Origin of the sequence: uncultured Sphingomonas sp. (assembly GCF_902806265.1) — a bacterium.
Classification (GTDB): domain Bacteria; phylum Pseudomonadota; class Alphaproteobacteria; order Sphingomonadales; family Sphingomonadaceae; genus Sphingomicrobium.
Map to the genome: position 1 here is coordinate 1 of NZ_CADCVZ010000008.1, position 54,863 is coordinate 54,863.

Here is a 54,863-nt window from a genome sequence, read left to right on the forward strand (position 1 = left end):
GACAGCGACAGGCCGGCATAGGTGGTGCGGCTCAGCGGCGTGCCGAAGTCGATCGTCGGCGACAGCACCCAGCTTTCATGCGCGTTGGCGACGTCCTTGACCGCATCGAGCCGCACGCTCAGCGAGTCGTAGGGATTGGTCAGGCCCTTGAATGTGACGCCGCCGAAGCCGCCGACCTCCACCGCCGCGTTGCGATCGCCGAGCGCGTCCACCGCGTCGTCCTTGATCTTGCCGGTGCGGTTGAGGCGAACCCCTACGATCGGCCCGGCGTCGAGGTCGACCTTGCCGTCCGTGTTGAGCAGGTCGGCATAAAGGTAGGTGCCGCGGGAGAAGACGGTCAGGCCGCCCTTCTTGGCGCGGATGATAAGGCCCGGGATGGCGCGGTAGTCGTCGGAACCTTCATAATCGGGCACGAGCGCCGCGCCCACGCCGATGCTGAGATAGTCACGATCGGCGTTCGGCTCCGGGATGACCGCCTGATCAGTCGCCTGGGCGAGGGCCGGGCTTGCGGAGATCAGTGCGGCCAGCACAGCCGCGCACGCAATCAGTCGCATGGTCTCAGTCCCCTGTTGGTGCCGTGCCTCGGCCGTCAGTCGCCCGTCCCGGGATCGGCCGAGAAATAGGCGTCGTACTTGTCCGGCTTGCCCTTGTACTCGTCGGCGTCGGGCGGGCTGTCCTTCTTGCGGGTGATGTTGGGCCACTGCGCGGAGAAGGTGGCGTTGAGCTCCAGCCACTTCTCGTTGCCGCTTTCGGTATCGGGCAGGATCGCCTCGGCCGGGCATTCGGGCTCGCACACGCCGCAATCGATGCACTCGTTGGGGTTGATGACGAGCATGTTGTCGCCTTCGTAGAAGCAATCGACCGGGCAGACCTCGACGCAGTCCATATACTTGCAGCGAATGCAGGCGTCGGTGACGACGTAGGTCATGTGCTCATGTGCTCCCTTGGTGACGAAGCGCTATGCCGCGCCGCCTGCTGCGTCAACGCCCCTGCCCTCGGCGATTTCCTGGTAAAAGGTGCGGGCTTCGGGCGCGGGGCCGCGGCGCTCGGGTAGGCCGAGCACCCGAATGATCCGCACTTGCCCACGCAAGGGCAGCGCGACCACGCTGCCCGGCTTGACCGTGTCGCTGGGCTTTTCCACCCGGCGGCCGTCGATCCGGGTGCGGCCTTCGTCGAGCAGGGCCTGGGCCTGGGTCCGGCTCTTGATCAGGCGGGCGAAGAACAGGAACTTGTCGATGCGCATCTAGCGCTTCAGCCCAGCCAGCGCGGCGAAGGCATTGCCAGGGCGATCGGGCATCTGTCGCTCAGGTCTGCGCCGCTGGCCGCGCCACTTCCAGCTCTCGCCTTCGCTGCGGAAGCCGACCTCGGCCATGAGGCGGGCGAGCGCTTCGTCGGGCAGGCCGAGCGAGGTGGCGAGGGGCCGGTCGACCGGGTCTTCGCCGCCGGCGCCTCGGACCTTGTGGGCGTGTGCGGCCAGGCGGTCGGCAAGATCGACCCGCAGCCAGGTGGGGCCGAGCCGGCGGTAGGCGAGCGCGGCAGCGCGCGGGTCGGCGCTGCCGTCGAGGGTGGCAGCGCCGGGCGGCGGCAGGGCAGGCATCGACTGACCGGTGCGCACCGCCAGTAGCGCCGCGCGCCAGCGCTGCGCTTCGGGCTTGAGCAAGGCAGGCACGAAGACGTCCAGGGCTCCAAGCCGGATCCGCAGGCGGTAGAGATCGGCCCGGTCCTCCTTGCTGAGCTGGCCGATCGGGTCGAGCAGGGCTTTACGCGGCAGCATCCCGCCAGCGTCGGCCAGCATCGCGGTCAAGGCGCGCACCGCGGGTGAGCGCGCCGGGTCGGCGCTCGCCTTGCCGATCCGTTGGAGGTCGCCGAGGTGCCGCTGGAGCATGGCTTCGAGCCAGCGTTCCAGCCGCTCACGCAGCGCCGCGCGGCGGGGGGCGGACAAGCGATCCAGGGCGCGGACAGTGCGCAAGGCTGGCTCGCGCAGGAAGCGGCCAGGTGCCAGCCGGGCAAGCAGGTGCCCGTCCCAGGTCACGCCCACGTCGCTGCCGGCATCGGCGAACAGGGCGAACTTTTCGTCGGCGGCCTCCGTGAGCTCGCGGGCGCGGCGGTCGAGCTCGTCGCCCAGGCGGCGCTCGGCCGCGGCGAGCAGCAGGCGCTTGTCGGCCAGCCGGGCAGAGGGATCGACGGTGAAGTCGAAGCCGGCAAGGTGGCCGATCGGCTCGGGCCCGACGCTGACCTCGCCGTCGGCGGCGACCGTGACCGGCAGGGCGTCGGCCCCGCGCGCGCCGATGTCGCGGACCAGCACGGCGGTGCGGCGGTCGACGAAGCGCTGGGTGAGCCGCTCGTGCAGCGCGTCCGACAGGCGGGACTCCACGTCGCGAGTGCGCTCGGCCCATTTGGCCGGCTCCTTGAGCCAGTCGGAGCGGTGGGCGATGTAGGCCCAGTTGCGCACCCCCGCGAGCCGATCGGCTAGCGCTTCGATGTCGCCCTGCACATTGTCGAGCCGGGCGACCTCGGCGGCGAACCAGTCGTGCGGGATATGCCCGCCTTCACCAATGTAGCTGTACACGCGGCGGATCATCCGGGCGTGGTGCATCGGCCCGACCTTGCGGAAATCGGGCAGCCCGCAGGCCGCCCACAGCCGCTTGGCCTGCGCTCCCTTGCGCGCGGCCGTCGCGGGGTCCTCGGCAATGAGCTTGAGCACGGCGAGGTCGATGCTCAGCGGCGCGGGGCGGAGGACGGGGTCGGTGCTGGGCGCCTCCAGGCTGCGGATCAGCGCGCGCACGTCGGTGAAGTCGAGCGCCGGGTTGCGCCAGTAGAGATGGTCGAGCGGGCGGAAGCGGTGCTTCTCGATGCTGAACACTTCCTCGTCGCTGAACTCGGGCGCGGCCTCGCCGCCGAGGCTGAGCGTGCCGAAGCTGCCGTCGCGCTGGTGGCGGCCGGCGCGCCCGGCGATCTGCGCCATCTCGGGTACGGTCAGCCGGCGGGCGCGGCGGCCGTCGAACTTCTCCAGCCCTGCGAAGGCGACATGGGTCACGTCCATGTTGAGCCCCATGCCGACGGCGTCGGTGGCGACCAGATAGTCGACCTCGCCGCGCTGGAACATGGCGACCTGAGCGTTGCGGGTGGCGGGGCTGAGCGCGCCCATGACCACCGCCGCGCCGCCCTTGAACCGGCGCAGCATCTCGGCCAGCGCGTAGACCTGCTCAGCGGAGAAGGCGACGATGGCCGAGCGCGGCGGCAGGCGGGAAAGCTTCGCCGAGCCGGCGTAGCGCAGGGTGGAAAAGCGCGGCCGGCTGACGACCTCGGCCTGCGGGATCAGTTCGCGGACCAGCGGCTTCAAGGTGGCGGAGCCGAGGATCAGCGTTTCCTCCCGCCCACGGGCGCGGAGCAACCGGTCGGTGAAGACATGGCCGCGTTCGGGGTCGGTGCCGAGCTGCGCCTCGTCGACTGCGCAAAAGGCGAAGTCCTGCTCGACCGGCATGCTCTCGACCGTGCACAGCCAGTAGCGGGCGGTGGGCGGCGCGATCCGTTCCTCGCCGGTCAGCAGCGCGACGCTCGCCGCGCCCTTGATCGCCACCACCCGGTCGTAGACCTCGCGCGCCAGCAGCCGCAAGGGGAAGCCGATCACGCCAGAGGAGTGGGCGCACATCCGCTCGATCGCCAGGTGCGTCTTGCCGGTGTTGGTGGGGCCGAGGATTGCCCGGACCGAAGCGTCGCCGCCAGTCGCCATGCACCCGATGTGGGGGCATCGACCGGGAAAGTGCAAGCGAACAACGTTCTTAGGACTTTGTTAACCAATCTTACCGACAAGGCCCGCCGGGGAGCGGAGGGTCTGCTTGTTCTATTCGCCGATCGTTCCGCAGGGGGGTCGGCCGCTCACCGCCATGCCGAGGAGTTTCGGTATAGCGGTGCAGCGGCCGCAGCCCGGCTGGCTGATCGTCGATCTCGGTGCCGACCTGTTTTCGCCGCGCTGGTGGTGCGGACTGCTGACGTTGTTCGCGCTCACGGCGAGCGCGGCGCTGCTCGCGCCCGGGCTGGAGCCGCTGCCCGGCGGACGGCCGGCTCCATTGGAGCCGGTCCAATTGGAACAATGGCAGGCGCTCGCGATCGCTCCGCTGAGCGAAGGCTCGGATACGGGCTTGGAGATGCTGGAGACCAAGGCGGTGCGGCCGCTGCTGAGCGTGCCGCGGCGGACCTCGCTGTCCCTGTTCGCGACACTTGGCGCAAGTGAAGGGATCGCCCGGCTGCTGCTGCGGAGCGGTGCCGCCGCTGGGGATGCGGCAGAAACGGCCAGGCTGATCGCGGGTGCGGGCCGGGCGATCGCGCCCGGCACGAGCGTGGCAATCATCTTGGGGGAGGCGGGGGCAAGCGGGCGGCGGGTGCAGCAGGTTAGCCTGCGCGCTGGGCTCGACCTCAAGCTGACCGTGCAGCGCGGCGGGGGCGGCCTAGCGCTGGTGCGGACCGCCATCCCGATCGACACGGCGCCGCTGCGGATCCGCGGGCGGGTCGGCGGCGGGCTTTATTGGTCGCTGCGCTCGGCCGGCGCCTCGCCGGAAGTGGCGGCGGCCTACCTGCAGGCGCTGGCGACCGCGGTCGAGGTGGGGAGCGAGGTGGCCGCGGACGACCGGTTCGACCTGGTGCTCGCCAACCGCCGCGCCGCGTCGGGCGAGAGCATCGCGGGGCCGCTGCTCTACGCGGGGCTGGAGCGCAACAGCGGTGCCGCCGTGCAGCTGCTGCGCTGGCCGGTCGGGGGGCGGCTGGGATGGGTCGACGCGGCCAACGCCGGGCGGCCGGCCCCGTCGAGCGCGGGGCTGCAATGGCCGGTGCAGGGGCGAATCACCTCCGGTTTCGGACGGCGGGTCCACCCCATCCTGCGCTTTGCCCGGATGCACCGCGGCATTGACTTCGGCGCCGGCTGGGGCGCACCGATCGTGGCGGCGGCCGACGGGCAGGTGGTCCGCGCCGGCTGGGCGGGCGGCTATGGCCGGCAGGTGCGGATCGCCCATGGCGATGGCCTGCTAACCAGCTATAGTCACATGAGCCGAATCATCGTGGACGCCGGAGGCGCGGTGCGCGCGGGGCAGTTGATCGGCTATGTCGGGTCAAGCGGACTGTCGACCGGACCGCACCTTCATTACGAGACCATCCGTAACGGCGTCGCCGTGGACCCGCTCTCCGTGCGCTTCGCGAGCGTCAGGCCGGTCGACGCGGGCGAGATGCAGGCGATCCGGACGCGGCTGAAAGCGCTGCTCGGGGCATGAGGGAAGCCTCCATTGCGGACCTGAACGCCGCCAAGCGCAACAAATTGTTAACCGCCAAGGGGCCAACGTCCAGGTGAAGGAGACGACCGTGGGTCTTGTTGCTTATCTCGACGACGGCCGCGCCGCCGCCCGGCCACGCCGCTCCACTCGCCGGACCCTCCGTCTGGAAGTCGCGGCGACCGCGGGCAGCGGTTCGGCGGCCATGGTCATCCACGACCTGTCGCCGACCGGCCTATTGATCGAAACCGACGAAGCCCTGGCTGTCGGCCAGAAGCTCAGCGTCGAGCTGCCCGAGGTTGGCAAGTTCCCGGCCGAGGCGGTGTGGAGCAGCGGGCGGTTTGTCGGCTGCCGGTTCGACGAAACCCTGCCCCAGGCGGCGATCAGCGCGGCGCTGCTGCGGAGCGACCGGCCCGGGGTGCGGCCCGAGGCAGCGAGCCCGGCCCCGGTACAGGAACTGCAGGCGCGGGTGCAGCGGCAGCTGGCTTACACCGGCGGCGAGAAGGCCGCGGCCGAGGCCGTGGGTGAGCCGCTCGCCGAGTATGACCGCCTTCCCCTGCATGTACGCGGGCGGATCATGGTGGGCCTGGCCGCCGGATCGGGTGCGATCTGGGCGGTGCTGCTGTGGGGCGTAGGGGTGATCTGAAGCTTACCCCCGAGCGCTACTCGGACTCGGGAATGGTGATGAACATGGTGGTCAGACGAACGAAGCCGACCATGTTGCGGGCATTGTGCACGGCCTGTTTGACCTGAGGGCGCACCCGCCTCAATGCCAAGTTTCGGCAATGGTGCTTCTCAAGCACGCTATCGGACGGGCACCCGCGAACAACCGCGGCGCTGACCCGGCGCAGAAGTTGCCGCTCACCAGCCTTGGTACGCAAGTCCAGATCCTGATAAGACACCCGGCGGGTAAGAGCGGCAGGGCGCTGACCGTAGATAATGGTCTCGGACGGTTCTTCCGCCAGACTGGCAGCCTGGTCTGTTGCCGGTGATCCGACCCCAAGCGCCGAAGCGACCAAAATGCCCAATGTTCCGGTTAAGCTCAACATAGCCGCCACCCCAAGCTAGCCCCGTCGGCGTGCGCTAGAGGCCACGCTCGACTCGCGAACTTGATAATGCAAGCTTCAACTCACAACAAGCATAGTTAAGGCGGGTTTAACTTGCCTCCGAAGCACCCGTTGTCAGCGCGGCATGTCGGCTACCTGCCGTGGCCGCGCCAGCGCTTGATGGTGCGCCCGATGATCTCCGCCTCGCCGCCGGTCTCCCGCCACAGCGCCGCGAAGCTCGGGTCGCTCGACGCTGGCCGCTTCTCAGGCTCGAGGTCATCGAAACGGACGCGGATGGGGATGGCGACGCCTTCGCCGCACACGATGCACTCGCGGTTGCGGAGCGCAGGGATGGCGTCGAGGAAGCCGCGGGCGCCTTCGGGCATGGCGGCACGGACGCAGGCCTGGTCGCGGTCGTTGTTGAGGCGCATGGAGATGATGGTGCCGCATTGCGACAGCACGCCTTCGGCAAGGTCGGACGGGCGCTGGGTAATGAGGCCCAGCGACACGCCGTACTTACGGCCTTCCTTGGCGATCCGCTCCAGGATCTTGCGGACGGCCTGCCCCTTGGCATTTTCGTCCTTGGGGACATAGCGGTGCGCTTCTTCGCAGACCAGCAGCAATGGGCGCTGCGCTTCCGTCCGCGACCAGATCGCATAATCGAACACCATGCGGGCGAGGACCGAAACGACGACGGAAGTGATGTCCGACGGCACGCCCGACACGTCAACGATCGAGATCGGGCGGCCGTTGGCGGGCAGGCGAAACAGCTTGGCAAGAAAGCTGCCCATCGAGTCGGACACCAGCATCCCTGAGAACATGAAGCTGTAGCGCGGGTCGGCGCGGAGTTCGTCCAGCTTGTTCTTGAGCCGCTGGTAGGGCGTGGTGTCGCCAGCGCGGTCGAGCTTGCCCATCTCCCCGACGAGGATCTGGTTGAGGTCGGTCAGCAGGTAAGGAATGGGGCTGTCCACCGTGACCTTGCCCGCCCCTTCGGCGGCCTTGGTCTTCATCCGTGCGGCGAGCAGGCATTTGGCGAGGATGTCGGCGTCGCGCTGCCGCTCGGCGCCATCGGTGGTCAGCAGCACCTCGCAATGCTCCTCGAAGTTGAGGAGCCAGTAGGGGAGCTGGAGATTGTCGACGTTGAACAGCTCGCCACAGCCCTTGAATGCGGCGCTGTACTCGCCGTGGGGATCGATCATCACGATGTGACCCTCCGGGCTGTACTGCGAGATGCGGTGGAGGATCAGAGCGACGCTGGTCGACTTGCCGGTACCGGTCGAGCCCAGCACCGCGAAATGCTTGGACAGCATCGGGTCAATGTAGAGCGCGCCGCGAATGTCGTCTGTCGGATAAACGGTGCCGATCTCGACAAAGGCGCTATCGCTGGCGGCGAACACCGAGCGAAGGTCCTCGGTGGTGACGGGGTGCACCGCGCAGCCCGGGATCGGATAGCGGGTGACGCCCCGGCGGAAGTGGGTCATGCGCCCCGAGCTGTCGCGGCTGCCTTCGCCCAGGAAGTCGATGGCGGCCATCACCGTGCCGTTCTCGCCCTGCTTCATGGTGCGGACGTTGGCGATCAGCCAGCTGCCGAACACCTCCATCTTGACCTGGCTGCCGACCTGGCCGGACATGGCGAGCGAGGGATCGTCGTTGCCCTGCAACGCGGTCAGCCGCTCGACGTCCAGGCGGATGCGGGAACCCGAGCCGGCGATCTCCAGCACCTGGCCGATCGCCGCCTGCGGCTGCTGTGGTGCGGGGACATGGCCGGCGGTGGCGTCCTCGTCGGTGTAGGTCGACAGCTCGGTGAGGAACTGCTTGAGGTTTGGCTGGTCGGTCATGAACGGTTTCCGGGCTGCTGAGCTGTCCGGCCGATGGCTAATGCCGTTACGGTTAAGATTGTGCTTAGAACCTCAGGCGCCGCGGCGGCGGAACAGCTCGGCCGCGGCCCAGCCGAGCAGCAGCGGCAGGAGCACCGCGGCAAGGCCATAAAGCAGGCTGTAGCGATCGGCGGACTCGGCCACGAAGCGCTCGAAGCCCGACTTGTCGACAGTGATCTCCCGAGTGGCGGCGGCGATGACCTTGCCCCGGTCGATTAGAAAGGTCTCGGCCGTGAAGGTGCCGACGGGCACCTGGCTGGGGATGAAGATGCGGGCACGGTAGAGGACGTCTTCGCTGATCTCCACGCCGTCCGGATCCTCGACGTACAGGCCCTCCCGGCGGCGCAGGTCGAGCAGTCCGGTCTCGAACCGCCGTTCCTTGTCGGGCTGAGCCCCGCCACCGGGCGACAGCTGCAGGTTCTGGAGCCCGAGTTCGTAGATGGCGGCGGTACGCTCGTTGACCAGCTCGTCGATCGGCCGGGAGGAAGCGACCGCGTAGAAGCCCGGGGCGGAGCGGAAGCGGTGGCTGTCGGCGTTCATCCAGATGCCGGCGATCTTCTGCTTCTCGCGCACGGTGATCGGCTGCACCGGTCCCTTGAGCACGACCGCCACATCGGCCGGACGGCGTGGAACCCGGCCGCCCGGGTAGAGGATGGCGCCGAACAGCAGCAGCTCGGCGCCGGTGAAGCTGTATTGGATCTCGACCGCGCGCGACGAGATGTCGGGCACCAGCTTGGGGCTCGCCTGGGCGAGCAGCAAGGGGGCCAGCGCGAGGAGGAGAGCGCGCCACATTGCCGGTCAGAGATACTCTATCGAGAAGATCTCGTCGGGCCGGTAGGTCAACCCGAACGCCATGCGCAGGGCCACCAGGATGATGATCACCGCGAGGCTGAGGCGCAGGAGGTCGGGCTTCAGCCGGGTGGTGAGCTGCGCGCCGTACTGGGCGCCGATCACCCCGCCGACCAGCAGCAGCGCGGCAAGCACGAGGTCGACCGCTTCGGTAGTCAGCGCATGGATCATGGTGGTGGCCGCGCTGACCGCCAGGATCATCACCAGGCTGGTCCCGACCACCACCCGGGCGGCCATTCCGAACAGGTAGATCATCGCAGGCACCAGGATGAACCCGCCGCCGATGCCGAGCAGCACGGTCAGGATGCCGGCGATGAACCCCAGGGCGAGCGGTGCGATCGGCGACAGGTAGAGGCCCGACGCATAGAAGCGTGAGCGGAGCGGCAGTGAGGCGATCCAGCGGTTGTGACGCGGCCGAGGCGACGCGTTCTCCGCCGGCTGCATCCAGCCGAGCGCCAGCGCCGCGTCGCGCAGCATCAGTACCCCGATAGAGCCGAGCAGCAGCACATACATGAGGCCGATCACCGTATCGATCTGGCCCGAAGCCTGGAGCAGGCGGAACAGCCCGGCACCGGCCAGGCTGCCGAGGAGGCCGCCGGCGACCATCACCGCGCCCATCCTGAGGTCGACGCCGCCGCGCCGCATGTGGGCCAGCACGCCCGATACGCTGGAGCCGGTGATCTGGGTGGTGGCGGAGGCGACCGCGACGCTGGGCGGAATGCCGTAGAAGATCAGCAGCGGGGTGGTGAGAAAGCCGCCGCCGACCCCGAACATGCCCGACAGGATGCCGACCAGCAGCCCCAGTGCGACGATCAGCGGTGCGTTGACCGACATGCCGGCAATCGGAAGGTAGATGTCCATGCGCTTGCCAGGGGTCTAGCGGCACGGACCGGCGACCGCAAAGCGGTGGAGCGAACTATTGCGGCGAGGTCGCGCCCCGCAGCTTGGCCAGCGCCGCAAAGGGCCCCGCCTGTTCCTCGCTCAGCACGCCCGCCTCGCGCAGCGTCGTTTCGGCATTGGCGGAGCGCGGGTAGGGATCGAGCGCCAGCGCCAGCGTGTCGGCCAGCGCGCCGCCGAGGTCGATCGCCGCGCCGTCGTGGAACACCACGTCGCAGTCGCTTTCACTAAGCTCGACCTCCTCGTCGGCCGCCGTGGCAGGCTCGGGCAGGAACAGCAGCTCGAAGGCTTCGTCGACCGCGACCGGAACGGGTTCCCCGGTGGCCACGCAGCTCTGCTCGAGCTGCGCCTTGATCCGCCCGGTCGCCCCCACCTTCTCGCCGTCGCGGGTCAAGGTCACGTGCGCGTCGAAGCGGCCTAGGCTCGGGAACCGGAGTCGTTCGGCGATGGCCTGGCGCTCCGCTTCGTCGGCATGGAGGTCGCGCCGCTCGCCGTCGCGGACTTGAGCGAGCGGCAAATGGTGGGCAAACTCGCTCACGGCAGGGTTCCGCCGACCAGCGCCTCGTCGGTCCGTGCCTCCAGCGCCGCCCAGAACAGCCGCAGCTGACGCTCCACATAGTCGCGCGCCTCCTCGGAAACGCGGCCCTCGCGGTAGACGCTACGCCCGATCACCGCCGGCCAGCTCTCCTCGCCAGCGATGGCGCGGCGCCAGGCGCCGACCCGCCCGCCGAGCGCGCCGACCAGGCTGCCGACCTTCTTGGACATGACGGGATCGCCCGTGCCCATCTGCCGCAGCTCGGCGTCCATGTCGTCGATGAAGCATTCGGCCAGGCTGATGCTGGCGAAGCGCGCCGCCTCGCCGCCCGCCTCCAGGCGCAGGTCCACCAGCGCGAGCAGAGTGGCGAGCATCGCGAAACGGCCTTCCACCGTGTCGGGCACCTCGCCCTCGCGGAACCAGTGCGGCTGCCGGGCGCGGGCCACCACTTGGTCGTAGAGCGGCTTGGCCCCCCGCGGTTCGGCGCGGAACAAGCGCATCAGCGATGCCATTCGTCAGTCTCCGTTCAGCGTAGGCGGCGCACTTGCATGAGCCGGGGCCATCCGGATATTGAGCCGGCGCTTGTTCGAGGCAAGGGCTGGCCGACAGGAGTGGGTGTGATGACGGTTCGACTGATTGGGGCAGCGGCCCTGCTGCTCGCGGTGTCGGGCTGCTCCGGCTACCGGGAAAGCAAGGGCTACATCCTCGACAAGGAGCTCACCTCCGCGATCCAGGTCGGGGTCGACAACAAGGATTCGGTGGCCAAGACGCTTGGGCGGCCGACCTTCACCGGCCAGTTCAACGACAATGAATGGTATTATGTGGCCCGGTCGACCAACGCATTGGCGTTCCGGCTGCCGCGGGTGACCGACCAGACGGTGCTGCGGGTGCGGTTCGACCCTGCGGGCAACGTGGCCGGAGTCGACCGCACCGGGCCGGAGCAGATTGCCTCGATCGATCCCTACGGCAAGCAGACCCCGACGCTCGGCCGGCAGAACAGCTTCTTCGAGGATTTGTTCGGCAACATCGGCGTGGTCAACGGCGGCGGCCTGCCCGGCCAGACCAGCCAGGGCCGCGGGCAGTAAGCTCCGCGCCGGGGCGGGGGAGCGAGGCTGTCCGCCATCCCCGTTTTCGCCTAAGCCGGCGGCCATGACCGCGACCCCCGCCGGCATGAGCTATGCCGATTATCTCCACCTGCCCGAACTGCTCGGTTGCCAGCGGCCGCTGAGCTCGCTGCATGACGAGATGCTGTTCATCGTCATCCACCAGACCAAGGAATTGTGGCTCAAGCAGATGCTCCACGAGGTGGAGCTGGCGGTGCGGCTGATCGGCGAGGAGCGGTTCGCACCGGCCTACAAGGCTCTGGCGCGGGTCAGCCGCATTCAGTCGGTCATGACGCTGTCGTGGGACGTGCTGGCGACGCTGACCCCGGTCGACTACAGCAAGTTCCGCGGCGTGCTCGGCACCTCGTCGGGCTTCCAGTCGGCGCAGTTCCGCGAGCTGGAGTATCGGCTCGGCATTCGCGATCCCAGGTTCCTCGACTATCATGAAGGCGGGTCCGAAGGGCAGGGGCGGCTGCGGGCGGCGCTCGAAGGCCCGAGCCTGTGGGACGTCGCGGACGCGGCGCGGCAGCGGGCGGGGGCAGAGAGCTGGCTCGCGGTGTATCGCGACGCGGACCGCTGGTTCGAGCTGTACCAGCTGGCCGAGAAGCTGGTCGACGTCGACGATGCGCTGGCCGGCTGGCGCCACAAGCATGTGCTGACGGTGGAGCGGATCATCGGCGGCAAGACCGGGACCGGCGGCTCGGCGGGGGTGAAGTACCTCGAATCGACCCTGTCCAAGCGCGCTTTTCCCGAGCTCTGGTCGCTACGTACCGAATTATGAGCTTCAAGCATCTGTTCTCGCGCAGCCTCCATGCCGCGCCCGGGCGGCTGCACCTGGCGGCGCACAGCCATCATCTGTGGCCGGATGCGAGTTTCGCCGGGCAGGTCGAGTGCTGGGAGGACGCGGCGCGGCTGGCGGATGCCAAGTGGGACCGGATCACCGGGGAGGTCTGGCGCGAGGCGCAGGCCCATGTGGCCGATGAGCTCGGCAGCGGGATGGCGGACGCTATCGTGTTCGCGGCCAACACCCACGACTTCCTGATCCGGCTGGCGGCGGCGTGTCCGCGGCGCGACTCGGCCAGGCTGCGGGTGCTCATCAGCGACGGCGAGTTCCACAGCGCGCGGCGGCAGTTCGCGCGCTGGGAGGAGGACGGCTGGCTCCACGTGGAGCGGGTGGCCGCGGAGGGCGATGGCTTTTCCGAGCGGTTCCTTGCGGCGGCGCGGGCAAGCGAGGCGGACATGATCCTCGTCAGCCAGCTGCTGTTTGGGACCGGGCGGCTGTTTGAACGGGCCGGGGAGCTGGCCGAGCTGGCACGGCCAGAGGGGCCGTGGGTGGTGATCGACGGCTACCATAGCTTCATGGCGCTGGAGCGGCCGCTCGGACCAGCGGCCGCGGCTGGCGCCTTCTACCTGGCAGGCGGCTACAAATATGCGATGGCCGGCGAGGGCATGGGGCTGATGCACTGCCCGCCCGGCTTCGGCCCGCGCCCGCCGATCACCGGCTGGTTCGCCGAGTTCGAGGACCTGACCCTGCCGCCCGGCACGGTGGGCTACGCCAAGGACGCGATGCGGTTCATGGGGGCGACGTTCGATCCGTCGGCGCTGTACCGGTTCAACGCAATCCGCCGGATGCAGGCGGAGCACGGGCTTACCACCGGTGCGATCAGCGAGCATGTCGCGGCGCTGCAAGCGGAGTTGGTGGAAGCGGTCCTCGCCACTCCGCTGGGCGAGGCGGAGCTGCTCAACCCGCTCCGAAGCGAAGCGCACGCCCGCTTCCTGGCGTTTCGCTCTCCGAGAGCGGCCGAGTGGCAGCGGCAGCTCGCCGCGCGAGGCTGCGTCACCGACGTACGCGGCGACGTGCTTCGGGTCGGGCTCGGCCTGTACCACGACCTCGAGGACATTGGCGCCTTCGCGCGTCTCGCCGCGAACCTCGGCTAGGCGGTCAGACCGCCCCGCAGCAGGCGGTTGGTGGCTTCGGCGACGGCCTCCTCATCCTCGTCCCCCCACACGCCGAAGCGGAGGCCGAGGAAGACGTTGGCTCCCATGATCGCCCAGGCGGTCACTTCCTCGCCCAAGGGCGCCACGGGCCGCAGCTCGCCGCGGCCCGTGGCGGCGCTGAGGCGCCCCCGGATGCGCTCGGCGGTGCTTTCGTAGTGGCTGCGGAAGCCCTCGGGGTCGACGAACTCTGCTTCGTCGATGATCCGATAGACCTGCTTGTGCCCGCGCACGAACCGCAAAAAGGCTGCAAGGGCGCGGCGCTCGGCGTCCAGCGCGTCCGTCGCTCCATCGAGGGAGGGTGCAACGCTGTCGCGGACCTGTAGCGACATGTCGCGGACCAGCGCTCGGAACACCGCCTCCTTGCTGTCGAAATAGGTGTAGAAGGTGCCCAGCGCCACCTCCGCGCGGGTCGTGATGCCGACGATGGAGCTGTCGGCGAAGCCGCGCTCCCCGAACTCGTGCAGCGCCGCGTCGAGGATCTTGCGCAGCGTACGGGCGCCGCGGGCGGTGCGCGGGGCCTTGCCGTCGCTCGCCCAGGACGCGCTCTCGTCCAGCGCGTTCGCATCCGGCGTTTCAACCTCAGGCCCGCTGCTGCTCATCGGCGATCCCCCGCTCCCCGCGCCTCTCGACTTGACAGCAAGTTGAAAGTCGGTTCAACTTTCATTACGCAGCTTGCGAGCTGAGTGCAATGGCCGACGCCGTTGCTTGGGGCCCTGGAGGGGGAACATTGATGAAGTTGACCATTCGCACCCGTGCCGTTCTGCTCGGATCGGCTGCCGCCCTGCTTGCCGTGGCTTCGCCCGCCGCCGCGCAGGAGGCGACCCCCGCACCCGCGCCTGACGAGTCGAGCGCCGAGCCCGAGCCGGGTCAGGCCAACGCCCAGACCACGGACGAGTCTGCAACCGGCAGCGACACGGAAATCGTGGTCACGGCGCGGCGCCGCGAGGAAACGCTGCAGGATGTGCCGATCGCGGTCACCGCCTATTCGGGCGAGCAGCTGAACCGGCAGGGCGCGCTGGACATCACCGATATTGGCGACACCACCCCCAACGTCACGCTTGAGACCTCGCGCGGGACCAACACCACGCTGACCGCATTCATTCGCGGCGTTGGCCAGCAGGACCCGGTCGCCGGGTTCGAGCAGGGCGTCGGCATCTACATCGACGACGTCTACCTCAACCGTCCGCAAGGCGCGCTGCTCGACATCTACGACGTGGAGCGGATCGAGGTGCTGCGCGGACCGCAGGGCACGCTGTACGGCCGCAACACCATCGGCGGCGCGGTGAAGTATGTGACGCGGCGGCTGGGCGACGACCCGCGCATGACGCTCCGCGCCAATCTCGGCACCTACCAACAGGCCGACCTGGTCGTCTCGGCATCGGTGCCGGTGGCGCCGGGGCTGGCGGTCGGCGGCGCGTTCGCCCGGCTCAGCCGCGGCGGCTTCGGCGACAACCTCACCACGGGTGAAGAGAACTACAACCGCGACCTTTATGCCACCCGCGGGACGGTGGAGTTCGAGCCCAACGACACGATCTTCTTCCGCCTGTCGGGCGACTACACCTGGGACAACAGCAACCCGCGCGGCGGGCACCGGCTGATCCCCGATCAACTTGCGCCGTTCGAGTTCCCGGTGCTGGACGACGAGTTCGACAGCCGGGGCGGGCTGGAGGACCCGGAACAGAGAGTGAAGGGCGGCGGGCTGGCGCTGCACGGCGAAATCGGTCTGGCGGATGGCCTGAAGCTTCGCTCGATCACCGCCTACCGCCGTGACAAGAGCTCGACCCCGATCGACTTCGACGCGCTGCCGGCAGCGGACGTCGACGTGCCGGCCATCTACCGCAACAAGCAATTCAGCCAGGAAGTGCAGCTGCTGGTCGATCGCGGCCCTTTGAGCGGCCTGGTCGGCGCCTATTACCTCAAGGCGAATGCCAACAACATCTTCGACGTGATCCTGGCAACTACCGCGCCTGCCATTCTGCCGGGCTTGACGGCGTCCACCTTCGGCGACGTCGACACCAAGACCTGGGCGGTATTCGCCGACTTTTCCTACGACATCACCGACCAGCTCTCGGTGTCAGTTGGCGGGCGCTACACCAACGACAAGCGGGAAGCGACCGTGATCCGCCGCAACCTGCTGTTCGGGGCGTCGCCCGAGCTTGGCGGATCGCCGGTGAACGGCATCTTCAACCCGGTGACCAACCCGACCGGTCGTCAGCTCGGGCTGCTCACCTCCGATTTCCAGGGCGAGGAGACCTTCAAGGAGTTCACCCCGCGGGCGTCGATCAGCTTCGAGCCCGACGCCAATAACACCTTCTACGCCAGCTTCGCCAAAGGCTTCAAAGGCGGCGGCTTCGATCCGCGCGGCCTGTCCACCGCCGCGCCGGACCTCAACGGCAATGGGGCGCGGGAAGCCGACGAGATCTTCGACTATTTCCTGTTCGAGCCGGAAAAGGTCACCAGCTACGAGCTTGGCTACAAGGCGAGCCTGTTCGACCGGCGGCTGCGGCTCGCGGTTGCGGGCTTTTACGCCAACTACAAGGACGTGCAGGTGCCGGGCTCAGTCGGAGCGGTGATCAACGGGGTCCCCACCTTCGTCGGCGTCACCACCAACGCCGGCCGGGCGAATTTCAAGGGCTTGGAATTCGAAGGCACCGCGGCCCTGCTGCGCGACTTCGCCGGACCGGGCTCACGGCTGAACTTCTCGGGCACGCTCGGCTATCTCAAGGCGCGCTACAAGGAGTTCATCACCCAGGTCGCCTTCTTCGATGAAGAGGGGAACCCGGCGCCGACCTCGCCCGGCCAGCCGATCGACGTGGCCGACTTCCGCCGCATCCAGAACACGCCCAAGTGGACGACGTCGGGCACGGTGGACTTCTCGGTCCCGGTGGGCGCGGGCGAGCTGTCGGGCAACGCCACCGCCTCCTACCGCAGCAAGACGTTCCAGTTCGAGACGCCGAGCCCGTACCTCGATCAGCCGGGCTACACGCTGTTCGACGCCAACCTCATCTACAACTTCCCCGGCGACCGCGTCCGGCTGGGGCTTCACGGCAAGAACCTGACGGACAAGCGCTACATCACCTCGGGCTATCAGTTCCTGACGGTGAACCCGGTGACCGGCCAGCCGATCTTATCGGGAGCGCCCTTGCTGCCAGGCGGTGTTCCGAACCCGAACTTCGGCGTTCCGGGGGTCGCCCCGTCGCTCGGCCGGGAAGGCGTGGTCACCGCCTTCTACGGCAGCCCGCGTCAGGTCTTCCTGTCGCTGCAGTTCGACTTCTAAGGCGCTAGCGGGGCGCTTGCCGCGGCAGGCGCCCCGTGCCACCTCTCCGATGATGCAACAGCCCTCGACCGCCGCCAGCCGCAACCCCAATCTGGTGCTCGGCTTCCTGCTGGTCGCCTACATCTTCAACTTCCTCGACCGGCAGATCCTGGGCATTCTCGCCGGACCGATCATCAAGGACCTGCAGCTGACCGATGCCGAGTTCGGCGCGATCGCAGGGCTTGCCTTTGCGCTGCTCTACTCCACCCTGGGAGTGCCGCTCGCCCTGCTCGCCGACCGCACCAGCCGTAGCCGGGTGATCGCCGCCTCGCTCGCGGTGTGGAGCGGGTTCACCGCGCTGTGCGGGACCGCCACCAGCTTCGGCCAGCTGTTCTTCTACCGGCTGGGCGTGGGGGTTGGAGAAGCAGGGGGCGTCGCGCCGGCCTATGCGCTGATCGCCGACTACTTCCCGCCCGAGCGGCGGGCCCGGGCGCTGGCGATCTTTTCGTTGGGCATCCCGCTTGGCCTGGCCGGCGGAACGCTGATCGGCGCCTATCTGGCGGCATGGATCGACTGGCGGGCCGCGTTCATCGCCATGGGCGTTGCGGGCCTGCTGCTGGCGCCGGTGATGCTCATCTACGTGCGCGACCTGCCCGGCTCGCGGTCCGACGCGAGCACGTCCGTTCCCCTGTCCCAGACCTTCGCCATCATCGCCCGGAAACCGACCTTCTGGCTGATGGCCTTTGCCGCATCGTTCAGCTCGCTCGCGGGCTACGGGCTGGCGCTATGGACTCCGACGGTGCTGGAGCGCAGCTTCGGCTTCGGCCTGATCGAGCGCGGCCAGTTCCTCGCGTCCATCTTCCTGATCGGAGGAACGGCCGGGGTGTTCGCGGGCGGGTGGCTGGCGGACCGGCTCGGCCAGGGCGACCGGACCTGGTATGCCAAGCTACCGGCGATCGCCTGGCTGATCACCGCGCCCACCTTCGTCGTCGGGCTGCTGGTGCCTAACCCGTGGGTCGCCTGGCCGCTGCTGCTGATCCCCAATGCACTCAACATCCTGTGGCTGGGACCGGTCACCACCGCCGTGCAGCACTTGGTGCCGCGCCCGATGCGGTCCACCGCGTCGGCCAGCTTCTTGCTGATCAACAATCTCATCGGCCTGGGGGTCGGGCCGACGCTGATCGGCGCGCTGTCCGAGCTGTTCAAGGAGCGCTTCGGGACGGAAGCACTACGCTATGCCGCGGTCAGCGTGGTTGGCTTCTACCTCGTCGCTGCGTTGCTGATGTTCTTCGCTATCCGCCGCCTGCGGGCCGATTGGGTGGACGATAACGGGAGCTGAAAGGCGCGGAAATCCGCCGTTCACCTGCAAGGGTCCAAAGGAGGGACGTGATCGACGAGCGCCGGAACGGAGGTGCTTGCCTGACCGTTGCCAATCCGAAAGGAGTTCCCTCATGCGTAACATCTGGCTTCTGGCCGGCGCGGCAGCATTGGCCGCAGCAGTTCCGGCAGCCGCCGACAAGGGCGGTAAAGGCGGCAAGGGTGGGGGCGGCGGGCATGCCGCCAAGGTCGAGCGCGGCGGCGGCGGCAAGGACAAGGCCGAGCGCCGCGCTGGGGGCGGCAAGGTTGCCAAGGCCGACCGGCGTGGCGGCGGCGACAAAGCACGCGGCGGCGGCGATCGCAAAGCAGCGAAGGCAGACCGGCGCGGCGGCGGCAAGCAGGAGTTCCGCTCCGCCGAGCGGCGCGAAGCCAAGGGGCGCGGACCCAAGCAGATCGAGCGGTTCGCCGATCGCGGTCCAGAGCGCGGCGGCAAGGCCAAGGCCGAGCGCAAGGTTGAGCGTCGCGAGCCGGTCCGCTTCGCCCGCGAGGACCGCCGCCGGGACAGCCGCGAGGCCCAGCGGGACGTCGTCCGCCTGAACGGCGACCATCTGATCGACCGCGACATCCGCTACGACGACCGGGTCCGGCGCGACGCCTACTTATCAAGGTATAACGATGGCGACCGCTATACCGCTTCCTACGGCAACTGCCCGCCGGGCCTGGCCAAGAAAGGCAATGGCTGCCTGCCCCCGGGGCAGGCCAAGAAGCTGGTCGGCCGGGCACTACCCGCGGCGTTCGCGACGAGCGTGCTGCCGTCCTACTACCGCAACTGGTACCCCGACACGGACGATCATCTCTATCGCGCCGGTGAGGACTGGATCTACCGGGTCGACCGCGACGACGGACGGGTCGACGGCTACATGCCGCTGTTCGACTATGCGGATTACGAGTCCGATTACTTCACCATCGGAGAGCCTTACCCGACCGACTACGTCAGCTTCTACAACGTGCCCGCGCAGTACCAGAACTACTACCAGGACGAAGGCGACTGGATGTACCGCTACGGCGACGGCGCCATCTACCGGGTCGACCAGTCGTCGGGGCTGATCGACTCGATCGTGCAGCTGCTCGCGGGCGACCTGGCGATCGGCCAGCCGCTGCCGGCCGGCTACGATGTATACAATGTGCCTTACGCATACCGCGACGAGTATCAGGACTCGCCGGAGAATATGTACCGGTACAACGATGGGTACATCTACCAGGTCGATCCCAAGACCCGCCTGATCGAAGCGGTGATCCAGGCGCTGGTCTAGGGATTGAGAAGGGGGCGAGCGGCCGCGCTGCTCGCCCCCTCGCGGCAAGGAAGCAGAAGCATGTACAAGCGTATCGCGATCGCCGCCGCAGCCGCCGCAGCCGCCGCGGCCTTAGCCGGGTGCCAGGCGGACGAGGCCGGCGACAATGCGGCCGCCACTGCCAACAATACGCAGGCCGCAGCTGCGCCGTCCGGTAACCTCGCGCAGGCCGTGGCGGGATCGGCCCGCTTCCGGCAGGCGGTGGAAGCGGCGGGGCTGCAGGCCACGCTGACGGGGCCGGGGCCCTATACGGTGCTGGTGCCCGCCGACGCGGCCTTCGCCAAGCTGCCGAAGGACGAGGTCGAACGGCTGATGCAGCCCGCGGCCAAGCCGGAGCTGACCGCGGTCCTCACCTACCACATCCTGCCCGGCACCATCCTGCGTGCCGACCTGCAGCGGGCGATCCAGAACGGCGGCGGCAAGGCGGTGCTCGCCACGATGGCGGGCAAGACGGTCACGGCCACCGGCCAGGGTGACCGCATAATCCTGACGGACCAGGCCGGGCGGCAGGTGGCGCTCACCGGGCCGGAGAAGCTGGCCACCAACGGGGTCGTGCACCAGATCGACGGCGTGCTGCTGCCGGCGACGAGGCCTGCCCGGCCGAGCTGAGTCTTCGCCGCCCGGCAACCCGGCGTGTTGCCACTGGCACGGTCCAATCCGCTCGCTATAACGAGCCGCGAACAGCGAGCGCGCGGGTCCCGCGGTGCTCGACCAGGGGCAAAGGGCGAAGGGCGCGATGAAGGCGACGATCGAACGGGCGACACTCCTGAAGACCCTCAGCCACGTCCAGTCGGTGGTTGAGCGACGCAACACCATCCCCATCCTGTCCAACGTGCTGCTCGACGCGCGGGAGGACGGCTCCATCCGCCTGATGGCGACCGACCTCGACCTGCAGGTGGATGAAAGCGTGTCGGCCAACGTTTCCCAGCCCGGCGCCACCACCGTGTCGGCGCACACTTTCTTCGATATCGTCCGCAAGCTGCCCGAAGGGAGCCAGGTCGAGCTTTCTGCCGCCGAGGGCAAGATGCAGGTCGTCGCGGGCCGCGCGCGCTTCAACCTGTCGACCCTGCCACGCGACGACTTCCCGGTGATCGCCGAAGGCGACCTGCCGACCCGCTTCGAGCTGCCTGCCGCGACGCTGCGCCAGATCGTCGACAAGACCCGCTTCGCTATCTCGTCCGAAGAAACCCGCTATTATCTGATGGGAATCTTCCTCCACGTGGCGGACGAGCAGCTTAAGGCCGCGGCGACGGACGGCCACCGGCTGGCGCGGGTGACCGTGCCCAAGCCGGACGGGGCGGACGGGATGCCGGACGTGATCGTGCCGCGTAAGTGCGTCGCTGAGTTGCGCAAGCTGCTCGACGAGGTGGAAGGCACGGTGGAAGTGTCGCTGTCGCCGACCAAGGTGCGGTTCGTGCTCGGCCATGCGGTGCTGACCAGCAAGCTGATCGACGGCACCTTCCCCGACTACAACCGGGTGATCCCGACCGCCAACGACAAGCTGCTGAAACTTGACCCCAAGACCTTCTCGGCCGGGGTCGATCGGGTCGCCACCATCGCCAGTGAAAAGACCCGCGCGGTCAAGATGAGCGTCGACCGCGACCGGGTGACCCTGTCCGTGACCTCGCCGGAGAACGGCCTCGCGACCGAGGAGCTGCCGGCCGACTATAGCTCGGACGGGCTCGAGATCGGCTTCAATGCCCGCTACCTGCTCGACATCCTCCACGAGATCGAGGGCGACAGCGTGGAGGTGCACCTGGCCGACGCCGCCGCGCCGACCCTGCTGCGCGAGAATGACAAGAGCAGCGCGTTATACGTGCTGATGCCGATGCGGGTGTGATGATCTGCCGCTTGTGGCGCGGGTGGACGGCGCCCGAGGGTGCCGATGCTTACGAGCGCATCGTTCGCGGAGAGGTCATCCCCGGCATCGAGGCGCACCGCGTCCCGGGTTTTCGGGCGATCGATCTGATGCGCCGCGAGCTTGGTGCTGAGACCGAGTTCCAGACGCTCATGTGGTTCGACAGCTTGGCGTCGATCCGCACCTTCATGGATGAGGATTATGCCGTCAGCCATGTTCCTGCGGCGGCTCGCGCGGTGCTTCGACGCTGGGACGAGCGGGCCGCCCATTTCGAGGTCATCGAGCGGCGCGAGCAGCTGAGCTGATGACGACGGGCCCTCGCATGTGGCTCTACAAGCGGCCGTTTTGCGTGGGCTTTCACGAGGGACTGGTGCTGCTCGACGCGCGGCTGTCGGGCCTGACCAGCAGCTTGTGGATCGACGGCGAGGAGGTCGCCACTGATTTCACGCCGGCAGCGGGTCCGGAGGCGGTGCGCAACCACCGGCTCCATGCGAGCTTGCCCGACGGCCGCGCGGTGGACGTCGAGGCGGGGTATGTCAGCTGGACCAACGCCGGGATCGCCGTGCGCGTGGAGGGGCAGCTCGTACACGAAAGCCATCCCGGCCGGCGCATCGCCTACCCGGCACGCGCCGCGAAGATGATCGCACAGCAGACCGCGGACGGGCAGGCCGCGTACGACATCGACAAGCTCAGCCGCAACAAGGTGCCGATCATCGTCGACATCGCCACTGGCCTCTTGTTCTTCGTCGTCGCCAAGCTGACCGACCTCAGGACTGCGGCGCTGGTGGGCGCGGCGATCGGCATTGCGCTGGTGATCGCGCAGCGGTTCGTGAAGGTGGACCTGCTGGGCGGGCTGGCCATGTTCGGCATCGTCATGCTGCTGATCTCCGCAGGGTTCGCCATCGCCTTCGAGGACGACGAGCTGATCAAGCAGCGCTCCACCATCGTCGGCCTGATCGGGGCGGCCTGCTTCCTGTTCGACGGGCTGGTGCTGCGCGGGCGGCGGCTCGGGCACGGGCTCAACCGCTACCTTGCCTACACCGACATCGACGAGCGCCGGCTGGCGATCGCGATGGGGGTGCTAGGGGTGTTCACCGCGCTGGCCAATTTCGCGGTGGTGCGGCTGGTCTCCACCGACGCCTGGCTGTTCTACACCACGTTCCTCGACTTGCCGCTGGTAATGGCCGGAGTGCTGGTGGCGGTGAAGTGGGCGCGGTCCCGTCCGCCGCTGCCGGCCACGGCGTGACGTGCCGCTCAGCCGCCTCGCGCTCACCGACTTCCGCAATTACCGCGAGCTGCTGATCGAGCCGGGGCCGGGCTTCAATTGCCTCCACGGCGAGAATGGCGCGGGCAAGACCAACATCCTGGAAGCGGTGTCGCTGCTTGCACCCGGGCGCGGGCTGCGCGGCGCGGCATTGGGCGAGATGGCGCGCGGCGATGGACCGGGCAGTTTCGCGATTGCCACGCGGCTGGGCGGGACCGACCTCGGCACCGGCACGCTTGCCGCCGCGCCCGAGCGGCGGCAGGTGCGGGTCAACGGCGGTGCGGCCGCGGTGAACTCGCTGGGCGAGTGGCTGTCGGTGCTGTGGCTGACGCCCGCGATGGACCGGCTGTTCAGCGGTCCGGGCGGCGACCGGCGGCGCTTCCTCGACCGGCTGGTACTCGCGCTGGAGCCGGGCCACGCGCATCATGCCGCGCGCTACGAGGCGGCGATGCGGGCACGCAACAAGCTGCTGGCGGAGCCGGATGGCGCCGACCCGGGCTGGCTGTTGGCCTTGGAGGCGGAAAGCGCCGAGCATGGCGCGGCCCTGGCTGAGGCGCGAGCGCGCACCGTGCAGGCGCTTGGGCAGCGGCTGGCGGCCACTCCGGACGACAGCTTCGCCCGGGCGGAGATCGCGCTGGCGGGCTGGTCGGGCGGCGACCTTGCCGCAATGCTGCGCGCCAACCGCGGTCGCGACGCCGCGGCTGGGCGGGCGACGGAGGGCCCGCATCGGCAGGACCTTGCCGTCACCCACCGCGCCAAGGGTCAGCCTGCAGCGCGCAGCTCGACGGGCGAGCAGAAGGCGCTGCTGCTCGGGCTGGTGCTGGCCCATGCCGAGCTGGTCACCGAGCGGCGCGGCGAGCCGCCGATCCTGCTGCTCGACGAGGTTGCCGCCCACCTCGATCCAGGCCGGCGGGCCGCGCTGTTCGGGCGGTTGCAGGGTCGCGGGCAGGTATGGATGACGGCAACCGAGGCGGCGCTGTTCGACGGCGTGGAGCAGGCCAGCCGCTTCCGCGTGGAGGGTGGAACCGCGCACCCGACCTGAGCAGGTGGACTTTTCCGCACGGTTCGCTATATCAGCCGTCAGCGAGGCGCAGAAAAGCGGCGTGATCGGTCATGCGACCGGCCCGTGCCTCGGTTCTCCCAAGAAGTTCTCCACATCACGCGGGGTTCTTTGATCACCCCTCTCCCGGGTGCGCTTGCGTGCGCTCGGGCGTGTCATTTTATGTGGAACAACATGACTTTTGAACAACTCGGGCTGTCCAAGCCCCTGCTTCAGGCGCTCGCCGCCAAGAACTATTCGCAGCCGACGCCGATCCAGGCGCAGGCGATCCCGACCGTGCTCAGCGGGCGCGACCTGCTCGGCATCGCGCAGACCGGCACCGGCAAGACCGCGGCGTTCATGCTGCCCTCGCTCGACCGGCTGTCTGCGAACAAGCCGCAGGTCCTGCGCCCGGGCCAGATCCGCATGCTGGTGCTTGCGCCGACGCGGGAGCTCGCCTCGCAGATCGCCGCCAGCGCCGAGGCCTATGGCGCGCAAATGAAGATGAGCGTCGGCGTGATCTTCGGCGGTGTCGCCAACCAGAAGAGCGTCCGCACCGTGCAGCGCGGTCTCGACGTGCTGGTCGCCACCCCGGGCCGGCTGCTCGACCTGGTCGATCAGCGCGCCGTTGACCTGCGCGCGCTGGAGATCCTGGTGCTGGACGAGGCTGACCAGATGCTCGACCTTGGCTTCATCCATGCGCTGAAGGCGATCGTCCGGCTGATCCCGGCCAAGCGGCAGACCCTGTTCTTCTCGGCGACCATGCCCAAGATGATCAAGCAGCTGGCCGATACCTACCTCACCAATCCCGCGGAAGTGGCGGTCAGGCCCGCTGCCACCACCGCCGAGCGGGTCGAGCAGCAGGTCACCTTCGTCAATCAGGCCGAGAAGACCGCGCTGCTCACCATGTTTTTTCAGGACACCAAGATCGACCGCGCGCTGGTGTTCAGCCGGACCAAGCACGGCGCGGACAAGATCGTGCGCTTCCTGGAGGCGGGCGGCATCGGGGCGAACGCCATTCACGGCAACAAGAGCCAGCCGCAGCGCGAGCGGGCGCTCGGCCTGTTCCGGTCGGGCGAGGTGCCGATCCTGGTTGCCACCGACATCGCGGCGCGCGGGATCGACATTCCGGGCGTCAGCCACGTCATCAACTACGACCTGCCCAACGTCGCCGAGCAGTATGTTCACCGGATCGGCCGCACGGCGCGAGCGGGCGCAGCCGGCATTGCGGTCGCCTACTGCGCCGATGACGAGCGGGCGTTCCTGCGCGACATCGAGCGGCTAACCCGGCAGAAGCTTAGCGTCGTGCCGCTGCCCGAAGGCTTCGTGGCGGCGGTACAGGCGATGAAGAGCCTGAAGCCCGAGCCGCGCCGCGCGCCGCAGCCGAACCAGCGCAACCGGCGCAACGAGTCCGGCGCGCGCGGCCATGCCCGCGATCCGCAGCGCATGGGGCTGCCGCGCAACGACCCGCGCCAGGATATGCCGCAGGGCGAGGAGCGTCCCCGCAGCGATGGGCGCCGCCGCGCTCCGCATCCGGCGACCGCGCGTCCGCACGGCGAGCGTCCCGCGCAGCAACGCACGGAGCACACCCATGCCCGTCCGACGACCGACCACGGACGCCCGCAAGCAGGCGGGCAGCGGCAGGGTTCGGGCGGTCAGCGTCCGGCGGGTAACGGCGGCACCCGGCCGCAAGGTACCGGGCGTCCGGGCGGCGGCAATCGCGGTGGGCGCCCGTCGGGCAACCGCAACTCCGCCTACTAAGCACTACCGAGGGGTTCGCCGGCGTTCGGCGGGCTCCTCGCGCACGCGGGCGCGCGTGACAATTCCACTCAGCGGGCTATAGATTCTTCATGGCAGAAGACGCGAACCAGAACAGCTACGGCGCCGACAGCATCAAGGTCCTGAAAGGCCTCGATGCGGTGCGCAAGCGGCCCGGCATGTACATCGGCGACACCGACGACGGTTCGGGCCTGCACCACATGGTGTTCGAGGTGTCGGACAACGCCATCGACGAGGCGCTGGCCGGCCACTGCGACCGCATCCTCATTCAGCTCAACCCCGACGGCTCGGTCACGGTCGAGGACAATGGCCGCGGCATTCCGACCGGCATCCATGCCGAGGAGGGCGTCAGCGCGGCCGAGGTCATCATGACCCAGCTCCATGCCGGGGGTAAGTTCGAGAACACCAGCGACGACAACGCCTACAAGGTGTCGGGCGGGCTCCATGGTGTCGGCGTGTCGGTGGTGAACGCCCTGTCCGAGCACCTCGACCTCACCATCTGGCGTGACGGCGAAGAACATTTCATGCGTTTCCGTCACGGCGATGCAGAAGCACCGTTGAAAGTCGTGGGGCCTGCGCCGGAAGGCAAGAAGGGCACCCGCGTGACCTTTCTTCCCAGCCCCGAGACCTTCAAGATTACCGAGTTCGACTTCGACAAGCTCGAGCATCGCTACCGCGAGCTGGCGTTCCTGAACTCAGGTGTGCGCCTCGTCATCGTTGACGCGCGTCACGAGGAGCGCCGCGAGGTGGAGCTGTTCTACGAGGGCGGGATCGGCGCCTTCGTGAAATATCTCGACCGCGCCAAGACGCCGCTGTTCCCCGATCCGATCGCCATTTCGGCGGTCCGCGACGGCATCGGCATCGACGTCGCGCTAGAGTGGAACGACAGCTATTACGAGAACGTCCTGCCCTTCACGAATAACATCCCGCAGCGCGACGGCGGCACCCACCTGGCGGCGTTTCGCGCGGCACTGACCCGCACCGTCAACGGCTATGCCGAAAGGTCCGGCATGCTGAAGAAGGAAAAAGTCACGTTGACCGGCGACGACATGCGCGAAGGCCTGACCGCCATCGTCTCGGTCAAGCTGCCCGACCCCAAGTTCAGCAGCCAGACCAAGGACAAGCTGGTCTCATCAGAGGTGCGCCAGCCGCTCGAAGCGCTGATGAGCGACAAGATGACCGAATGGCTGGAAGAGAATCCGGTCAACGCCCGCTCGATCATCCAGAAGATCATCGACGCCGCCGCCGCGCGCGAAGCCGCCAAGCGCGCCCGCGAGCTGACGCGGCGCAAGGGCGTGATGGACATCGCTTCTCTGCCGGGGAAGCTCGCCGACTGCCAGGAGCGCGATCCGGCGCTCTCCGAGCTGTTCCTGGTCGAGGGTGACTCGGCCGGCGGCTCGGCCAAGCAGGGCCGCAATCGCCACAATCAGGCGATCCTGCCGCTCCGGGGCAAGCTCCTCAACGTCGAGCGCGCCCGCTTCGACCGGATGCTGTCCAGCCGCGAGATCGGGACCATCATCCAGGCGCTCGGCACCGGCATCGGCCGCGAGGAGTTCAACCTCGCCAAGCTGCGCTATCACAAGATCGTGATTATGACGGACGCCGATGTCGACGGCGCCCACATCCGGACGCTGCTGCTGACCTTCTTCTACCGGCAGATGCCCGAGCTGATCGAGGCCGGCCACCTGCTGATCGCCCAGCCGCCGCTCTACAAGGTCGCGCGGGGCCGGTCCGAGGTCTACCTCAAGGACGACGCTCAGCTTGACGACTATCTGGTGGATGGCGGTCTTGAGGGCTTGCAGCTGGAGACGGTGAGCGACGTTCGGCAAGGGGCGGACCTGCGAAAGCTGGTCGACCACGCACGGCGGGTCCGCACGCTGATGCGCTATGCGCCCAAGAAGTACGATCCGGCACTGCTGGAGGCGCTGGCCCTGGCGGGCGCACTCGACCCAGAGCTTGCCACGGATGGCCGGCGCGCGGCGATCGAGCAGGTCGCGGTCTGGCTGCAACAGGGCGATGCCGAAGGACGTTGGACCGGCGAGTTGGCGGCGGAGGGCGGCTACCTGCTCAAGCGGCTGTGGCGCGGCGTCACCGACGTTACCATCGTCGAGCCGAGTTTCATCGCCTCGGCCGAGGCCCGCAAGCTCCATTCCCTTACGCGGGAGCAGGCCGAGGTTTACGCGCATCCATCGACGCTGCGCACCTTGAAGAAAGGCGCGCAGGTCGAAGCCGAGCCCACAGTCGGCCCAGGTGAGGGCGAGGAAGCGCTGGAGCAGGCGGCCGCGGATACCAAGGGCAAGCCGGTGGCGATCACCCGACCGAGCGAGCTGCTCGACGCGGTACTGGCGGCGGGGCGCAAGGGCCTGTCGATCCAGCGCTACAAGGGGTTGGGCGAAATGAATGCCGAGCAGCTGTGGGAGACGACCCTCGACCCCGCCAACCGCTCGCTACTGCGCGTGGAAGTGTCGCAGGCCGACGTCGCCGACGAGATCTTCTCGCGCCTGATGGGCGAAGTCGTCGAACCCCGCCGCGAGTTCATTCAGGACAATGCGCTGAGCGTCGCGAACCTCGACGTTTGAGGCCGTCGGGCGGGCGACCTCTTCAGGTTGCCCGCCCGCCCAGCACTAGCCCTTGAGAAAGGCGGTCAGCTCGTCCTGCGAGACGGTACCGCTCTTGTCGCCATCAGCCTTGCGGAACGCATTGGACAGATAGGCCCGCGTCGGCGCCTTCTTTTCCGCCGCCGCCTGCAGGTCGCCGATCCACTTGTTGAACTCGGCCCGGTTCAGGTTCTTGTTGCTGTTCGCGTCATACTTGGCCCAGTCCGCGCTCACCGTAGCCGCGATCGGATCGCTGCTGGCGGTCGTTGAGGCCTGCGTATCGGCGGCGGTGGAGTTTGTTTCGCTGGTTGTTGGCGCGGCCGTGCCAGGCGCCGATTGGTCGGTCGGCGTCGTCGTGGTTGTCGTCGGGACAGGCTGCTCTGGCGTTGGCGTTGTCGTGGTGCTGGGCGCCGGAGTCTGCTCCGATGCGGGCGGCGTGGTCGGAGCGGCCACGTCGGGTGGTCCGGCGGGCTGCGCGGTCTGGGCCAGCGCCGGCGCGCCGGCGAGCATCAGTGCGGTGATTAGTGCGGCCTTAGTCATGCTTATCCTCCACCCCTGTTGGTTTCGGCAGCCCCCACGAGTTAAATAACGATCGGCGCGCGCAGGAGTTGTTGACTTCGCCCCGACTTTGCCACGCACGGGCTGGCGATTATGCGTTCATGGCCGAAGGTAAACGGCCGGTCCCGGGCGCGCGCGCGCCGATCACAGCCCGGATCGCACTTGCCAGGCGCGCGCTGGGGCTTCACAGCGGCGGCATGTTGCTCGCTTGCGCCGCACCCGACCCGCGGCAAGTGCCTTGTTCCGGCCAGCCGTGAGTTCCCTGCCTCTCACTGTCGCCTCCTACAACATGCGCAAGGCGATCGGGACCGACCGGCGGCGCGATCCGCGGCGGGTGCTCGACGTGCTGCACGAGATCGACGCGGACGTGGTCGCATTGCAGGAAGCGGACAAGCGGGTGGGCGGGCGCGCGTCGGCGGTGCCGCACGAGCTGTTCGACGCGCACTCGGGCTACCAGCCGGTGCCGTTGGGGGTGAAGAACCGCCGGGTGCTCGACCGCCTGCCAAGGGTCGGCGCGCGGGTCGATGAGCTGCTCAAGGTCGATACCCGCAGCATCGGCTGGCACGGCAACGCGTTGCTGGTGAAGCCGCATGTGCAGGTGATGGACGTGGCCGCGCTGGAGCTGCCAACGCTGGAGCCGCGCGGCGCGGTGATGGCGGAGCTGTTGGTGAACGACCAGCCCTTTCGCGTGGTCGGGCTGCACCTCGACCTGTCCGGCCTGTGGCGGCGGCGGCAATTAAGGGCGATCCTGGAGCAGATCGGGGCGCGGCCGCAGGCCATGCCCACGGTGCTGATGGGCGACACCAATGAATGGCGGACCGCGGCGGGGTGCCTCCAAGAGCTGGACGGCGCCTACCGCATCGCGCCAACCGGGCCGAGCTTCCACTCGCGCCGGCCGGTTGCGGCGCTGGACCGGATCGTCGTCGACAAGCGGCTGCGGATCGAGGCGGCCGGCGTGCACCATAGCGCGGCGGCCCAGAAGGCGAGCGACCACCTGCCGGTGTGGGCGCGACTGGTTCTCTAGGCCGCCTTGCCCGCGATCGCGCGCTGGCGGCGGCGCTGGATCGAGCTGCCGATCCCCAGCGCTTCGCGGTATTTGGCGACCGTCCGGCGGGCGAGGTCGAAGCCTTCAGCCTTCAAGAGGTCGACCAGCGTGTCGTCGCTGAGCACCTCGGTTTCGTCGGCGATGAGCTTGGCGATCGCCGCCTTGACCGCTTCGGCCGAGGCGCCCTCGCCGCCTTCGGCCGCCACGCCCGAGCGGAAGAAATACTTGAGTTCGAACAGCCCGCGCTCGCACAACAGGTATTTATTGCTGGTGACCCGGCTGACGGTGGACTCGTGCATGCCGATCGCATCGGCGACCTTGCCCAGGGTCAGCGGCCTTAGCGCGCGCACGCCCTCGCGGAAGAAGCCCTCCTGCTGGCGGACGATCTCGGAGGCGACCTTGACGATGGTCTGGGCGCGCTGGTCGAGCGCGCGGATCAGCCAGTTCGCGTCAGCCAAGCAATCGGCCAGCCAAGCGCGGCCCTGCTTGCTCTGCGCTCCCGTCTTGAGTTCGTGGTGGTAGCGGCGGTTGATCAGCACCCGCGGCAGGGTCGCGCTGTTGAGTTCGACCTCCCAGCCGTCGCGGGTGCGGGTGATCAGCACGTCGGGTTCCGGCACCGTGTCCGGCTCGGACGCGAAGCGGCAGCCGGGCTTGGGATCAAAGGCGCGCAGCTCGCGGACCATGTCGGCGAGATCCTCGTCGTCGACCCCGCAGATGCGTTTCAGGGCCGCCATCTGGCCGCGGGCGAGGAGGTCGAGGTTGTCGATCAGCCGCGCCATTGCCGGATCGTAGCGATCCGCGGCCTTGGCTTGCAGCGCCAGGCACTCGGCCAGATTGCGGGCGGCGATGCCGGGCGGGTCGAAGGACTGCACCAGAGCCAGGCCGGCCTGCGCTTCCTCGGGGCTGACGCCCATGCTTTGCGCCACGGTGGGCAGTGGCGTCAGCAGGTAGCCGCTCCCTTCAAGCTCGTGGATGATGGCCTCGGCCGCGCGCGCTTCGGCCCCGCTGTGGCCGCGCAGCTGCGCCATGAGGTGCTCGCACAGCTGCGTCTCGCAGGTCGGAAGCCGGTCGAAGTCGAAGCCTTCATCGGACGAGCCGCCGAGGTCGCAGGCGCTGTCCGTGTCGAGCGCCGAGTCGCGCCAGTCGGTATCGAGCGCTTCCTCGCCGTGAGCAGCGAGCTCGTCGGAACCCTGCGGATCGGGCGGATCGTCGCCGGTCTCGCGGTCCTCGCGGACGATCACCGTTTCGCCGCCCTCGCCCGACCGCGACTCCAGCAGCGGGTTCTTGGCAAGCTCCTCTGCGATCACCGCCTCCAGCTCGAGGTTGCTGAGCTGCAGCAGCTTGATCGCCTGCGTCAGCTGCGGGGTCAGGACCAGCGACTGCGACTGGCGGAGGTACAGGCCGGGTCCGAGTCCCATGGCCCCGCTCCCTACAGGGAAAAGCTTTCGCCCAGGTAGAGGCGGCGGACGTCAGGATCCCTGACCAGCGCGTCGGGCGTGCCCTGGAACAGCACCTGCCCATCGTAGATGATGCAGGCGCGATCGACGATGTCGAGCGTTTCGCGGACGTTGTGGTCGGTGATCAGCACGCCGATGTCGCGGCTCTTGAGGTCCTTCACGAGGTCGCGGATGTCGGCGATGGAGATAGGATCGATCCCCGCGAACGGCTCGTCCAGCAGCATGATCGACGGTTCCGCCGCCAGCGCGCGGGCGATCTCGCAGCGCCGCCGCTCGCCGCCTGACAGCGCCATTGCGGGCGAGTCGCGCAGGCCGAGGAGTCCGAACTCGCCGAGCAGCTTCTCAAGCCGCTCGCGCCGGGCCGCGCGGTTCGGTTCGGAGACTTCCAGCACCGCCGAGATGTTCTGCTCCACCGTCATGCCGCGGAAGATGCTGGTCTCCTGGGGCAGGTAGCCGAGGCCCAGGATCGCCCGGCGGTACATGGGCAGCTGGGTGATGTCGCGCTCGTCGAGCAGGATGCGGCCGGCGTCGGGCTTCACCAAGCCCATGACCGAGTAGAAGCAGGTGGTCTTGCCGGCGCCGTTAGGGCCGAGCAGGCCGACCACCTCGCCCCGGCTGACGCTCAGGCTGACGTCGTGCAGGACCGCGCGCTTGTCGTACGACTTGGCGATCGAGCGCACCTCCAGCCCGCGCACCGGCGCATCGACCGATAGCGCGGTGCGCGGGCTGGTGCGGGTGTCGAGCACGGGGACTAGCTGCCGTTCGGCCGCTGCGGCACGGTAAAGCGACCGGTCACCCGCCCGCCGCTCTGGGCCACGCCGGGCGAGCCGCCGTCGATCACCGCCCGGCCGGTGTTCAGGTCGATGACCAGCCGCTGCCCGTTGACCTGGTTGCCTTCGCGGGTGAGCTGCACGTCGCCGATCAGGGTGATCAGCTTGCGGTCGAGGTCGTAGATGCCGAAGTTGCCGCGCGCGGTTTCCGACGGGCTGCGCACGACGACGCCACCTGCGGCGTCCAACCGGTCGATGTCGATCCCGCCGCTGGTTGAATAAGCGACGGTCAGCCTGGCCGTTTCGAGCGTCAGCCGATCCTGGCGAGCAACCACGTTGCCGACGAAGATGGCGCGGTCGGCGCGTTCCTGCACCTCGATCCGGTCGGAGCTGATATCCACCGGCGCGTTGCTATTGAGGCCGCGGAGCGCGGACACCGGCTCCTGCGCTGCGGCGAGGCTGCCGATGCCGGCCGATGCCCCAAGCAGGCCGGCGAGGATGATCTTGCGCCCCATCGCCATCATCTGACGGCGCTCTGCTCGATTTTCAACCGTGCGCCGCCATCAAGCACGATGGTTCGGGTTCCAAGGTCGGCCCGGACCCGGCCGGCGGTGAACTGCCCAAGCTTGATCCGCCCGCTGACTCCGCCGCTGAGCGCGAGCTGCTCGGACCGCGCGTCCCCGCTCACGCCGCCCGCTTGGACGTCGCCGGCGTCCGACCCGCCAGTACCTGCGCCACCCGACACGGTGCGGTTGCGCAGGTCCACCGTGACGTTCTGGGTGACCAGCTGCTCGCCCTCGGGTCCGCTGACCCGGACGGGGCCGATGATGTTCACCCGCTGATCGTCGAGGTTATAGCGGCCGCGGTCGGCCCGGATGGTGGCGGTGCCGGTCTGCAGTCCGAGCCGAGCGAGCATGCCCTGGATCATCACGATCGGCTGGTCGGAGGTCTGCTGGATCGCCCGCTGCGCCTGGACGACGAACGGCTGCCCCTTGTCGTCCTTGCCGGTGTAACGCGCCGACTCGATCCGCATCCGCTCGGGCGCGCTTTCCACTTCGTTCTTGTCGAGGATGAAGCTCACTTCCGCCTTTTTGGTCAGCGGCGCCATCAGCAAGACGGCCGCGATCACGCCCACCGCGCTCGGCAGCCCGATCTTGAGCAGCTTCACCACCCGGTCATGGCGGCTGCCCGGCTCGGCCCAGTGCTGCTGCGTTTCGCGCTGCTGCAAGGCCGCTTCAGACATGGGCGAAGATGTCCTGCTCGTCCCAGCCCGCGAGGTCGAGCAGCGCACGGTGCGGCAGGAAGTCAAAGCAGGCCTGGGCCAGTGCGGTGCGACCTTCACGTTCCAGGCGGACGTCGAGCTTCTCCTTGAGCTGATGGAGGTAGCGCACGTCGCTGGCGGCGTAGTCGCGCTGCGCGTCGTTGATCTCCGGCGCCCCCCAATCGCTGGTCTGCTGCTGCTTGTTGAGGTCCTGGCCGAGCAGCTCCTTGACCAGCTCCTTGAGGCCGTGCCGGTCGGTGTAGGTCCGGATCAACCGCGACGCGGTGCGGGTGCAATAAAGCGGGGCGGCCATCACCCCAAGATAGAATTGCATGATCGCGACGTCGAACCGGGCGAAATGGTAGAGCTTGAGGCGCGTAGGGTCTGCCAGGAGCCGCTTGAGGTTGGGCGCCCGGTAGTCGCTGCCCGGCGAGAAGCGCACCAGGTGCTCGTCCCCGCTGCCGTCGGACAGCTGTACCAGGCACAGCCGGTCACGCCCGGGGTGCAGACCCATGGCTTCGGTATCCACGGCGATCGGCCCCGGCGCGAACAGATCGCGGGAGGGCAGATCTTCTTCGTGGAAGTGAATGGCCATGCTGTTCCTTCTGGCTGCCGAGCCCTGTTCGCCCGGCCCTGTTCCAGCACCGCTTAACCCGGCCTTGCCGGAGACGCCATGGAAAGGCTGGAGCAAGCCTGCATTTTGCGTTAAGAACCGCTTCTGGTGCGCCTCGTCGTGCGCCATGACCGGTTGCGCCGTTGAGCCCAGCGCGTTGGTTTACATGAAGTTTGGGCCAGGGAAGTTTGGACGGGCATGGGTTACGATAGAGGGCGCAAGGGTGATCGCGGCGGGCGCGGCCGGGACAAGGGCGGCGATTTCGGCGGCGGCGGTGGCGATATGTACGGCGGTGGTGATCGCGGCGGCTTCGGCGGCGGCGGCTTCGGTGACCGCGGCGGCTTTGGCGGCGGCGGCGACCGCTTTGGTGGCGGCGGCGGCGGCGGCGGTTACAACCGCGGCGGTGGCGGCGGCTTCGGCGGCGGTGATCGCTTCGGCGGCGGCGGTGGCGGCGGCGGCTTCCGCGGTGGCGGTGGCGGCGGCTTCCGCAGCGGCGGCGGTGGCGGCGGTGCCGGTGGCGGCATGCCTCCGCAGGTCGTCGGCGAGGGCAAGGGCGTGGTCAAGTTCTTCAACCCGCAAAAGGGCTTCGGTTTTATCGTCCGCGACGATGGCGGCGAGGATGTGTTCGTGCACATCTCGGCCGTGGAGCAGGCGAACCTCACGGACCTGGCCGACGGTCAGCCGCTGGAGTTCACCCTGGTTGATCGGGGCGGCCGCATCTCGGCCAGCAACCTGCGGATCGAAGGCGAGCCGATGGCGGTGGAGCGCTCCGGCGGAGCCAGCGCCGGCGCTGGCGGTCCGGGCGGTGAGCGCGGCGCGGGTGGCCCGCAGCGGCAGCTGACCGGCGAAAAGGCCAGCGGCACCGTTAAGTTTTTCAACGCCATGAAGGGCTTCGGCTTTATCCAGCGCGACGACGGACAACCGGACGCGTTCGTCCACATCTCGGCCGTCGAGCGCGCCGGCATGCCGACGCTCAACGAAGGCGACCGGCTCGAGTTCGAGCTGGAGGTCGATCGTCGCGGCAAGACCGCGGCCGTGAACCTGTCGCCGGTCCAGTAAGCATCACCCGCTCACGCGGGGGCGAGGGGCCCGTCCGGTTCATTCCGGGCGGGCCTTTTTATTTTCTGTGGAGGGAAGTCAGAATGAAAATGATGCTCCCGGGGCTTGCCATGCTGCTGGCTCCGACCGCGGCGACCGCAGCGACGCCGGATCGCAGCGCGTTCGACCTCCAGTGCGCGCTGGCCCTCCAAGAAGCTCATGGAAAGGTTACAGAAGCGGAGAAGGGTGAAATCCAGGCGGCCATGACCTTCTTCTTCGGCCGGGTCGATGCGCAGGTCCCCAGCAGTGAGCTGGAGACCCGGGTGGTCGCCGCAAGTGCGGCTCTGCAAGGCAAGGCTCTTGGACCCATGCTGGAGCAATGCGGCGGCTACATGATCGAGCGTGGTAAGGCGTGGAAGGACCTTGGCGAGCGCATGCTGGCCAAGGAAGGATCGCAGAGGCCGAGGTAGCTACTCGCGCCGATAGGGCAGCTCCGCGCGGCAAGCCTCGACTTCCGCGGCGACAGCGTGGCGCTCGCTTTCTAGGAAGTGCTCGACTGCCTCGCGGAAGGCGGGGTGCGGGATGAAGTGGGCGGACCGCGTGATCACCGGTTCGTAGCCGCGCGCCAGCTTGTGCTCGCCCTGCGCGCCCGCTTGGACCTCAGCCACGCCGTGCGCAATCGCCCACTCGATCGCCTGATAATAGCAGAGCTCGAAATGGAGGAACGGCACCTCCTCCGTCGCACCCCAATAGCGGCCGTAGAGCGTGTCGGCGCCGATGAGGTTCAGCGCTCCCGCGATCGGTTGGCCGTCGCGCAGCGCGAGCAGCAGGAGGATGCGTGTTCCCATGGTCTCGCCGATGCGGTCGAAGAAGCCGCGGGTGAGATAGGGCCGCCCCCACTTCCGCCGTCCTGTGTGCTGGTAGAAGCGCCACATCGCATCCCAATGCTCCGGTGCGATGTCCTCGCCCCGGAGCTGGAGAAAGGTCAGGCCCTCGCGCGCGGTGGCCCGTTCCTTGCGCAGCGCCTTGCGCTTGCGGCTGGACAAGGCGGCGAGGAAATCGTCGAAGCTCGCGTAGCTGCGGTTGAACCAATGATATTGCGTGCCGTCGCGGAGCAACCAGCCGCGCGCTTCGAAGTCCGCGATCTCAGCTTCGGCGATGAAGGTGGCGTGGGCCGAGGACAGCCCATTCTGCTCGACCACGGCCTCGGCGGCGGCCAGCAGCGCCTGCGGCCGCTGTCCGAGCAATCGCCGTCCCGGGCACGGCGTGAACGGCACGGCGATCTGCAGCTTGGGGTAGTAGTCGCCGCCTGCGCGCTGCCAGGCCTCGGCCCAGCCGTGGTCGAACACATACTCGCCCTGGCTATGACTCTTGAGGTAGGCCGGCGCCGCTGCCAGCGGCTCGCCGCATTCCTCGACTAGGATCGGCAGGGGAGTCCAGCCGCTGCGCCCGCCGACGCTGCCCGACTCTTCGAGCGCGGTCAGGAAGGCATGGCTGAGGAACGGGTCGGCGCTCCCCGCCAGCGCGTCCCATTGGGCTGCTTCGATTTCCCCCACGCCGCCGCCGATGCGGGCGGTGATCGCTTCACGGTCGGCCATTACGCACCGAGATAAGTACCCCGGCATGAAGTGTCAGCAGGTCAGTCGCGGATCGCGACCACTGCGTCGACCTCGACCGCCACCCCGAGCGGCAGGACGGGAACGCCCACCGCCGAGCGCGCGTGGCGGCCCGCTTCGCCGAACACTTCCTGCATCAGCTCGGACGCGCCATTGGCAACCTTCGGCTGATCGGTGAAGCTGCCGGCCGAATTGACGAACACGCCGAGTTTCACGATCCGCTGCACACGGTCGAGCGAGCCGAGCGCGGCCTTGATCTGCGCCAGCAGCATGATCCCGCAGCGGCGCGCGGCGGCCTGCCCGGCTTCGAGGTCGACATCCTCGCCCAGCCGGCCGGTGATCAGGCTGCCGTTCTCGGCGAAGCTTATCTGGCCCGAGATGTGGAGGAGGCCGTTCGCTTCCACCGCCGGAACGTAGGAGGCGACGGGCGCGGCGGCTTGCGGCAAGGTTATGCCGAGTTCGGCAAGGCGGTTGTCGATGCTGTTCATGGGTCAGCCCCAAGCACCGGCGCCGCGGCGAATCAAGCCTTCCGCGTTACGCTGAACCCGGCGAAGCTCTGGCTGGTGGGCATCAGCTCCAGCGTGTTGATGTTGAGGTGCGGCGGCAGCGTCGCCACCCACCAGATGGTCTCGGCCAGGTCCTCCGCGGTCATCGGATCCATGTTCGCGTAGAGCGCTGCGGACGCGGCCTGGTCGCCGCCGGTGCGGACAAGGGTGAACTCGGTCTCGGCCATGCCGGGCTCGATGGAGGTGACGCGCACCCCCGTGCCGGCCAGGTCGCACCGCAGGTCCAGCGAGAACTGGCGAACGAACGCCTTGGTCCCGCCGTACACCGCGCCGCCGCGATAAGGGTAGGTGGCGGCGACCGAGGACAGGTTGATCACCGCGCCGCGGCGCTCGATCAGCCGCGGCAGGACGGCGCGGGTGAGCGCGACCAGCCCGGTGATGTTGGTTCCGATCACCTGGTCGAGCTGCTGCCAGTCCTGCTCGTGCAGCGGCTCGGCCGGCGGGGCGAGGCCAGCGTTGTTGAGCAGCAGGTTCAGCCCGCCCCACTCACCGGCCAGCTCGCCCATGCGGCCGAGCGCGTCCAGGTCGCGCATGTCGAGCTCGAGTGGGAGAAAGGCTTCGCCAAGCTCCTCCTGCAGGGCGCGGAGCCGGTCGCCGCGGCGGCCGGTGCCGATCACCCGCCAGCCGTTGCGGGCGAAGAGCCGCGCGCTGGCCGCGCCGATCCCGGCGGTGGCGCCGGTGATCAGGATCGTCTTGGTCATGCCGCGTCCTTCAGGCGATCAAGGATCCAGCCGGTCGCGGTAGGCCAGTCGTCAATGCGCGCATGGGCGTGCTCGGCAGTTTCCGTAACCCCCGCCAGCCGCGGCTCGGCGACCATGTGCAGCCGGATGGTCTCGGGCGAGTGTTTGGCGACCGACGCGTGGTGCACGGCCAAGTCGTCCACGAACAGGCTGCGGGTGGCGGAATGGCGTTCGACCAGCTGCAGCAGCGGAGCGCCCTTGCCCCCCTGGTTGCAGACCACCTCGTGGCGGATGCCGTGGCTGGCGAGCTGGTCCACCCGCCACGGGTGCGCCTCGTCCTGAAGGTTGGTGAGGATCACGATATTCGCCACCTCGCCGATCCGCCCGAGCCCTTCCAGAGCGCCCGGAACCAGCGTCTGCCGATGCATCTCGCCGCGGAAAAAGGCATGCAGCAGCGGCCAGACCTCTTCGGAGGGCACCCGCTCGCCGGTCGCTGCACGCTTCATGGAGCCGCCGAAATCGCCGTCCTCCGGGCGGAAGCTGATGCCGTGGGCTTCGTGGAGCCATTCGGCGAAGTGCGAGACCATATGCAGCAGGACTTCGTCGCAGTCGGTGACCAGCAGGGGACGGTTCATGCCTCGAGAGCGCTCCGAGCGGCGACCAGTTCCTCCGGCTTGCGGCCAAGCTCCGCGGCGACCGCCAGCAGGTCGGGCTCGTGCGCTTCCAGGAAGCGCAGCACGGCGCTGAGCAGCTGCGGATCGTCGGCGCGCTCGCGCAGGTCTGCAGGTGCGATGCCGCTCAAGTCCAGCAGCCGTTCGGCGCGGCGCTCGTCCCGAATCGTTACGGCGAGCGCGTGCAGTGCAACCGTCAGGGGGTCGTCGTTGTTTGAGGCTGGGTTGATCATCGCCTATAAGGGGAGGTGAGGCTCGGGAGCTAGTAAGTGGCCAGGATCCTGGTTGTCGAGGACAACGCCCTCAACATCAAGCTGTTCTGCGACCTGCTGGCGGCGCACGGGCATGAGCCGCACGCAGTGACCGACAGCCGCGAGGCGCTGGAGCGGGCGCAGGCGGCCAAGCCCAACCTCATCATCACCGACATCCAGCTGCCGCACATCAGCGGCATGGAATTCATCCGGCAGGTCCGCGACGACCCGGCGCTGCGTGACGTGCCGATCATGGCGGTGACCGCCTATGCGGGGGCGGGCGACGAGGAGCGGGTCCGCGATGCCGGGGCGCAGGCTTATGTGTCCAAGCCGATCTCGGTAGCGAGGTTCGTCGACGAAGTGACAGCGCTGCTCGAACGGCGGGAGCCGGTGGCCGGGTGAGGCATATCTCGGCGAAGGCCGGGGTACAGCCAACAACGAAGAAGGGCGCCGAAGCGCCCTTCGACCGCTGCCGCGGCTCTATCTTACTGGATCCCGGTCAGCGTCCGGGATGACGACCCTAGGGGGTCGTCACTTGATCTTTGCTTCCTTGAACTCGACGTGCTTGCGCACGACCGGGTCGTACTTACGGAAGCTCATCTTCTCCGTCTGGTTGCGCGGGTTCTTCTTGGTCACGTAGAAGAAGCCGGTGTCGGCCGTGCTGACGAGCTTGATCTTGACGGTTGCCGGCTTGGCCATCGCAGAAGGTCCCGAATGCTTGAAAAACAAAGAGCGGCAAAAGCGCCGCTCAATCCGGGCAGCCCCATGCCGCCGCGGCCACGACTTGTCAAGAAAGCTCCTCAGTCACGGCGCTGCCACTGAGCCTTAGTCACTCCTTAACCGGACGCGGCAACTCTGGGCCGGTAAATGGAAGGTGAGCCATGACCGAGTCGGCCGACAACCTACACCGCGACCTGCGCGCACGTATCGCGGACGTGCATCGGCGGGCGGAGCGCCTGTCGCCGCTGGACATCCACCGGCGGATGGATGCGATCCGCGATCTTGCGGCCCAAGGGGGCTTGGCGGCAGTGGAAGGATTGGCGTCCCGCTCCGCCCAACTGGCGTTGCTGCCCGGCTGCCGGGTGACGGTGCAGAGCTGCCTGGCGCACATGGACGCCGCGCTTAGCAGCGGGTCGGCAGCCGACCGCCAGACCATATTAGCTGCAGTTGCCGTGCGCCTGCACTGATACGGAAACGGAACGGCCGCTGACGCATTAAGCGGTGCATGCGGGCCTTTTCCCAGCTCCTCGATGCGCTGGTCTACACCCGCTCACGCAACGGCAAGCTCAAGCTGATCGGCGATTACCTTCGCCGCACCCCCGATCCCGACCGGGGGGTGGCGCTGGCGGCACTGACGGGCACGCTCGACATCCCGGCGGTCAAGAGCGCGGTGATCCGTGGATTGGCCGAGGAGCGCGTCGATCCGCTGCTGCTGGGCATGAGCCACAACTATGTCGGCGACCTGGCCGAAACGGTCGCGCTGCTGTGGCCCGTGCCGGCCGGCAACGACCCGGAGCTGGACGACGGCACGGTGCGCATCGCCGACGCGGTGGAGCGGCTGCGCTCGGCCTCGCGCTCCGACGCGCCGGGCGTGCTCGCGGCCATGCTCGACCACCTGGACGCGTCCGGCCGCTTCGCTTTGCTGAAGCTGGCCACGGGCGAGCTGCGGGTCGGGGTCAATGCGCGCAACGCCAAGCAGGCCTTCGCCGACGGGTTCGGGCTCGATGTCGAGCAGGTCGAGGAGGTGTGGCACGGTCTGGCCCCACCCTATCTGGAGCTGTTCGCCTGGGGTGAGGGCCGCGGCGAGCAGCCTACGGCGCGCGACGTGCCGGTGTTCCGCCCGTTCATGCTGGCCCACCCGCTCGAGCAGGGCAAGGTCGCGCTGGCCGACTATGCCGCCGAGTGGAAGTGGGACGGCATCCGGGTGCAGCTGGTGCATGCCGGCGGGCAGACCCGACTCTACAGCCGCACCGGCGACGACGTCACCCGCAGCTTTCCGGAGATCGCCGATGCTTACCGCACCCCCGGCGTACTCGACGGCGAGCTGCTGGTGCAGGGCGCGGGCCAGGGCGGCGACGAGCACGGCGGAACGGCGGCGAGCTTCAACGCGCTGCAGCAGCGGCTTGGGCGCAAGGTGGTGTCCGCCAAGCACCAGGAACAGTATCCCGCGTTCGTTCGCCTGTACGACATGCTGTTCGAGGGTGCGGAGGACCTGCGCGAGCTGCCATGGGAAGCGCGACGGGAGCGGCTGGAAGCGTTCATGCCGCAGCTGGACGCGAGCCGGTTCGATCTGTCGCAGCTGATCGAAGCGGGTAGCTTTGCCGAGTTGGAGGAGATCCGCGCCGGGGCCCGCGACGCGTCTATCGAGGGTATGATGCTGAAGCGGCGGGATTCGCCCTACGTCGCCGGGCGCCGCGTCGGCCTGTGGTACAAATGGAAACGCGACCCGCTGACCGCCGACTGCGTGGTGATGTACGCCCAGCGCGGCTCGGGCAAAAGGTCGAGCTATTACAGCGACTATACCTTCGGCTGCTGGGCCGAGGACGGCGAGCTGCTGCCGGTCGGCAAGGCCTACATGGGCTTCACCGACGAGGAGCTGAAATGGCTAGACCGCTGGGTGCGGCAGCATACGGTGCAGCGCTTCGGCCCGGTGCGCGAAGTGGAGAAGACGCTGGTAATGGAGGTGGCGTTCGACTCCATCCACCTGTCCAAGCGCCACCGCTCGGGCCTGGCGATGCGCTTTCCCCGGATCAGCCGCATCCGCACCGACAAGCCGGCACATGAAGCGGATCGGGTCGAGACGCTGCTGGCGATGGTGACCTAGAAGCCGTGCACCGCCACTTGCCGACCTTCCGCGTCCGCGCGCCCGCGGTACATGCCGGCGGTGGTGAAGCCCCACGCCGCCTCGCCCTGCGGTGACACCGCGATCAGCCCGCCCTTCCCGCCCAGCTCCGCGATGTCCGCCAGCACGGCGTCGAGCGCGGTCTGCAGGTCCTCGCCGAGCATCCGCATGCGCGCGGTCAGCTCGTGGCCGGCGGCGGCGCGGATGAAATACTCGCCCGAGCCGGTTGCGGATATCGCAGCGGCGCGGTCGTCGGCGTAGGTCCCGGCCCCGATCAGCGGGGAGTCGCCGATGCGGCCCCAACGCTTGGCGGTCAGCCCGCCGGTGGAGGTCGCCGCGGCGACATGGCCGTGCACGTCGACCGCCACCGCGCCGATCGTGCCGTACTTGACGTCGGCGTCGAATGCGCCGCCTGCGTCCAGCACCTTGCTCAGCATCGCCCGGCGTTCGGGGATCTCGAACCAGCCTGGATCCACCGTCTCCAGGCCCTGCTCCCGCGCGAACTCCTCCGCCCCGTCGAAGCTGAGCAGCACGTGAGGGCTCCGTTCCATCACCGCTCGGGCAGCGGTGATCGGGCTACGTACCGTGCGCAGGCCCGCAACGGCGCCGGCGGCGCGGGTCCGGCCGTCCATGATCGCGGCATCGAGCTCGATCCGGCCCTCCGCATTGAGCACGCTGCCGCGGCCCGCGTTGAAGGCGGGATGGTCCTCCAGCTGGCGCGCTGCGGCCTCGACCGCATCCAGCGCCGTTCCGCCCGGGCGCAGCACGGCCTGCCCCGCGTCCAGCGCCCCGTTCAGCCCGGCCAGCCCGGCCGCTTCCTCTTCCGCCGTCAGCCGCATCGCACCGCAGCCGCCGTGGATCACCAATCGCCATCGTCCCATGACCGGGGCCGTAGCCGCTCCTCCGGGCTTCGTGCAACGCGCGGACGCGCTTACCCGAGCGACAACTCGTGCAGCTCGCTCACCAGCCGCCACTCGCCGAGGTCCGCGAGCATGACCCGCGCCGCCTGCTCGGTGAGGTCGGCGGCGCGGGGGAGGTCGGAGGTGCCGCGGAGATCACGGGCGATCCGGTCGAGCAGCGCTGCCGTATGCCGCGCGCGGTTGGCCGCCGCGCGGTAGTCGCCCTGCACCCGGATGCCGAAAATGGCGGTGCCGAGCGCCGGCAGCCCGGCCGAAAGGACCGTTGTCCAATTGCCGGCCCGCCCAATCAGCTCCGGCGCGAACTCCAGCGCGGCGATGGTCAGGAACGTCAGCAGAAGCGTCGCGATGAACAGCGCGAGGCCGACATGCTCCAGCCGGCCGTCGAGCCGCTCGGCCTGGGTCGCCGCGGCACGATTGTAGGCGATCTGCGGCTGCAGCTCGCGCTCGGCGATCGCGGCGGCGAGCGTGGGCAGGTCCTCCCTCCGCATCCGGCCTGCGGGACAGCCGACGGTCCGCCACATGGCCGCCGAGTACCAGTCGATCCACCGTCCGGCGATCGGCTCGGCGGCGGTGCCTGGCGGATCGGGCGCGGCGATGCCCAGCAGCTTGAGGCTGCGCATCGGCCGCAGCCGCTCGGCCAGTTGGCGGTAGTCGAGCCAGCGCTGGTGCCAGCAGCGGCGCGAGCCGGTAATGGTGTTCACCACCACCACCAGCACGACCAGGAACTCGGCCAGCGCGAGCAGTGCCGGATCGGCATGCAGCACCAGCCCGGACAGGCCGAGCCACACCCCGAGCGCCGCCAGCAGGAAGTTGAGCACATGGCTGCTGCGATAGATCTGGGCGAAATGGGTCGCCAGCCGGTCGCTCCAGCCGTAAGCCGCCTCCAGCATGTCGAACGACGCCGACACGCCATGGCAGCCGACGCAGGTCTCGCGGTAGGCGTGCCATTCGGCCTGGTCCGCAGCGATCTGGGAGCGCGCGCTCAAGTCCCTGCGCGACAGGGCGCGAGTTCCCGTAAGCGCCATCAGCAGCGGATACTCCAGCCGCCAGCGCAGCAGCCGCTGGGTTTCGGCAAGGAAGCCGCGGGCGAACCGCCGCTCGGAGTCGACTGCGGGAGGAGCGAGCATCGCCTCCAGGATCGTCCGCAGGGCCTCGGGCGTGGCCGGCCGGCCGCACGCTCGATCTCCCGGGAGGGTGACGACCACCGGATCGAAGGCGCTCCACAGGAGTGTGGCCGGCGCGGTGCCGTCCGGCGGGATGTGGAGAATGGGCGTGCCGCGGGTCAGCGCCAGCTCGACGGTCTCGGCCGTGCCCCCGCGGCCGCGTGCGGGAAGCCCGTCCCACACGGCGATGAGCAGGTCGCAGTGGGCCACCGTCGCGCGCCCGGCCATGACATAGGCATCGATTGGGGAAGCCGGATCGCCTGGCAGTTCGAGCACGCAGCGGGAGCGTGCGAGCAATTGTTGAAGCCGGTCCGCGGCTTCGGGCTCGAGCCGAGCGCAGTCGTCGCTCGGCAAGGGCAATACGGCCTGCAGCTCCCAGCCTTGCTCTACGGCGAGCAAGGCCGCCATCTGGTCTGCCCCGCCGGCCAAGGGGGAGACCAGGGTGAAGCAGGGCGGGTCATGGGCGAACACCTCGCGCTCGCGCTCCAGGATGACGAGCGCCCCCTTGCGCAAGGCGTCGAGCGCTTGTCCGATCCGGACGGCAAGTTGGTCAAGGGCGTCGCCCGTCGGCAGCGCCTCGCTGCGGTGCCCGGTGATCCCGACAGTCAGGGAGAAAGGGGGGCGCGGAGGCCCAAGGCCGGCAGCTCCCCCACCCTCCCCCATGCTTCAGGCGATGTTCTTGATGATAGGATCGCACTCGTAAGTGGACTTGTCCTCGCCATCGAAGAACAGGGAATAGGTATAAACCCCTTTGGTGCCGGGGTTTTCTACATCAAGGGAACGGCCGGCTATCGTGGAATCATCGACTTGAGCAGGCCAGTCCTTCGCGCGGTCTACTGGGCACTCAAGTCCCTCTTGCACACTAAATGGGGTTGAACTGAACCTCAGGTCTAGCCCCGTGTCATCGATAAGCCTGAAGCGTATGATCCCTCGTCGGCCGGCTTTTGTAATGATCGCGTGAGCGTTCACCTTCTCACCCGGCTTTTTGTCGTCGACGGCTCCGCCTAACGCGAACAACACCGTATCGAGATCCCGATCCCAGATTGCGTGTACGTTCACCTTGACCTTTAGTGGCACCAGCGTTTCGGCTTGAGTTTCGTCGCCAAACATTGCCTGATCCATGGTGCTCTCCCTGTTGATCGCTGCTGAGCCGATCACAAGCCGTTCTTGATGATCGGGTCAAAGTGGAACGTGCCGCCGTCGCCCTCGAAGTTGAGGGCGTAGCCGAACTCGCCATTCTGCGAATTGGTGTCGGTGATCGTGAGCTTCTTCCTGCCGAGTTGCCGGATCAGGAACTCGCCATCCGCGTCGCCCGGCTGGGTCGGGCAGGCCGATCCGTTCTGAAGCCAGATCGCCTCGCGCGGCGTTTCGGGAAATCGGAGGTTGCGGCCGGTCCGATCGTCGAGGTCGAAGGTGATATCGGCAGGTCCATCCGCCGTGATCTGAAGTACTTGGCCGTTCTTCCTGCCGCTTCCGGGCGGGACGAAGCGGCAGTCTCTGTCGTCCCAGTCGATCCCGCCGTTCCCGTCAGGTCTCGCCTTCAACGTGACCACCACCTTGGTTGGCATCGTCAGCCCCCCTGCTGCATGAACTTGGCGTAGAGCGGGTGCTGGTAGCCCAAGCCACCAAGGCGCGCCGCGATGCGCTGGGCCTCGCCAGTCTGCCCGACGCGGCTGAGCAACAGGGATCGCAGCGCGAGATCGTCGGGACTGGTGGCCGCTTCGGCCCGCCAGTTCTCCAGCGCCGTCTGCCAGGCGAGCGCCGCCTCCTGCCCGCGGGAAAGCATTTGCAGCGCATCCCCCGCCAACAGCCGCGCACGGGCCAAATCCGCTTGACCCCGCAAGGTGTTGTGGCGGGAAGCTTCGGCGTTCGCGACAGCTTCGTCCGCCTGGGTGAGTGCGTCGCCGGGCGCACCGCCGGCAAGCGCCAGCCGCGCCCGCGCCAGCAGGCATTGACGCCGCAAGGTCTCGCTCCAGCCCACCACGGTGCTGTCGCGGGCGATCAGGCGATCCACGATCCCGCAGCCGGCTTGCGCCGAGCCTGCGGCAGCGGCCAACTGGTCGTGCGACAGTTGCACTTCCGCTGCAACGAAGTAAGCGCGTGCCGCGCGCTCCGACCATTGCGAGTTGGCCGGGTCGGTAGCGAGAAGCTGTTTGGCAAGTTTCACTCCGGTATGGGCGTGCACGGAAGCTGACTCCGCCTGACCGGTTGTAAGATGCAGGCGAGCAAGAGCCGGCTCACCGGCCAGCCGCTTGAGCCGGAACTCCATGTCGTCGGGGAAAGCAGCCATCGCTCGTCCCGCAAGTCCGATCATTCTCTCCCTGGTCCGAACCGCTTCCCGAAGCCGTCCTGCGCCGGCCTGTGCGTCGGCGAGGTAGGCGAGCGACTCCAACCGCTGTTTCTGGTAGTCGCGGTTCTGAGGCTCGAGTGCGATCAGCCTCTCGAGCGGTGGGAGGGTGCCGGCGAACAGTCGGCCTGCCTCGGAGTACCGCTCATGGGCCTGGAGCAGAAGCACGCCAAGGTTGTGGTCGGCATAGATGCCTTCCATCAGATACTCGCGATTGGCGGGCGCCAGCGCGATCATGCGCTCCGTCATCCGCTTGTACTCGCGCCAGGCGCTCGCGGCCTCGGCGATCCGGCCTCGCTGCCAGGCGATCGAGCCGATGTAGAACAGGTTCTGCGAATGGTCGTACAAGCGCCGCGCATCGTCGGGATGGCGGCGGAGCAGCTCAAGGGTGGTCGCGCCTGCCTCCCGGTAGCGCCGCAACGCGCCGTCGAGGTCAGCCCGGCGCTGGGCGATGTCGCCCATCATCGTCAGTGCCCTAGCCCGCTGCGCCAAACCCTCGTCCGTGAGGGAGCGTTTGTCTTGCTCTTCATAATATTCGAGAGCCCGCACGCCGACCACGTCAAGCGCTTCGAGTTTGCCGATCGGTTCGAGCCGGTCCCGTAGATCGCCCAGCATAAAGCCGATCAGCCCTTCGGCCTCTCGCCGCTGATGACGCGCTTCGTCGCGCGCCTGGACGGAGCTGACCGCAAGGCCGGTGGCTGCCAGCATGCCGGCGATCGATGCCGCGCTGATCCCGACCATGCGGCGATGGCGATGGACCTCGTCGCGCCGAACCAGCTCGTCGAGTCGGAGGTCGAGCATGCCCGCGACGAGCTTGAGCAGCCCCCGTGCGCGCCCGTCCCCACCCGGGCGAAGGTCGACGGCGATCGGCTCCGCAGCCTCCCCGGTCGGCTCGCCTTCCTCGTCGAACTGCTCGCGCATCGCGGGTGGGAAGCATTCGTCGGCAGCGCGGTCAGCCAGCCGTGACGCCCAGGGCTCGCCGGCGACGATGACGGCGAGCACCTCGCCGTCAGGCCGCAGCCGTTTGAAGGTGCGTATCTCCTCGTCGACCCAGCGGCTTTTCGCAGCCGCCGGCGAGCACAGCACGATCAAGTGTCGCGAACATTCCAGCGCCTGCTCGATCTCTTCCGACAGGTCGTCCGCGGCGGCCAACTCGCTGCGGTCGCGAAAGATGGGGATCAGCCGTGCCGGAACCAGGAAGCGCTCCGCCCGCCGTCCGACCAGGGCTTTGGGCACCCGGAATCGCTCAAGCGCCCGGTGGAGCCGTTCGGCCTCGCTTGCATCCGCGTGGCTGTAGCTGAGGAACGCCCAGTAGCGCTGAACAAAGGGCGCGCGAACGGGTCCTCGCCGAACTCCGGCGGCAACGCTGCGGGACAGGACGGCCGAGCCTTCCATACGTGCCCCCGAGTCGCGGATGTCGGGTAGATAACAGAAATGGCGGATTACCGCACCGTTGCTTAGCTTGGCTGCAAGAGGCGGCTCGCCTATATGCGGGGCATGTCCGTTCGCCCCTGGCGCGATATCGCGCGCCGCCCTTCCCGGCAGATCATGGTCGGCAACGTGCCGGTCGGCGGCGACGCGCCGATCACCGTGCAGACCATGACCAACACGCCGACCTCCGATGCGCGCGCCACGATCGACCAGATCCGCCGCTGCGAGGAGGCGGGCGCGGATATCATCCGCGTGTCATGCCCGGACGTGGAAAGCACGGCCGCACTGGGCGAGATCGTGCGCGCCGCGAAGGTGCCGATCGTTGCCGACATCCACTTCCATTATCGCCGCGCGCTGGAGGCAGCGGACGCAGGTGCGGCGTGCCTCAGGATCAATCCCGGCAACATCGGTTCGGCCGACCGGGTGCGGGAGGTGGTCAATGCGGCCAAGGCGAACGGCTGCGCGATCCGCATCGGCGTGAACGCGGGCAGCCTTGAGAAGGACCTGCTCGAGAAATATGGCGAACCGTGTCCGGAGGCGCTGGTGGAAAGCGCGCTAGACCACATCCGGCTGCTCCAGGACCACGACTTCCACGACTACAAGGTGGCGGTGAAGGCATCGGACGTGTTCCTGGCCGTCGCCGCTTATCAGCAGCTCGCTGAGGCCGTGGACTGCCCCCTGCACCTCGGCATCACCGAAGCGGGCGGGCTGGTCGGGGGCACGGTCAAGAGCGCGATCGGCATCGGATCGTTGCTGTGGTTCGGCATCGGGGACACCATCCGGGTGTCGCTGTCGGCCGAGCCCGAGGAGGAAGTGCGGGTCGGCTACGAGATCCTGAAGGGGCTCGGCATTCGCAACCGCGGCGTGCGCGTGGTTTCCTGCCCATCGTGCGCGCGGCAGGGCTTCGACGTGATCCGCACCGTGCAGACACTGGAAGAACGGCTGCAGCACATTCGCACGCCGCTCTCCCTGAGCGTGCTCGGCTGCGTGGTGAACGGTCCGGGCGAGGCGCGCGAGACCGACATCGGGCTGACCGGCGGCGGCAACGGACGGCACATGGTCTATCTGTCGGGGGTCACCGACCACCATGTCCAGGACGAAGGCATGGTCGACCACATCGTTCGGCTGGTGGAGGCCAAGGCGGCGGAGATTGAGGCTGCGACCGCCTCCTCGGCTGTGCTCGACGCCGCGGAGTAGCCGCCTCAGAGCGGCTCGGCGAACGCGACCCGCCAGAAGGCGGTCTCCGCATCCTCGATCCCGAAGTCGTTGTCGTTGACCAGCAACAGCGTGCGCTCGTCCAGCAGAGCCATGCCTTCAAGGTCGCGGCTGATCTCCGGGTGGTGGTCGGTGGAGAACAGCAGCTGCTTGGATAGCACCGGCAAGTCGAGGGTTCCGGCCGCGCTCAGCTCCTCGACCGTGGGCCGCGTGGCTGCGTTCAGATGCTCCGGCGGCAAGGCGCACTCGGGGTCGAGCTGCACGAGGTAGAGCTTGGTGCTGGCCGAGCCGCGTTCGAGCAGGATCAGGCGATCCGCGCCGAGGCAGGTCATCTCGCTGACCTTGATGTCGCTTCGCTGCAGCGGACCTTCGGCCGAGTCGCGACGGAAGCTGTCGGGCTCGTCGAGCGCGTACAGATACTGCGCCGCCACTGCGCCCGTGGCCGTGTCGAGCGTCCACAAGCGGGTGTGCCGGGCGGCCGCGTGCGCGTCCACGTCGGGGTGCGCGAGCGGGCTCTGGAAAGCGAGGTGCAGGCGGCGGCCGTCGTCGGACAGGGCGATCGCTTCGAACCCGCGGTTGACGTGGCGGGTGGCGGCCAGCGCCGGAAGCACGGCGGCCGTCGGGTAGGGCGCATCGGCCACCGTCCGCTCGGCGCCCTGCGGCACCCACCGCATCCGGACTTCGCCGGTCGGCGCGACCTGCAGCAGGGACGGGCCGTACTCGTCGCCGATCCAGATCGTGCCGTCGGGCGCCACCGCGATCCCTTCGCTATCCACCCCGCCGGGATCGGGGGTGTGCGGCGTTCCGTCCACCCTCACGGCGGGCTCCATCCGGCTGTTGACGCTGCCGGGCGTGGGCAGCCCGCTGATCGGCTTACCGTCTCCTCCGGCGAGGGGTAAGGCGCGCACCAGTTCAACCGCGTCGTCCGTCAGGCGCAACTCGGCCAAAGCCGGTCCGATATCAAGCGCCGGCATGACCTTGGCGCCTTTCACCGCGCCGTGCTGCGCCACCGCCTCAAGCCCGTAGGTCTCGACCGCGAGTTCGACCTTGAGGTTGGGCCCGCGATCGCCGACCGCCCATAGCCGCCCGTCGGGCGCCCGGGTCAGGCCGGAGCCGAGGCCGCGCAGGATTCGCAGCCGCCGCTTGGGGCAGGGCAGTTCGGCGAGCAGCTCGTCCTGAAAGCGGAGGCGGGTGATGCTAGGTGCAGTCATGAACAAGCCAACGGTTCGTCAACGGCCGGGGTTGCGCGGGGCGGCAGATGCCCTAGCGGCTGGGGCGTGCACCCGTTTCGCCACACCCCCGCAGCGGCCTTTCTGGTCGGCAGCATCGGCATCGCCCTGTTCTCGGGCATGGACGCGGTGATGAAGGGTCTGGTGCTCGCCATCGGCGCCTTTGCGACCATGTTCTGGCGGAGCTTCGCCACGGTGGGCCTGTCGGCGGCGCTCTATCTGCCGGGGCGCAAGGGTTGGCCAGGCAAGCGGGCACTGCGGCTGCATGTCGCCCGCGGCCTCCTGTCCACGGTCATGGGCCTGCTGTTCTTCTGGGGCATTGGGCGGGTGCCGCTGGCGCAAGCGATCGCGCTGGCCTTTATCGCGCCGCTGATTGCCCTGTATCTCGCCGCCGTCTGGCTTGGCGAGACGGTGGATCGGCGCACAGTGGCCGCCTCGGTGGTGGCGTTCGCGGGCGTGCTGGTCATCTTCCTGGGCCAGGCCCGGGCCGACCTTGGATCCGAAGCCCTGCTCGGCAGCGTGGCGGTGCTGGTGTCGGCAGTATGCTACGCGGTGAACATCATCCTGATGCGGCAGCAGAGCCTGGCGGCGGGACCGCAGGAGATTGCCTTTTTCCAGAACCTGACGGTCTGCGCGGCGCTTTTCGCGGCCCTGCCCTTCGTGGGCGCCGCGCCGCCGCCCGCCGAGCAATGGCCGCCGCTGTTGCTGGCGGCGCTGCTGTCCGTCACCTCCATGCTGCTCCTGAGCTGGGCTTACGCGCGGGCGGAGGCGAGCTACCTGGCGACGACGGAGTACACGGCTTTCCTGTGGGCGGCGCTGTTCGGCTGGCTGTTTTTCGCCGAGCCGGTGTCGGCCTTCACCCTGGCCGGCGCGCTGCTGATCGTGGCGGGCTGCATCCTTGCGGCGCGGCGCCCGCAGCAGGCCTCACCGGCGCTAGAGGCCGTGGCATAGGAGGCGAGCGTGGCTTGGTTTTTCCTCATCCTGGGCGGCCTGTTCGAGGTCGGCTTCACCACCTCGCTGCGCTTCGCGGACGGCTTCCGCAACCTGCCGTGGACAGGCGCCTTTCTCGTCTCGGTCACCCTGTCGATGGTCTTGCTGGAATATGCCGCTCGGACGATCCCGATGGGCACTGCCTATGCGGTGTGGACCGGCATCGGTGCGGTCGGGACCGTGGTCGTCGGCATGGTCTTCTTCGGGGAGCCGGTGACCACGGTGCGGACGCTGCTGATCCTGGGGATCGTCGCGGCGATCGCCGGGCTGAAGCTAACGGCGTAGCGCCGGGGCCGCGAACGCACTCGTCTCGATCGACGGCAGGAAGCGCGCGTTCGGCAGGGGGCCGCGCGCCTGTTCGTAGGCGTAGCCGAGGCTGAGTATATCGCCGTCCCGCCACTTGCCGCCGATAAAGCTGAGGCCCACGGGCAGCCCCTTCACCTGACCCATCGGCACGCTGAGGTGCGGATAGCCGGCGACCGCGGCCAGGCTGCCCGCGCCGCCGCCGCTGATCTGGTCGCCGTTCACCGCGTCGATCTTCCAGGCGGGCGGCATGGTTGGGCCGACCAGGGCGCTGAGTCGGTTGGCGCGAAGGAGACGGTCGATGCCGTTCGGACCGGCCGCGGCGAAGCTCAGCTGGCGCGCGCGGCGGTAGGCGGGGTCGACGGTGCCCTTGGTCGCCTGCGACTGCACGAACAACTCCTGCCCGAACAGCGGCATCTCACGCGCGGCGTTGGCCTGGTTGAAGGCGATCAGCCCCTTGAGGTCGCGCGCGGGCAGCGGGGCCGGGCTGGACTTCAGATAGTCGTTCAGCCCGTCCTTGAACTCGGCCAGCAGCACCTTGAACTCGTTGCCGCCGATCGCGCTGTCGTCGAACTGCTTGATCTCTATGAGCGTTGCGCCCTGCGCCTTGAGCACCGCCAGCGCGCGCTCGAACGGCTCGTCGGTGCCGAAGCCCGCGGCGAAGCGCATCACCCCGATGCGCTTGCCCTTGAGCGCATTTCGGTTGAGGCCGGCGGCGAAGTCGCGCTTGCGCTTGTCGGCCTCGGCGGTGGCCGGGTCGGAAGGGTCGCTACCGGTGATGGCCGAGAGCAGCAACGCCGCCTCGCGCACGGTCGGGGCCATCGGCCCGGCGGTGTCCTGGCTCTTGCTGATCGGGATGATGTGGGTGCGGCTGACCATGCCGACGGTGGGCTTGAAGCCCACGATGCCGTTGATCGCGGCCGGGCAGGTCACCGACCCATCAGTCTCCGTGCCGATCGCCAGCCGGACCAGGCCCGCAGCGACCGCAGTGGCGCTGCCGCTGGAAGAGCCGCACGGGTTGCGGTCGAGCGCATGAGGATTTCGCGTCTGCCCGCCCACCGCGCTCCAGCCCGAGATGGAGCTGGTGGAGCGGAAGTTGGCCCATTCGCTGAGGTTGGTCTTGCCGACGATCACCGTGCCCGCGTTGCGCAGCCGGGTGACCAGCGGCGCGTCGCGGCCGGTGACGTTGCCGAGGAGCGCCAGGCTGCCCGCCGTGGTCGGCAGCGGCCCCGCCATCTCGATGTTGTCCTTGATGAGCACCGGCTGGCCGGTCAGTGGTCCGCGGGGGCCGCCCATGTCCACCCGCGCCGCCTGGGACAGCGCGGTCGGATCGATCGCGATCACCGAGCCGACCCGGCCGTCGATCTGGCGGATTCGCTGCAGCGCCGCGAGGGTCTGGGTCTCGGCAAACCCGAGCGGGCGCGCCCCGACCGGCTGGGAGGGGCGAGCCACACCGCGCGGCTGGGCGAAAGCGGTGGAGGTGGCCGCAAGAACAAGGGCGGCGCTGGCGAGCAGGCGGACGGACAAGCGAAACTCCTTCGCGTTCAGACGCTTCGGCAGATCCTCATTGACCAGCTTCGCGCCGGGCTCAAGCCTCGATCGCGCGGCCTTCGCCGAGCGTCGCGTCCGGCGACTGGAAGGTAACGTCCTTCGCCCGCGCCAGGCCGTCGGTGATGACCTTCAACGCCTCGTCACGCCCGCCCCAGCGGCCGACCCGGGTCCATTTCTCGGGCTCCAGATCCTTGTAGTGGGTGAAAAAGTGGCTGATCTGCTCCATCACGATCGGCGGCAGATGCTCACCCTCGCTGACATCCTGGTAGTAGGGCGAGGTCTTGATCTCCGGCACTGCCAGCAGCTTCTCGTCGCCGCCCGCTTCGTCCTCCAGGAACAGCACGGCGATCGGCCGCGCCCGCACCACACAGCCGGGCATGAACGGCCAACGCGCCATCACCAGGCAGTCCAGGGGATCGCCGTCATCGCCCAGCGTATGCGGAATGAAGCCATAGTTCGCCGGATAGCGCATCGAGGTGTGAAGGATGCGGTCGACGAAGATGGCGCCAGACGTCTTGTCCAGCTCATACTTGACCGGCTCGCCGCCGATCGGGACTTCGATGACGACGTTGACACTTGTCGGCGGGTTGCTGCCCGCTGGTACGAGTTCGAGGTTCACTTGGGCTCCAGAAGGATGTCGAGCGCGCCCCGCTTGGCGCCCACTTTGGTGAAGCGCGGATAGCGCAGGCCCCCGTTCCAGGAAAGGGGCACCAGCCGCACTTCCTCGCCGCGCTTGGTGGTGAGCTGGAGGAGGGCCGAGCCGCCCTTGGCGGTGGTAATGCGCTCCTTGACCGCGGCTTCGTTGTAGGTGCGGCCGTCGACCGCCAGGATCGTTTCCCCGACCACCAGGCCCGCGCGGAAGGCCGGGCTGCCCCAGATCACCTGGGTGATCTTGCCGTCCTTGTCGATCGTCAGGCCGGCGGAGAAGCTGAGGTCGTTGGCCTTGCTGGCCTTCATGGACGCGGCCTGCGCAGCGTTGGGCGTTTCGGCGTAGTCCAGCCGGTAGCCCGAGCGGGTGAAGCCGCCGAGCGGCGCGCCGTCCCCGGTCTGGTTGACGCGCTGGTCGAGGAAGCTGCGCCAATCGTACTGGTAGACGCCGTTCAGCGTGCGCACCACGTCGTCTAAGGTGTAGGAGACCACGCCCCAATCGCCGGGGCGAATGCCGAAAAAGGCGCGGGCGAAATCGTCCATGCCGCGGCGGTTGCCGGTGCCCCCGCGGATGATCGCGTCGGCCTCCGTCCAGATCAGCAGGCCTTCGTTGTAATAGTCTTCCGAGCGCTGCCAGCTGGTCCACGCCTTGGGACGGCGCGCGGAGATGATCGGGTCGTTGGTGGTGTCGACCAGCGGCCGCCACTGCCGTCCCGCCCGCACGTCCAGGGTCGCGGCGATCACCGCCAGCTTGCCCAGCACCTGTTCCTTGGTCGACATGCCCGAGCGCGCTTCGAGCACATGGCCCCAGAACTGCGTCTGCCCCTCGTACAGCCACAACAGGCTGTTGCGCATGGGCGTGCGGAAGTCGGGGGTGAACAGATCGGCGGGGCGGCGGAACTTGCCGTTCCAGCTATGCACGAATTCGTGCGGCAGCAGATTGTGGTCGGGCAGGCTCGCCTGCCAGTCGGTGAAATAGCCGGGGTCGTTCTGGTTCTCGGAGGAGCGGTGATGCTCCAGGCCGATGCCGCCGAGCCGGCCGGTGATGGCATGGAGGAAGTCGTAATGGTCGTAATGGCGGGCGCCGAACAGCCGCAGCGACTGGGTGACGAGGTTGCGGTGCTTCTGCAGCACGTCCGCAGGAACCGCCAGCTCGCTCGGGTGGTCGGCGACGGTGTTGAGGGTGACCCCCTGGCCGAGGTCGTCGGCGCGGAAGTAGCGGCCAGCGAAGACGGGCGAGTCCTGCAGCACCTCGTAGTTGACGGTGCCGTAAGTGACGCGATTGCCCGCCTGGACCGATGGGCGAAGCGCGGTCGCGGCGCGCCAGCCAGCCGGGTAGGCGACGGTGGCGGTCACCGGGATGCGGCGGGTGTAGTAGCCCGCGGGATAGAGCGACACGTCTTCCCATTGGAGGTTGAGCATCTCGCGGGTGACCAGCACCCGGCCCTGGTCCGGGCTGGTTGGGGTCAGGAGCTGAAAGCTGGCCTGTACCTCTTGGACGCCGGCGGGCACGTCGAGGTGGAAGGCGTACACGTCGGCGGGATCGCGGGTCCAGGGCAGCACCTGGTCGCCGGCGCGGAAGGTCAGCCCGGACAGCTTGTCGAGCTCGCCGCGGGGCGCGTGGTTGCCGGGCAGCCACTGCGGGTAGAGCAGGGTCATGCGGCCGGGCT

The 54,863-nt window shown here is 68.6% G+C and carries 56 protein-coding genes (1 of these 56 running past the window's edge); 24 read left to right on the forward strand and 32 right to left on the reverse strand.

Annotated elements, in window-relative coordinates; translation table 11 throughout:
• The 4 genes from QZX62_RS02165 to QZX62_RS02180 all read right to left on the reverse strand — a co-directional run.
• Positions 1–554 (reverse strand): MipA/OmpV family protein (locus tag QZX62_RS02165; protein ID WP_294171793.1); only part of this gene is annotated, 554 nt, incomplete at its 3' end.
• A 35-nt stretch (positions 555–589) separates the two neighbouring features.
• Entirely contained in the window at positions 590–928 is a 339-nt protein-coding gene (gene fdxA / locus QZX62_RS02170) for a ferredoxin FdxA (protein WP_294171795.1), read from the reverse strand.
• 30 nt (positions 929–958) lie between these two features.
• A complete protein-coding gene (locus tag QZX62_RS02175; protein ID WP_294171796.1) occupies positions 959–1,243 on the reverse strand; it encodes an RNA-binding S4 domain-containing protein in 285 nt (94 codons plus the stop codon).
• On the reverse strand, positions 1,244–3,733 hold the full coding sequence (locus QZX62_RS02180; protein WP_294171797.1) for a helicase-related protein: 2,490 nt from the start codon (positions 3,731–3,733) through the stop codon (positions 1,244–1,246).
• Positions 3,734–3,839: 106 nt separating this feature from the next.
• Between QZX62_RS02180 and QZX62_RS02185 the strand changes: the two genes are divergently transcribed.
• Both QZX62_RS02185 and QZX62_RS02190 read left to right on the forward strand, forming a co-directional pair.
• The gene (locus QZX62_RS02185) at positions 3,840–5,264 is read left to right on the forward strand and encodes a M23 family metallopeptidase (RefSeq protein ID WP_294171798.1); all 1,425 of its coding nucleotides are present in this window, start codon (positions 3,840–3,842) and stop codon (positions 5,262–5,264) included.
• Between the two features lie 88 nt (positions 5,265–5,352).
• A complete protein-coding gene (locus QZX62_RS02190) occupies positions 5,353–5,907 on the forward strand; it encodes a PilZ domain-containing protein (RefSeq protein ID WP_294171799.1) in 555 nt (184 codons plus the stop codon).
• Positions 5,908–5,923: 16 nt separating this feature from the next.
• Here QZX62_RS02190 and QZX62_RS02195 read toward each other — a convergent pair whose 3' ends face one another.
• The 6 genes from QZX62_RS02195 to QZX62_RS02220 form a co-directional block, all read right to left on the reverse strand.
• Positions 5,924–6,310: a UrcA family protein gene (locus QZX62_RS02195; RefSeq protein WP_294171800.1), complete on the reverse strand. Its 387-nt coding sequence runs from the start codon at positions 6,308–6,310 to the stop codon at positions 5,924–5,926.
• A 149-nt stretch (positions 6,311–6,459) separates the two neighbouring features.
• On the reverse strand, positions 6,460–8,145 hold the full coding sequence (locus QZX62_RS02200; protein ID WP_294171802.1) for a DUF87 domain-containing protein: 1,686 nt from the start codon (positions 8,143–8,145) through the stop codon (positions 6,460–6,462).
• 72 nt (positions 8,146–8,217) lie between these two features.
• Positions 8,218–8,976 (reverse strand): TIGR02186 family protein, encoded by a 759-nt coding sequence (locus tag QZX62_RS02205; RefSeq protein ID WP_294171804.1) that lies wholly within the window; start codon positions 8,974–8,976, stop codon positions 8,218–8,220.
• 6 nt (positions 8,977–8,982) lie between these two features.
• Positions 8,983–9,894 (reverse strand): sulfite exporter TauE/SafE family protein, encoded by a 912-nt coding sequence (locus QZX62_RS02210; protein ID WP_294171806.1) that lies wholly within the window; start codon positions 9,892–9,894, stop codon positions 8,983–8,985.
• 55 nt (positions 9,895–9,949) lie between these two features.
• A complete protein-coding gene (locus QZX62_RS02215) occupies positions 9,950–10,468 on the reverse strand; it encodes a YceD family protein (RefSeq protein WP_294171807.1) in 519 nt (172 codons plus the stop codon).
• Positions 10,465–10,977, reverse strand: a complete 513-nt coding sequence (locus QZX62_RS02220) for a ubiquinol-cytochrome C chaperone family protein (RefSeq protein WP_294171808.1) — start codon at positions 10,975–10,977, stop codon at positions 10,465–10,467. The genes QZX62_RS02215 and QZX62_RS02220 overlap by 4 nt, the downstream gene beginning before the upstream one ends.
• A gap of 108 nt (positions 10,978–11,085) precedes the next feature.
• Here QZX62_RS02220 and QZX62_RS02225 point away from each other — a divergent pair, with 108 nt between their 5' ends.
• From QZX62_RS02225 to QZX62_RS02235, 3 genes are all read left to right on the forward strand, one after another.
• Positions 11,086–11,550 (forward strand): outer membrane protein assembly factor BamE, encoded by a 465-nt coding sequence (locus QZX62_RS02225; protein WP_294171810.1) that lies wholly within the window; start codon positions 11,086–11,088, stop codon positions 11,548–11,550.
• A gap of 64 nt (positions 11,551–11,614) precedes the next feature.
• Positions 11,615–12,349: a tryptophan 2,3-dioxygenase family protein gene (locus QZX62_RS02230; RefSeq protein WP_294171812.1), complete on the forward strand. Its 735-nt coding sequence runs from the start codon at positions 11,615–11,617 to the stop codon at positions 12,347–12,349.
• The gene (locus QZX62_RS02235; RefSeq protein ID WP_294171813.1) at positions 12,346–13,506 is read left to right on the forward strand and encodes a class V aminotransferase; all 1,161 of its coding nucleotides are present in this window, start codon (positions 12,346–12,348) and stop codon (positions 13,504–13,506) included. Before QZX62_RS02230 ends, QZX62_RS02235 begins: the two co-directional genes overlap by 4 nt.
• On the opposite strand, the gene QZX62_RS02240 is transcribed toward QZX62_RS02235, so the two are convergent.
• A complete protein-coding gene (locus QZX62_RS02240) occupies positions 13,503–14,165 on the reverse strand; it encodes a TetR/AcrR family transcriptional regulator (RefSeq protein ID WP_294171814.1) in 663 nt (220 codons plus the stop codon). The two genes, QZX62_RS02235 and QZX62_RS02240, sit on opposite strands and share 4 nt — an antisense overlap.
• A 131-nt stretch (positions 14,166–14,296) precedes the next feature.
• On the opposite strand from QZX62_RS02240, the gene QZX62_RS02245 reads away from it, so the two are divergent.
• The 10 genes from QZX62_RS02245 to gyrB all read left to right on the forward strand — a co-directional run bounded on the left by QZX62_RS02245 (position 14,297) and on the right by gyrB (position 28,010).
• Entirely contained in the window at positions 14,297–16,843 is a 2,547-nt protein-coding gene (locus QZX62_RS02245; RefSeq protein WP_294171815.1) for a TonB-dependent receptor, read from the forward strand.
• A gap of 49 nt (positions 16,844–16,892) precedes the next feature.
• Complete coding sequence (locus tag QZX62_RS02250) at positions 16,893–18,161, forward strand: MFS transporter (protein WP_294171816.1); 1,269 nt, start codon at positions 16,893–16,895, stop codon at positions 18,159–18,161.
• 112 nt (positions 18,162–18,273) lie between these two features.
• The gene (locus tag QZX62_RS02255) at positions 18,274–19,452 is read left to right on the forward strand and encodes a hypothetical protein (RefSeq protein ID WP_294171817.1); all 1,179 of its coding nucleotides are present in this window, start codon (positions 18,274–18,276) and stop codon (positions 19,450–19,452) included.
• A gap of 60 nt (positions 19,453–19,512) precedes the next feature.
• Positions 19,513–20,100, forward strand: a complete 588-nt coding sequence (locus QZX62_RS02260) for a fasciclin domain-containing protein (protein WP_294171818.1) — start codon at positions 19,513–19,515, stop codon at positions 20,098–20,100.
• A gap of 127 nt (positions 20,101–20,227) precedes the next feature.
• Positions 20,228–21,331: a DNA polymerase III subunit beta gene (gene dnaN, locus QZX62_RS02265; RefSeq protein ID WP_294171819.1), complete on the forward strand. Its 1,104-nt coding sequence runs from the start codon at positions 20,228–20,230 to the stop codon at positions 21,329–21,331.
• On the forward strand, positions 21,331–21,654 hold the full coding sequence (locus tag QZX62_RS02270) for a hypothetical protein (RefSeq protein ID WP_294171821.1): 324 nt from the start codon (positions 21,331–21,333) through the stop codon (positions 21,652–21,654). Before dnaN ends, QZX62_RS02270 begins: the two co-directional genes overlap by 1 nt.
• A complete protein-coding gene (locus tag QZX62_RS02275; RefSeq protein WP_294171824.1) occupies positions 21,654–22,595 on the forward strand; it encodes a septation protein IspZ in 942 nt (313 codons plus the stop codon). The genes QZX62_RS02270 and QZX62_RS02275 overlap by 1 nt, the downstream gene beginning before the upstream one ends.
• A gap of 1 nt (position 22,596) precedes the next feature.
• Entirely contained in the window at positions 22,597–23,655 is a 1,059-nt protein-coding gene (gene recF, locus QZX62_RS02280) for a DNA replication/repair protein RecF (RefSeq protein ID WP_294171827.1), read from the forward strand.
• 192 nt (positions 23,656–23,847) lie between these two features.
• Complete coding sequence (locus tag QZX62_RS02285; RefSeq protein ID WP_294171830.1) at positions 23,848–25,413, forward strand: DEAD/DEAH box helicase; 1,566 nt, start codon at positions 23,848–23,850, stop codon at positions 25,411–25,413.
• Positions 25,414–25,502: 89 nt separating this feature from the next.
• The gene (gene gyrB, locus QZX62_RS02290; protein ID WP_294171832.1) at positions 25,503–28,010 is read left to right on the forward strand and encodes a DNA topoisomerase (ATP-hydrolyzing) subunit B; all 2,508 of its coding nucleotides are present in this window, start codon (positions 25,503–25,505) and stop codon (positions 28,008–28,010) included.
• A gap of 45 nt (positions 28,011–28,055) precedes the next feature.
• Here the strand turns inward: gyrB and QZX62_RS02295 are convergent, their stop codons facing one another.
• Entirely contained in the window at positions 28,056–28,568 is a 513-nt protein-coding gene (locus QZX62_RS02295; protein ID WP_294171834.1) for a hypothetical protein, read from the reverse strand.
• 271 nt (positions 28,569–28,839) lie between these two features.
• Here QZX62_RS02295 and QZX62_RS02300 point away from each other — a divergent pair, with 271 nt between their 5' ends.
• Complete coding sequence (locus QZX62_RS02300) at positions 28,840–29,610, forward strand: endonuclease/exonuclease/phosphatase family protein (protein WP_366926175.1); 771 nt, start codon at positions 28,840–28,842, stop codon at positions 29,608–29,610.
• Here QZX62_RS02300 and rpoN read toward each other — a convergent pair.
• Genes rpoN through QZX62_RS02325 form a run of 5 tightly spaced genes read right to left on the reverse strand, consistent with a single transcriptional unit; the run spans position 29,607 to position 33,714 of the window.
• Positions 29,607–31,049: an RNA polymerase factor sigma-54 gene (gene rpoN, locus QZX62_RS02305; protein WP_294171837.1), complete on the reverse strand. Its 1,443-nt coding sequence runs from the start codon at positions 31,047–31,049 to the stop codon at positions 29,607–29,609. The genes QZX62_RS02300 and rpoN overlap by 4 nt on opposite strands.
• A gap of 11 nt (positions 31,050–31,060) precedes the next feature.
• On the reverse strand, positions 31,061–31,834 hold the full coding sequence (lptB, locus tag QZX62_RS02310; protein ID WP_294171839.1) for an LPS export ABC transporter ATP-binding protein: 774 nt from the start codon (positions 31,832–31,834) through the stop codon (positions 31,061–31,063).
• A gap of 5 nt (positions 31,835–31,839) precedes the next feature.
• The gene (locus tag QZX62_RS02315; protein WP_294171841.1) at positions 31,840–32,373 is read right to left on the reverse strand and encodes an LptA/OstA family protein; all 534 of its coding nucleotides are present in this window, start codon (positions 32,371–32,373) and stop codon (positions 31,840–31,842) included.
• Between the two features lie 5 nt (positions 32,374–32,378).
• Complete coding sequence (lptC, locus tag QZX62_RS02320; protein ID WP_294171843.1) at positions 32,379–33,101, reverse strand: LPS export ABC transporter periplasmic protein LptC; 723 nt, start codon at positions 33,099–33,101, stop codon at positions 32,379–32,381.
• Positions 33,094–33,714, reverse strand: coding sequence for a ribonuclease D (locus QZX62_RS02325; protein WP_294171845.1), 621 nt, complete (start codon positions 33,712–33,714; stop codon positions 33,094–33,096). Before QZX62_RS02325 ends, lptC begins: the two co-directional genes overlap by 8 nt.
• A 216-nt stretch (positions 33,715–33,930) precedes the next feature.
• On the opposite strand from QZX62_RS02325, the gene QZX62_RS02330 reads away from it, so the two are divergent.
• Both QZX62_RS02330 and QZX62_RS02335 read left to right on the forward strand, forming a co-directional pair.
• Positions 33,931–34,791 (forward strand): cold-shock protein, encoded by an 861-nt coding sequence (locus QZX62_RS02330; RefSeq protein WP_294171846.1) that lies wholly within the window; start codon positions 33,931–33,933, stop codon positions 34,789–34,791.
• A gap of 83 nt (positions 34,792–34,874) precedes the next feature.
• Positions 34,875–35,240, forward strand: a complete 366-nt coding sequence (locus tag QZX62_RS02335; RefSeq protein ID WP_294171847.1) for a hypothetical protein — start codon at positions 34,875–34,877, stop codon at positions 35,238–35,240.
• On the opposite strand, the gene QZX62_RS02340 is transcribed toward QZX62_RS02335, so the two are convergent.
• The 5 genes from QZX62_RS02340 to QZX62_RS02360 are packed head-to-tail and all read right to left on the reverse strand — an operon-like array spanning position 35,241 to position 38,536.
• Positions 35,241–36,368 carry a GNAT family N-acetyltransferase gene (locus tag QZX62_RS02340; protein WP_294171849.1) on the reverse strand — a complete coding sequence of 376 codons (1,128 nt, stop codon included), beginning with the start codon at positions 36,366–36,368 and terminating at the stop codon, positions 35,241–35,243.
• Positions 36,369–36,409: 41 nt separating this feature from the next.
• Positions 36,410–36,874, reverse strand: coding sequence for a RidA family protein (locus QZX62_RS02345; protein ID WP_294171851.1), 465 nt, complete (start codon positions 36,872–36,874; stop codon positions 36,410–36,412).
• 32 nt (positions 36,875–36,906) lie between these two features.
• Complete coding sequence (locus QZX62_RS02350) at positions 36,907–37,653, reverse strand: SDR family NAD(P)-dependent oxidoreductase (protein ID WP_294171854.1); 747 nt, start codon at positions 37,651–37,653, stop codon at positions 36,907–36,909.
• Positions 37,650–38,267 (reverse strand): HAD family hydrolase, encoded by a 618-nt coding sequence (locus QZX62_RS02355; RefSeq protein ID WP_294171856.1) that lies wholly within the window; start codon positions 38,265–38,267, stop codon positions 37,650–37,652. Before QZX62_RS02355 ends, QZX62_RS02350 begins: the two co-directional genes overlap by 4 nt.
• Positions 38,264–38,536, reverse strand: a complete 273-nt coding sequence (locus QZX62_RS02360) for a DUF3572 family protein (RefSeq protein ID WP_294171857.1) — start codon at positions 38,534–38,536, stop codon at positions 38,264–38,266. The genes QZX62_RS02355 and QZX62_RS02360 overlap by 4 nt, the downstream gene beginning before the upstream one ends.
• Before the next feature lie 45 nt (positions 38,537–38,581).
• On the opposite strand from QZX62_RS02360, the gene QZX62_RS02365 reads away from it, so the two are divergent.
• Complete coding sequence (locus QZX62_RS02365; protein ID WP_294171899.1) at positions 38,582–38,956, forward strand: response regulator; 375 nt, start codon at positions 38,582–38,584, stop codon at positions 38,954–38,956.
• 129 nt (positions 38,957–39,085) lie between these two features.
• On the opposite strand, the gene rpmG is transcribed toward QZX62_RS02365, so the two are convergent.
• Complete coding sequence (rpmG, locus tag QZX62_RS02370) at positions 39,086–39,253, reverse strand: 50S ribosomal protein L33 (protein WP_294171859.1); 168 nt, start codon at positions 39,251–39,253, stop codon at positions 39,086–39,088.
• A 182-nt stretch (positions 39,254–39,435) separates the two neighbouring features.
• Here rpmG and QZX62_RS02375 point away from each other — a divergent pair, with 182 nt between their 5' ends.
• Positions 39,436–39,741: a hypothetical protein gene (locus tag QZX62_RS02375; protein WP_294171861.1), complete on the forward strand. Its 306-nt coding sequence runs from the start codon at positions 39,436–39,438 to the stop codon at positions 39,739–39,741.
• Between the two features lie 38 nt (positions 39,742–39,779).
• A complete protein-coding gene (locus QZX62_RS02380; protein ID WP_294171863.1) occupies positions 39,780–41,378 on the forward strand; it encodes a cisplatin damage response ATP-dependent DNA ligase in 1,599 nt (532 codons plus the stop codon).
• Here QZX62_RS02380 and QZX62_RS02385 read toward each other — a convergent pair.
• The 5 genes from QZX62_RS02385 to QZX62_RS02405 all read right to left on the reverse strand — a co-directional run bounded on the left by QZX62_RS02385 (position 41,375) and on the right by QZX62_RS02405 (position 47,221).
• Positions 41,375–42,277, reverse strand: coding sequence for an isoaspartyl peptidase/L-asparaginase family protein (locus tag QZX62_RS02385; RefSeq protein WP_294171864.1), 903 nt, complete (start codon positions 42,275–42,277; stop codon positions 41,375–41,377). The genes QZX62_RS02380 and QZX62_RS02385 overlap by 4 nt on opposite strands.
• A 50-nt stretch (positions 42,278–42,327) precedes the next feature.
• Positions 42,328–43,992 carry a DUF4231 domain-containing protein gene (locus QZX62_RS02390; protein WP_294171865.1) on the reverse strand — a complete coding sequence of 555 codons (1,665 nt, stop codon included), beginning with the start codon at positions 43,990–43,992 and terminating at the stop codon, positions 42,328–42,330.
• Positions 43,993–44,145: 153 nt separating this feature from the next.
• Positions 44,146–44,601 carry a hypothetical protein gene (locus QZX62_RS02395; protein ID WP_294171866.1) on the reverse strand — a complete coding sequence of 152 codons (456 nt, stop codon included), beginning with the start codon at positions 44,599–44,601 and terminating at the stop codon, positions 44,146–44,148.
• A gap of 32 nt (positions 44,602–44,633) precedes the next feature.
• Positions 44,634–45,047, reverse strand: coding sequence for a hypothetical protein (locus QZX62_RS02400; RefSeq protein ID WP_294171867.1), 414 nt, complete (start codon positions 45,045–45,047; stop codon positions 44,634–44,636).
• A 2-nt stretch (positions 45,048–45,049) separates the two neighbouring features.
• Entirely contained in the window at positions 45,050–47,221 is a 2,172-nt protein-coding gene (locus tag QZX62_RS02405; protein WP_294171868.1) for a toll/interleukin-1 receptor domain-containing protein, read from the reverse strand.
• A gap of 102 nt (positions 47,222–47,323) precedes the next feature.
• Here QZX62_RS02405 and ispG point away from each other — a divergent pair, with 102 nt between their 5' ends.
• The gene (gene ispG / locus QZX62_RS02410; protein ID WP_294171869.1) at positions 47,324–48,454 is read left to right on the forward strand and encodes a flavodoxin-dependent (E)-4-hydroxy-3-methylbut-2-enyl-diphosphate synthase; all 1,131 of its coding nucleotides are present in this window, start codon (positions 47,324–47,326) and stop codon (positions 48,452–48,454) included.
• 5 nt (positions 48,455–48,459) lie between these two features.
• Here ispG and QZX62_RS02415 read toward each other — a convergent pair whose 3' ends face one another.
• Positions 48,460–49,683: an esterase-like activity of phytase family protein gene (locus QZX62_RS02415; protein ID WP_294171870.1), complete on the reverse strand. Its 1,224-nt coding sequence runs from the start codon at positions 49,681–49,683 to the stop codon at positions 48,460–48,462.
• Positions 49,684–49,749: 66 nt separating this feature from the next.
• Here QZX62_RS02415 and QZX62_RS02420 point away from each other — a divergent pair, with 66 nt between their 5' ends.
• On the forward strand, positions 49,750–50,652 hold the full coding sequence (locus QZX62_RS02420; RefSeq protein WP_294171873.1) for a DMT family transporter: 903 nt from the start codon (positions 49,750–49,752) through the stop codon (positions 50,650–50,652).
• Positions 50,653–50,661: 9 nt separating this feature from the next.
• Positions 50,662–50,976, forward strand: coding sequence for a multidrug efflux SMR transporter (locus QZX62_RS02425; RefSeq protein WP_294171874.1), 315 nt, complete (start codon positions 50,662–50,664; stop codon positions 50,974–50,976).
• Here QZX62_RS02425 and QZX62_RS02430 read toward each other — a convergent pair.
• From QZX62_RS02430 to QZX62_RS02440, 3 genes are all read right to left on the reverse strand, one after another.
• Entirely contained in the window at positions 50,965–52,521 is a 1,557-nt protein-coding gene (locus tag QZX62_RS02430) for an amidase (protein WP_294171875.1), read from the reverse strand. The two genes, QZX62_RS02425 and QZX62_RS02430, sit on opposite strands and share 12 nt — an antisense overlap.
• Before the next feature lie 61 nt (positions 52,522–52,582).
• Complete coding sequence (gene ppa, locus QZX62_RS02435; RefSeq protein ID WP_294171876.1) at positions 52,583–53,164, reverse strand: inorganic diphosphatase; 582 nt, start codon at positions 53,162–53,164, stop codon at positions 52,583–52,585.
• Positions 53,161–54,863, reverse strand: partial view of a peptidase M61 gene (locus QZX62_RS02440; RefSeq protein ID WP_294171878.1) — the 3' portion only. It continues 214 nt past the right edge of the window; the window shows 1,703 of its 1,917 coding nt (coding positions 215–1,917); its start codon lies off the right edge, out of view — the gene reads right to left on this strand; it ends in the stop codon at positions 53,161–53,163. The genes ppa and QZX62_RS02440 overlap by 4 nt, the downstream gene beginning before the upstream one ends.

What these genes read in the sequence shown, in the direction of transcription:
- fdxA (WP_294171795.1), bottom strand. Translation starts at nt 928, where the DNA reads ATGACCTACGTCGTCACCGACGCCTGCATTCGCTGCAAGTATATGGAC.
- QZX62_RS02175 (WP_294171796.1), bottom strand. Translation starts at nt 1,243, where the DNA reads ATGCGCATCGACAAGTTCCTGTTCTTCGCCCGCCTGATCAAGAGCCGG.
- QZX62_RS02180 (WP_294171797.1), bottom strand. Translation starts at nt 3,733, where the DNA reads ATGGCGACTGGCGGCGACGCTTCGGTCCGGGCAATCCTCGGCCCCACC.
- QZX62_RS02195 (WP_294171800.1), bottom strand. Translation starts at nt 6,310, where the DNA reads ATGTTGAGCTTAACCGGAACATTGGGCATTTTGGTCGCTTCGGCGCTT.
- QZX62_RS02200 (WP_294171802.1), bottom strand. Translation starts at nt 8,145, where the DNA reads ATGACCGACCAGCCAAACCTCAAGCAGTTCCTCACCGAGCTGTCGACC.
- QZX62_RS02205 (WP_294171804.1), bottom strand. Translation starts at nt 8,976, where the DNA reads ATGTGGCGCGCTCTCCTCCTCGCGCTGGCCCCCTTGCTGCTCGCCCAG.
- QZX62_RS02210 (WP_294171806.1), bottom strand. Translation starts at nt 9,894, where the DNA reads ATGGACATCTACCTTCCGATTGCCGGCATGTCGGTCAACGCACCGCTG.
- QZX62_RS02220 (WP_294171808.1), bottom strand. Translation starts at nt 10,977, where the DNA reads ATGGCATCGCTGATGCGCTTGTTCCGCGCCGAACCGCGGGGGGCCAAG.
- QZX62_RS02225 (WP_294171810.1), top strand. Translation starts at nt 11,086, where the DNA reads ATGACGGTTCGACTGATTGGGGCAGCGGCCCTGCTGCTCGCGGTGTCG.
- QZX62_RS02230 (WP_294171812.1), top strand. Translation starts at nt 11,615, where the DNA reads ATGACCGCGACCCCCGCCGGCATGAGCTATGCCGATTATCTCCACCTG.
- QZX62_RS02235 (WP_294171813.1), top strand. Translation starts at nt 12,346, where the DNA reads ATGAGCTTCAAGCATCTGTTCTCGCGCAGCCTCCATGCCGCGCCCGGG.
- QZX62_RS02240 (WP_294171814.1), bottom strand. Translation starts at nt 14,165, where the DNA reads ATGAGCAGCAGCGGGCCTGAGGTTGAAACGCCGGATGCGAACGCGCTG.
- QZX62_RS02245 (WP_294171815.1), top strand. Translation starts at nt 14,297, where the DNA reads ATGAAGTTGACCATTCGCACCCGTGCCGTTCTGCTCGGATCGGCTGCC.
- QZX62_RS02250 (WP_294171816.1), top strand. Translation starts at nt 16,893, where the DNA reads ATGATGCAACAGCCCTCGACCGCCGCCAGCCGCAACCCCAATCTGGTG.
- QZX62_RS02255 (WP_294171817.1), top strand. Translation starts at nt 18,274, where the DNA reads ATGCGTAACATCTGGCTTCTGGCCGGCGCGGCAGCATTGGCCGCAGCA.
- QZX62_RS02260 (WP_294171818.1), top strand. Translation starts at nt 19,513, where the DNA reads ATGTACAAGCGTATCGCGATCGCCGCCGCAGCCGCCGCAGCCGCCGCG.
- dnaN (WP_294171819.1), top strand. Translation starts at nt 20,228, where the DNA reads ATGAAGGCGACGATCGAACGGGCGACACTCCTGAAGACCCTCAGCCAC.
- QZX62_RS02270 (WP_294171821.1), top strand. Translation starts at nt 21,331, where the DNA reads ATGATCTGCCGCTTGTGGCGCGGGTGGACGGCGCCCGAGGGTGCCGAT.
- QZX62_RS02275 (WP_294171824.1), top strand. Translation starts at nt 21,654, where the DNA reads ATGACGACGGGCCCTCGCATGTGGCTCTACAAGCGGCCGTTTTGCGTG.
- QZX62_RS02285 (WP_294171830.1), top strand. Translation starts at nt 23,848, where the DNA reads ATGACTTTTGAACAACTCGGGCTGTCCAAGCCCCTGCTTCAGGCGCTC.
- gyrB (WP_294171832.1), top strand. Translation starts at nt 25,503, where the DNA reads ATGGCAGAAGACGCGAACCAGAACAGCTACGGCGCCGACAGCATCAAG.
- QZX62_RS02295 (WP_294171834.1), bottom strand. Translation starts at nt 28,568, where the DNA reads ATGACTAAGGCCGCACTAATCACCGCACTGATGCTCGCCGGCGCGCCG.
- rpoN (WP_294171837.1), bottom strand. Translation starts at nt 31,049, where the DNA reads ATGGGACTCGGACCCGGCCTGTACCTCCGCCAGTCGCAGTCGCTGGTC.
- QZX62_RS02315 (WP_294171841.1), bottom strand. Translation starts at nt 32,373, where the DNA reads ATGGGGCGCAAGATCATCCTCGCCGGCCTGCTTGGGGCATCGGCCGGC.
- lptC (WP_294171843.1), bottom strand. Translation starts at nt 33,101, where the DNA reads ATGTCTGAAGCGGCCTTGCAGCAGCGCGAAACGCAGCAGCACTGGGCC.
- QZX62_RS02325 (WP_294171845.1), bottom strand. Translation starts at nt 33,714, where the DNA reads ATGGCCATTCACTTCCACGAAGAAGATCTGCCCTCCCGCGATCTGTTC.
- QZX62_RS02330 (WP_294171846.1), top strand. Translation starts at nt 33,931, where the DNA reads ATGGGTTACGATAGAGGGCGCAAGGGTGATCGCGGCGGGCGCGGCCGG.
- QZX62_RS02335 (WP_294171847.1), top strand. Translation starts at nt 34,875, where the DNA reads ATGAAAATGATGCTCCCGGGGCTTGCCATGCTGCTGGCTCCGACCGCG.
- QZX62_RS02340 (WP_294171849.1), bottom strand. Translation starts at nt 36,368, where the DNA reads ATGGCCGACCGTGAAGCGATCACCGCCCGCATCGGCGGCGGCGTGGGG.
- QZX62_RS02345 (WP_294171851.1), bottom strand. Translation starts at nt 36,874, where the DNA reads ATGAACAGCATCGACAACCGCCTTGCCGAACTCGGCATAACCTTGCCG.
- QZX62_RS02350 (WP_294171854.1), bottom strand. Translation starts at nt 37,653, where the DNA reads ATGACCAAGACGATCCTGATCACCGGCGCCACCGCCGGGATCGGCGCG.
- QZX62_RS02355 (WP_294171856.1), bottom strand. Translation starts at nt 38,267, where the DNA reads ATGAACCGTCCCCTGCTGGTCACCGACTGCGACGAAGTCCTGCTGCAT.
- QZX62_RS02360 (WP_294171857.1), bottom strand. Translation starts at nt 38,536, where the DNA reads ATGATCAACCCAGCCTCAAACAACGACGACCCCCTGACGGTTGCACTG.
- rpmG (WP_294171859.1), bottom strand. Translation starts at nt 39,253, where the DNA reads ATGGCCAAGCCGGCAACCGTCAAGATCAAGCTCGTCAGCACGGCCGAC.
- QZX62_RS02375 (WP_294171861.1), top strand. Translation starts at nt 39,436, where the DNA reads ATGACCGAGTCGGCCGACAACCTACACCGCGACCTGCGCGCACGTATC.
- QZX62_RS02380 (WP_294171863.1), top strand. Translation starts at nt 39,780, where the DNA reads ATGCGGGCCTTTTCCCAGCTCCTCGATGCGCTGGTCTACACCCGCTCA.
- QZX62_RS02385 (WP_294171864.1), bottom strand. Translation starts at nt 42,277, where the DNA reads ATGGGACGATGGCGATTGGTGATCCACGGCGGCTGCGGTGCGATGCGG.
- QZX62_RS02395 (WP_294171866.1), bottom strand. Translation starts at nt 44,601, where the DNA reads ATGGATCAGGCAATGTTTGGCGACGAAACTCAAGCCGAAACGCTGGTG.
- QZX62_RS02400 (WP_294171867.1), bottom strand. Translation starts at nt 45,047, where the DNA reads ATGCCAACCAAGGTGGTGGTCACGTTGAAGGCGAGACCTGACGGGAAC.
- QZX62_RS02405 (WP_294171868.1), bottom strand. Translation starts at nt 47,221, where the DNA reads ATGGAAGGCTCGGCCGTCCTGTCCCGCAGCGTTGCCGCCGGAGTTCGG.
- ispG (WP_294171869.1), top strand. Translation starts at nt 47,324, where the DNA reads ATGTCCGTTCGCCCCTGGCGCGATATCGCGCGCCGCCCTTCCCGGCAG.
- QZX62_RS02415 (WP_294171870.1), bottom strand. Translation starts at nt 49,683, where the DNA reads ATGACTGCACCTAGCATCACCCGCCTCCGCTTTCAGGACGAGCTGCTC.